This is a genomic window from Pseudomonas sp. SDO5271_S396, assembly GCF_054071795.1.
The window spans coordinates 224,252-278,891 of the sequence record NZ_JBSVWB010000003.1 but is presented as its reverse complement, the minus strand read 5'-3'; the positions used below and the strand labels follow the sequence as shown (position 1 = coordinate 278,891).

The 54,640-nt window shown below is 62.1% G+C and carries 56 protein-coding genes, 1 tRNA gene and 1 riboswitch (2 of these 58 cut by a window edge); of the genes, 24 read left to right on the top strand and 33 right to left on the bottom strand.

Features of this window, described 5'->3' with window-relative positions; genetic code table 11:
• The 3 genes from ACW9IN_RS04470 to ACW9IN_RS04460 form a co-directional block, all read left to right on the top strand.
• On the top strand, window positions 1-563 hold the 3' portion of the coding sequence (locus ACW9IN_RS04470; protein ID WP_457364749.1) for a TPM domain-containing protein. Its footprint begins 166 nt before the window's first position; only the last 563 of its 729 coding nucleotides appear in the window; its start codon lies off the left edge, out of view; the stop codon is at window positions 561-563.
• Between the two features lie 28 nt (window positions 564-591).
• The gene (locus ACW9IN_RS04465; RefSeq protein ID WP_457364736.1) at window positions 592-1,209 is read left to right on the top strand and encodes a TPM domain-containing protein; all 618 of its coding nucleotides are present in this window, start codon (window positions 592-594) and stop codon (window positions 1,207-1,209) included.
• Window positions 1,210-1,452: 243 nt separating this feature from the next.
• Entirely contained in the window at window positions 1,453-2,661 is a 1,209-nt protein-coding gene (locus ACW9IN_RS04460) for a class I SAM-dependent methyltransferase (RefSeq protein ID WP_457364735.1), read from the top strand.
• Between the two features lie 83 nt (window positions 2,662-2,744).
• On the opposite strand, the gene ACW9IN_RS04455 is transcribed toward ACW9IN_RS04460, so the two are convergent.
• The 6 genes from ACW9IN_RS04455 to ACW9IN_RS04430 form a co-directional block, all read right to left on the bottom strand.
• A complete protein-coding gene (locus ACW9IN_RS04455) occupies window positions 2,745-3,644 on the bottom strand; it encodes a DMT family transporter (RefSeq protein WP_457364734.1) in 900 nt (299 codons plus the stop codon).
• Window positions 3,645-3,746: 102 nt separating this feature from the next.
• Entirely contained in the window at window positions 3,747-6,317 is a 2,571-nt protein-coding gene (locus ACW9IN_RS04450) for a TonB-dependent hemoglobin/transferrin/lactoferrin family receptor (protein ID WP_457364733.1), read from the bottom strand.
• A 128-nt stretch (window positions 6,318-6,445) separates the two neighbouring features.
• On the bottom strand, window positions 6,446-7,414 hold the full coding sequence (locus tag ACW9IN_RS04445; RefSeq protein ID WP_457364732.1) for a FecR family protein: 969 nt from the start codon (window positions 7,412-7,414) through the stop codon (window positions 6,446-6,448).
• Window positions 7,411-7,950, bottom strand: a complete 540-nt coding sequence (locus ACW9IN_RS04440; protein WP_457364731.1) for an RNA polymerase sigma factor — start codon at window positions 7,948-7,950, stop codon at window positions 7,411-7,413. Before ACW9IN_RS04440 ends, ACW9IN_RS04445 begins: the two co-directional genes overlap by 4 nt.
• 200 nt (window positions 7,951-8,150) lie before the next feature.
• A complete protein-coding gene (locus ACW9IN_RS04435; RefSeq protein WP_457364730.1) occupies window positions 8,151-9,023 on the bottom strand; it encodes a dihydrodipicolinate synthase family protein in 873 nt (290 codons plus the stop codon).
• A 28-nt stretch (window positions 9,024-9,051) separates the two neighbouring features.
• Window positions 9,052-9,834 (bottom strand): aldolase, encoded by a 783-nt coding sequence (locus ACW9IN_RS04430; RefSeq protein ID WP_457364729.1) that lies wholly within the window; start codon window positions 9,832-9,834, stop codon window positions 9,052-9,054.
• Window positions 9,835-9,940: 106 nt separating this feature from the next.
• Between ACW9IN_RS04430 and ACW9IN_RS04425 the strand changes: the two genes are divergently transcribed.
• Complete coding sequence (locus tag ACW9IN_RS04425; protein ID WP_457364728.1) at window positions 9,941-10,468, top strand: helix-turn-helix domain-containing protein; 528 nt, start codon at window positions 9,941-9,943, stop codon at window positions 10,466-10,468.
• A gap of 138 nt (window positions 10,469-10,606) precedes the next feature.
• On the opposite strand, the gene ACW9IN_RS04420 is transcribed toward ACW9IN_RS04425, so the two are convergent.
• Complete coding sequence (locus tag ACW9IN_RS04420; RefSeq protein ID WP_457364727.1) at window positions 10,607-11,623, bottom strand: DUF4917 family protein; 1,017 nt, start codon at window positions 11,621-11,623, stop codon at window positions 10,607-10,609.
• Window positions 11,624-11,746: 123 nt separating this feature from the next.
• On the opposite strand from ACW9IN_RS04420, the gene yiaY reads away from it, so the two are divergent.
• Entirely contained in the window at window positions 11,747-12,895 is a 1,149-nt protein-coding gene (gene yiaY / locus ACW9IN_RS04415; protein WP_457364726.1) for an L-threonine dehydrogenase, read from the top strand.
• Here yiaY and ACW9IN_RS04410 read toward each other — a convergent pair.
• Entirely contained in the window at window positions 12,862-14,049 is a 1,188-nt protein-coding gene (locus ACW9IN_RS04410; protein ID WP_457364725.1) for an MFS transporter, read from the bottom strand. The genes yiaY and ACW9IN_RS04410 overlap by 34 nt on opposite strands.
• A gap of 94 nt (window positions 14,050-14,143) precedes the next feature.
• Between ACW9IN_RS04410 and ACW9IN_RS04405 the strand changes: the two genes are divergently transcribed.
• From ACW9IN_RS04405 to ACW9IN_RS04370, 8 genes are all read left to right on the top strand, one after another.
• A complete protein-coding gene (locus ACW9IN_RS04405) occupies window positions 14,144-14,818 on the top strand; it encodes an NAD(P)H-binding protein (protein WP_457364724.1) in 675 nt (224 codons plus the stop codon).
• On the top strand, window positions 14,818-15,729 hold the full coding sequence (locus ACW9IN_RS04400; RefSeq protein ID WP_457364723.1) for a LysR family transcriptional regulator: 912 nt from the start codon (window positions 14,818-14,820) through the stop codon (window positions 15,727-15,729). The genes ACW9IN_RS04405 and ACW9IN_RS04400 overlap by 1 nt, the downstream gene beginning before the upstream one ends.
• Window positions 15,730-15,887: 158 nt before the next feature.
• Entirely contained in the window at window positions 15,888-17,081 is a 1,194-nt protein-coding gene (locus ACW9IN_RS04395) for a CaiB/BaiF CoA transferase family protein (RefSeq protein ID WP_457364722.1), read from the top strand.
• A complete protein-coding gene (locus ACW9IN_RS04390; protein ID WP_457364721.1) occupies window positions 17,078-18,019 on the top strand; it encodes a hydroxymethylglutaryl-CoA lyase in 942 nt (313 codons plus the stop codon). Before ACW9IN_RS04395 ends, ACW9IN_RS04390 begins: the two co-directional genes overlap by 4 nt.
• Before the next feature lie 59 nt (window positions 18,020-18,078).
• The gene (locus ACW9IN_RS04385; RefSeq protein ID WP_457364720.1) at window positions 18,079-19,410 is read left to right on the top strand and encodes an MFS transporter; all 1,332 of its coding nucleotides are present in this window, start codon (window positions 18,079-18,081) and stop codon (window positions 19,408-19,410) included.
• Between the two features lie 108 nt (window positions 19,411-19,518).
• Window positions 19,519-19,929, top strand: a complete 411-nt coding sequence (gene fos, locus ACW9IN_RS04380; RefSeq protein ID WP_457364719.1) for a fosfomycin resistance glutathione transferase — start codon at window positions 19,519-19,521, stop codon at window positions 19,927-19,929.
• A gap of 53 nt (window positions 19,930-19,982) precedes the next feature.
• Window positions 19,983-20,624, top strand: a complete 642-nt coding sequence (locus ACW9IN_RS04375; protein ID WP_457364718.1) for a LysE family translocator — start codon at window positions 19,983-19,985, stop codon at window positions 20,622-20,624.
• Between the two features lie 119 nt (window positions 20,625-20,743).
• On the top strand, window positions 20,744-21,271 hold the full coding sequence (locus tag ACW9IN_RS04370; protein ID WP_457364717.1) for a DUF4142 domain-containing protein: 528 nt from the start codon (window positions 20,744-20,746) through the stop codon (window positions 21,269-21,271).
• 56 nt (window positions 21,272-21,327) lie between these two features.
• Here the strand turns inward: ACW9IN_RS04370 and ACW9IN_RS04365 are convergent, their stop codons facing one another.
• The 4 genes from ACW9IN_RS04365 to ACW9IN_RS04350 form a co-directional block, all read right to left on the bottom strand.
• Window positions 21,328-21,738 (bottom strand): low affinity iron permease family protein, encoded by a 411-nt coding sequence (locus ACW9IN_RS04365; protein WP_457364716.1) that lies wholly within the window; start codon window positions 21,736-21,738, stop codon window positions 21,328-21,330.
• An 80-nt stretch (window positions 21,739-21,818) separates the two neighbouring features.
• Window positions 21,819-22,319, bottom strand: coding sequence for a methylated-DNA--[protein]-cysteine S-methyltransferase (locus tag ACW9IN_RS04360; protein WP_457364715.1), 501 nt, complete (start codon window positions 22,317-22,319; stop codon window positions 21,819-21,821).
• 79 nt (window positions 22,320-22,398) lie between these two features.
• On the bottom strand, window positions 22,399-22,716 hold the full coding sequence (locus ACW9IN_RS04355) for a hypothetical protein (RefSeq protein WP_457364714.1): 318 nt from the start codon (window positions 22,714-22,716) through the stop codon (window positions 22,399-22,401).
• A 17-nt stretch (window positions 22,717-22,733) separates the two neighbouring features.
• Window positions 22,734-23,663 (bottom strand): LysR family transcriptional regulator, encoded by a 930-nt coding sequence (locus ACW9IN_RS04350; RefSeq protein ID WP_457364713.1) that lies wholly within the window; start codon window positions 23,661-23,663, stop codon window positions 22,734-22,736.
• A gap of 95 nt (window positions 23,664-23,758) precedes the next feature.
• Between ACW9IN_RS04350 and ACW9IN_RS04345 the strand changes: the two genes are divergently transcribed.
• Both ACW9IN_RS04345 and ACW9IN_RS04340 read left to right on the top strand, forming a co-directional pair.
• A complete protein-coding gene (locus ACW9IN_RS04345; RefSeq protein WP_457364712.1) occupies window positions 23,759-24,922 on the top strand; it encodes an MFS transporter in 1,164 nt (387 codons plus the stop codon).
• Window positions 24,919-26,112 carry an MFS transporter gene (locus tag ACW9IN_RS04340; protein WP_457364711.1) on the top strand — a complete coding sequence of 398 codons (1,194 nt, stop codon included), beginning with the start codon at window positions 24,919-24,921 and terminating at the stop codon, window positions 26,110-26,112. The genes ACW9IN_RS04345 and ACW9IN_RS04340 overlap by 4 nt, the downstream gene beginning before the upstream one ends.
• On the opposite strand, the gene ACW9IN_RS04335 is transcribed toward ACW9IN_RS04340, so the two are convergent.
• The 12 genes from ACW9IN_RS04335 to ACW9IN_RS04280 all read right to left on the bottom strand — a co-directional run bounded on the left by ACW9IN_RS04335 (window position 26,101) and on the right by ACW9IN_RS04280 (window position 37,294).
• Window positions 26,101-26,409, bottom strand: a complete 309-nt coding sequence (locus ACW9IN_RS04335) for an addiction module antidote protein (protein ID WP_457364710.1) — start codon at window positions 26,407-26,409, stop codon at window positions 26,101-26,103. The two genes, ACW9IN_RS04340 and ACW9IN_RS04335, sit on opposite strands and share 12 nt — an antisense overlap.
• The gene (locus ACW9IN_RS04330) at window positions 26,409-26,705 is read right to left on the bottom strand and encodes a type II toxin-antitoxin system RelE/ParE family toxin (RefSeq protein WP_457364709.1); all 297 of its coding nucleotides are present in this window, start codon (window positions 26,703-26,705) and stop codon (window positions 26,409-26,411) included. The genes ACW9IN_RS04335 and ACW9IN_RS04330 overlap by 1 nt, the downstream gene beginning before the upstream one ends.
• Before the next feature lie 326 nt (window positions 26,706-27,031).
• Window positions 27,032-27,105 (bottom strand) — tRNA-Gly (locus tag ACW9IN_RS04325).
• Between the two features lie 230 nt (window positions 27,106-27,335).
• Window positions 27,336-28,220 (bottom strand): alpha/beta fold hydrolase, encoded by an 885-nt coding sequence (locus ACW9IN_RS04320; RefSeq protein ID WP_457364708.1) that lies wholly within the window; start codon window positions 28,218-28,220, stop codon window positions 27,336-27,338.
• A gap of 303 nt (window positions 28,221-28,523) precedes the next feature.
• Window positions 28,524-29,216: a pseudouridine synthase gene (locus ACW9IN_RS04315; protein ID WP_457364707.1), complete on the bottom strand. Its 693-nt coding sequence runs from the start codon at window positions 29,214-29,216 to the stop codon at window positions 28,524-28,526.
• Window positions 29,216-29,428 (bottom strand): cysteine-rich CWC family protein, encoded by a 213-nt coding sequence (locus ACW9IN_RS04310; protein WP_457364706.1) that lies wholly within the window; start codon window positions 29,426-29,428, stop codon window positions 29,216-29,218. The genes ACW9IN_RS04315 and ACW9IN_RS04310 overlap by 1 nt, the downstream gene beginning before the upstream one ends.
• A 47-nt stretch (window positions 29,429-29,475) precedes the next feature.
• Complete coding sequence (gene uca, locus ACW9IN_RS04305; protein WP_457364705.1) at window positions 29,476-33,099, bottom strand: urea carboxylase; 3,624 nt, start codon at window positions 33,097-33,099, stop codon at window positions 29,476-29,478.
• A 177-nt stretch (window positions 33,100-33,276) separates the two neighbouring features.
• On the bottom strand, window positions 33,277-33,906 hold the full coding sequence (locus tag ACW9IN_RS04300; protein WP_457364704.1) for an urea amidolyase associated protein UAAP2: 630 nt from the start codon (window positions 33,904-33,906) through the stop codon (window positions 33,277-33,279).
• Window positions 33,907-33,915: 9 nt separating this feature from the next.
• The gene (locus tag ACW9IN_RS04295; RefSeq protein ID WP_457364703.1) at window positions 33,916-34,641 is read right to left on the bottom strand and encodes an urea amidolyase associated protein UAAP1; all 726 of its coding nucleotides are present in this window, start codon (window positions 34,639-34,641) and stop codon (window positions 33,916-33,918) included.
• Window positions 34,638-35,402 (bottom strand): ABC transporter ATP-binding protein, encoded by a 765-nt coding sequence (locus ACW9IN_RS04290; protein WP_457364702.1) that lies wholly within the window; start codon window positions 35,400-35,402, stop codon window positions 34,638-34,640. Before ACW9IN_RS04290 ends, ACW9IN_RS04295 begins: the two co-directional genes overlap by 4 nt.
• Window positions 35,399-36,214, bottom strand: a complete 816-nt coding sequence (locus ACW9IN_RS04285; RefSeq protein WP_457364701.1) for an ABC transporter permease — start codon at window positions 36,212-36,214, stop codon at window positions 35,399-35,401. Before ACW9IN_RS04285 ends, ACW9IN_RS04290 begins: the two co-directional genes overlap by 4 nt.
• Window positions 36,215-36,226: 12 nt before the next feature.
• Window positions 36,227-37,294, bottom strand: coding sequence for a putative urea ABC transporter substrate-binding protein (locus ACW9IN_RS04280; RefSeq protein ID WP_457364700.1), 1,068 nt, complete (start codon window positions 37,292-37,294; stop codon window positions 36,227-36,229).
• Between the two features lie 60 nt (window positions 37,295-37,354).
• Window positions 37,355-37,456, bottom strand: a riboswitch (guanidine-I (ykkC/yxkD leader).
• A 314-nt stretch (window positions 37,457-37,770) separates the two neighbouring features.
• Here ACW9IN_RS04280 and ACW9IN_RS04275 point away from each other — a divergent pair.
• Entirely contained in the window at window positions 37,771-38,133 is a 363-nt protein-coding gene (locus ACW9IN_RS04275) for a hypothetical protein (protein WP_457364699.1), read from the top strand.
• Here the strand turns inward: ACW9IN_RS04275 and ACW9IN_RS04270 are convergent.
• Entirely contained in the window at window positions 38,130-39,242 is a 1,113-nt protein-coding gene (locus ACW9IN_RS04270) for an enoyl-CoA hydratase/isomerase family protein (protein ID WP_457364698.1), read from the bottom strand. The two genes, ACW9IN_RS04275 and ACW9IN_RS04270, sit on opposite strands and share 4 nt — an antisense overlap.
• Window positions 39,243-39,377: 135 nt before the next feature.
• On the opposite strand from ACW9IN_RS04270, the gene ung reads away from it, so the two are divergent.
• A complete protein-coding gene (gene ung, locus ACW9IN_RS04265; protein WP_457364697.1) occupies window positions 39,378-40,070 on the top strand; it encodes a uracil-DNA glycosylase in 693 nt (230 codons plus the stop codon).
• A 64-nt stretch (window positions 40,071-40,134) separates the two neighbouring features.
• On the opposite strand, the gene ACW9IN_RS04260 is transcribed toward ung, so the two are convergent.
• From ACW9IN_RS04260 to ACW9IN_RS04240, 5 genes are read right to left on the bottom strand one after another with little or no spacing between them, the layout of a single operon-like run.
• Window positions 40,135-41,172: an AbrB family transcriptional regulator gene (locus tag ACW9IN_RS04260; protein ID WP_457364696.1), complete on the bottom strand. Its 1,038-nt coding sequence runs from the start codon at window positions 41,170-41,172 to the stop codon at window positions 40,135-40,137.
• Window positions 41,165-42,679 (bottom strand): tripartite tricarboxylate transporter permease, encoded by a 1,515-nt coding sequence (locus ACW9IN_RS04255; protein WP_457364695.1) that lies wholly within the window; start codon window positions 42,677-42,679, stop codon window positions 41,165-41,167. The genes ACW9IN_RS04260 and ACW9IN_RS04255 overlap by 8 nt, the downstream gene beginning before the upstream one ends.
• A 1-nt stretch (window position 42,680) precedes the next feature.
• Window positions 42,681-43,139, bottom strand: coding sequence for a tripartite tricarboxylate transporter TctB family protein (locus ACW9IN_RS04250; RefSeq protein ID WP_457364694.1), 459 nt, complete (start codon window positions 43,137-43,139; stop codon window positions 42,681-42,683).
• A gap of 60 nt (window positions 43,140-43,199) precedes the next feature.
• Window positions 43,200-44,183, bottom strand: coding sequence for a Bug family tripartite tricarboxylate transporter substrate binding protein (locus ACW9IN_RS04245; RefSeq protein ID WP_457364693.1), 984 nt, complete (start codon window positions 44,181-44,183; stop codon window positions 43,200-43,202).
• Between the two features lie 48 nt (window positions 44,184-44,231).
• A complete protein-coding gene (locus tag ACW9IN_RS04240) occupies window positions 44,232-45,524 on the bottom strand; it encodes an OprD family porin (RefSeq protein ID WP_457364692.1) in 1,293 nt (430 codons plus the stop codon).
• Between the two features lie 235 nt (window positions 45,525-45,759).
• Here ACW9IN_RS04240 and ACW9IN_RS04235 point away from each other — a divergent pair, with 235 nt between their 5' ends.
• Together ACW9IN_RS04235 and ACW9IN_RS04230 are read left to right on the top strand one after the other, a co-directional pair.
• Entirely contained in the window at window positions 45,760-46,431 is a 672-nt protein-coding gene (locus ACW9IN_RS04235; RefSeq protein WP_457364691.1) for a response regulator, read from the top strand.
• Window positions 46,424-47,809 (top strand): sensor histidine kinase, encoded by a 1,386-nt coding sequence (locus tag ACW9IN_RS04230; protein WP_457364690.1) that lies wholly within the window; start codon window positions 46,424-46,426, stop codon window positions 47,807-47,809. The genes ACW9IN_RS04235 and ACW9IN_RS04230 overlap by 8 nt, the downstream gene beginning before the upstream one ends.
• Here the strand turns inward: ACW9IN_RS04230 and ACW9IN_RS04225 are convergent, their stop codons facing one another.
• Window positions 47,810-48,631: an HDOD domain-containing protein gene (locus tag ACW9IN_RS04225; protein ID WP_457364689.1), complete on the bottom strand. Its 822-nt coding sequence runs from the start codon at window positions 48,629-48,631 to the stop codon at window positions 47,810-47,812.
• Window positions 48,632-48,667: 36 nt separating this feature from the next.
• Complete coding sequence (ygfZ, locus tag ACW9IN_RS04220; RefSeq protein ID WP_457364688.1) at window positions 48,668-49,609, bottom strand: CAF17-like 4Fe-4S cluster assembly/insertion protein YgfZ; 942 nt, start codon at window positions 49,607-49,609, stop codon at window positions 48,668-48,670.
• A 140-nt stretch (window positions 49,610-49,749) separates the two neighbouring features.
• Between ygfZ and ACW9IN_RS04215 the strand changes: the two genes are divergently transcribed.
• Both ACW9IN_RS04215 and ACW9IN_RS04210 read left to right on the top strand, forming a co-directional pair.
• Complete coding sequence (locus tag ACW9IN_RS04215) at window positions 49,750-50,004, top strand: FAD assembly factor SdhE (protein ID WP_176999181.1); 255 nt, start codon at window positions 49,750-49,752, stop codon at window positions 50,002-50,004.
• Window positions 49,988-50,434: a protein YgfX gene (locus ACW9IN_RS04210; protein ID WP_457364687.1), complete on the top strand. Its 447-nt coding sequence runs from the start codon at window positions 49,988-49,990 to the stop codon at window positions 50,432-50,434. Before ACW9IN_RS04215 ends, ACW9IN_RS04210 begins: the two co-directional genes overlap by 17 nt.
• On the opposite strand, the gene nadB is transcribed toward ACW9IN_RS04210, so the two are convergent.
• Entirely contained in the window at window positions 50,403-52,019 is a 1,617-nt protein-coding gene (gene nadB, locus ACW9IN_RS04205) for an L-aspartate oxidase (protein WP_457364686.1), read from the bottom strand. The two genes, ACW9IN_RS04210 and nadB, sit on opposite strands and share 32 nt — an antisense overlap.
• Window positions 52,020-52,479: 460 nt before the next feature.
• Between nadB and rpoE the strand changes: the two genes are divergently transcribed.
• The 3 genes in view from rpoE to ACW9IN_RS04190 are tightly spaced (at most 32 nt apart) and all read left to right on the top strand, a layout consistent with a single transcriptional unit that may run on beyond the window.
• On the top strand, window positions 52,480-53,061 hold the full coding sequence (rpoE, locus tag ACW9IN_RS04200; protein WP_123715030.1) for an RNA polymerase sigma factor RpoE: 582 nt from the start codon (window positions 52,480-52,482) through the stop codon (window positions 53,059-53,061).
• A 32-nt stretch (window positions 53,062-53,093) separates the two neighbouring features.
• Window positions 53,094-53,681 (top strand): RseA family anti-sigma factor, encoded by a 588-nt coding sequence (locus ACW9IN_RS04195; RefSeq protein ID WP_457364685.1) that lies wholly within the window; start codon window positions 53,094-53,096, stop codon window positions 53,679-53,681.
• A 16-nt stretch (window positions 53,682-53,697) separates the two neighbouring features.
• A protein-coding gene (locus tag ACW9IN_RS04190; RefSeq protein WP_457364684.1) for a MucB/RseB C-terminal domain-containing protein crosses the window boundary here: on the top strand, window positions 53,698-54,640 show its 5' portion. It continues 20 nt past the right edge of the window; 943 of the gene's 963 nt are visible here — the first part of the coding sequence; the start codon lies at window positions 53,698-53,700; the stop codon falls past the right edge of the window.

Here is a 54,640-nt window from a genome sequence, read left to right as displayed (position 1 = left end):
AGAGCAGCGGCGAGCAGATCGTGGTGGTCACCGTGCCCGACCTGCAAGGGCTGCCCATCGAGGATTTCGGCTATCAATTGGGTCGTCACTGGGGCATCGGGCAGAAGGGCAAGGACAATGGCGCGCTGCTGATCGTCGCTCGGGATGAGCGCAAGTTGCGCATCGAGGTCGGCTACGGTCTGGAGGGCGTGCTGACCGATGCGCAGGCCTGGGTGATCATCAACCAGGTGATCGCGCCACGCTTCAAGGCTGGCAACTACAGCCAGGGCATCAGCGACGGCGTGGCGGCGATGGTGCGGGTGGTGGACGGTGAGCCTCTGGCGGTACCGGCCCATGTGGCGGATACGAGCTTCGCCAAGGATAATCCCGGGTTTTCCATCGGCCTGTTTATCCTGCTGATCGGTGTCTTGTGGCTGTGCCATCGTATGGGCCTGCCGGTGGGCGCTATCCTGCTGTCGATCCTCAGCAGCAGCGGCCGTGGCGGTGGGGGAGGCGGTGGTGGTGGCGGCTTTCGGGGCGGCGGGGGCGGTTTCGGGGGTGGCGGGGCGTCGGGCGGTTGGTAATCACAATAATGAGAGAGCAACGACAAGCATGGGCTTACTGACTGAACACGAGCAGCGCCAGGTCGCTGAAGCGATTGCCCGGGTGGAGAAAACCACTGATGCGGAACTGGTGACCGTCCTGGCCGCTCGCGCCGATGACTACGCCTACATTCCGTTGCTGTGGGCCAGTTTGATCGCGCTGGTGGTGCCCGGTGTCGTGCATTACCTGTCCGGTTACCTGACCATGTACACCTTGCTGCTGGCGCAATGGCTGACGTTCATCGTGCTGTGCCTGGTGTTCCGCCTGCCCAAGGTGACCACGCGGTTGATTCCCCGTTCGGTGCGCCATTGGCGGGCTTCCAACCTGGCACGGCGCCAGTTTCTGGAGCAGAACCTGCACCACACCCTGGGCAGCACGGGCGTATTGATCTTTGTCAGCGAGGCCGAGCGGTATGTGGAAATCCTGGTGGACGAGGGCATTTCCCGGCACCTGGCCGACGACAGCTGGGATGTGATCGTCAAGGCGTTTACCCAGCAGGTGAAGCAGGGGCAGACATTGACGGGGTTCATTACATGCATCGAGGCCTGTGGCGAGTTGCTCAAGGTGCATGTGCCGGTGACCCAAACCCGTAATGAACTGCCGAATCGCCTGATCGTACTCGAATAGCCCATTCAACACTGGGCAAATGTGTGAACCCTTGCATGTGGGAGCTGGCTTGCCTGCGATGGCATCACCACCGGTCTGCCTGATGGACCCAGTAGGCTGCATCGCAGGCAAGCCAGCTCCCACAGAATCCCGTTTTCACATTCGATGTGTGACGGGTACTGACCGTTGATCAAATAACTCCGTGCCCTAAACCCCCATCCCCCCTAAAATGCCCGGCATTTCCTGCCTGAGGCGTTTTTGTTCATGTCTGTCACCGCTCAACCTGCCAGCGATCACCACGCCCAGTTCATCGAACTGCTGAGCGCAAGCCTGGCCGAGAACGCCTTTATCAAGCTGGTGCTGGCTAAGTACGTGGGCGAAGAGGCCGAGTTGCAGCGGCTGATCATCAAGCCGGTGGTGGTCAAGGAGCAGCCCTGCCTGTCCTTTGTCTACCGCTACAAGACGCGCGATATCACCAAGAACTTCCCTCAGGCTGACGGTGTGGCGGCGATTGCCGCATTGCTGCCGACGCAGTTCAAGAACGCCCATCTGTTGTCGCTGACCGACGAAGCCCAGCTGGAATACAGCAAGAAGAACAAAAGCTCGCTGTTCAGGAGCAAAGCGCAGCAATTACGTGAGGCGCCGACGGCAACGCACAACCGCGAAAAGCATCGCTTCCTCGACCTGAGCCGGCCGTTTCTCGCCGACCTGGGGGTGACCGATGCCAAACAGGCGCTGATCCCGTCGATGTCACGCAAATGGAAGCAGATCAACAAGTTCATCGAAGTGTTCAGCCATGCGCTGACCTCGTCGCCGCTGAAGCTGGACCGACCCGTGCGTGTCGCGGACTTCGGCTCGGGCAAGGGCTACCTGACTTTCGCCATCCACGATTATTTGCGCAACACCCTGAAGGCCGAGGGCGAGGTGATCGGCGTGGAGTTGCGCGAGGACATGGTGACCCTGTGCAACGCCGCCGCCGCACGCCTGGAACACCCGGGCCTGGTGTTCAAGTGCGGCGATGTGCGCAGCGTCGCGCCGAGTGAGCTGGAGGTGATGATCGCCCTGCATGCATGCGACATCGCCACCGACTATGCGATCCACACCGGTATCCGTTCCGGTGCGTCGATCATCATGTGTTCGCCGTGCTGCCACAAACAGATTCGCTTGCAGATCCAGAGCCCGGTGCTGCTCAAACCGATGCTGCAATACGGCCTGCACCTGGGGCAGCAGGCGGAAATGGTCACCGACAGTTTGCGTGCGTTGTTCCTGGAAGCCTGTGGTTATGAGACCAAGGTGTTCGAGTTCATTTCGCTGGAACACACCAACAAGAACAAGATGATCTTGGCCGTGAAGCGCGCCGAGCCGGTGGACAACACTCAGTTGCTGGAGAAAATCCAGGAGCTGAAAGCGTTCTACCACATCACCGAACATTGCCTGGAAACCCTGCTGCGCGCGGATGGTTTCTTGAGTTGAATACAAGCCCCCTGTGGGAGCTGGCTTGCCAGCGATAGCGGTGTGTCAGTCACCACCGCCATCGCAGGCAAGCCACTCCCACATTAGACTGAGCCAGCCTTGATTATTGGGGCAGGCTGCACCGCTGTCTTGCGCCCGAGCATCACCGTCACGATCACGCCGCAGGCAAACACCCAGGTAATCGGCTCGATATGCTCACCAAAAAACAGCGCCGAAAACGCGATGGTGAAGAAAATCTGCAGCAGCTGGATCTGGCTGACCCGTGCAATCCCGCCCATGGCCAAGCCCGCGTACCAGGCAAAGAACCCCAGGAACTGCGAGAACAGCGACACATAGCCGAACGCCCACCAGGCGCGCATGGAAATGGCCCCCTGATGCTGCGCCGCCAGGTACCACACCGGGCCGATCAGCACCGGCGTCGACAGCACCAGCGCCCAGCAGATCACTTGCCAGCCGCCCATCTCCTTGGCCAGGCGGCCGCCTTCGGCGTACCCCAGGCCCCCCACGGCGATCGCACCCACCATCAGCAAGTCGCCGGCCTGGATGCTGCCGGCCCCGGTGATCAACGCGTAGCTCAACACCAGCGCACTGCCCAGCGCAGCGCAGGCCCAGAAGGCTTTCGACGGGCGCTCGTGGGACAGCCACGCCGCGTACAGCGCCACGCACAGTGGTTGCAGGCCGTTGACCAGCGCGCCGTGGGACGCCGGCAGGGTTTGCATGGCCCAGGCCGACAGCACCGGGAAACCCAGGATCACCCCGGCGATCACCAGGCACAGCCCGCGCACCTGGCGCCAGGTCGGCCAGCGCTCGCGGCGCCACAGCAACAGCGCCGCTGCCGGAACCGCCGCGAACAGCGCGCGGCCCAGGCCGTTGAGCAACGGGTGGATTTCCTGCACCACGATACGGGTGAAGGGCAGGGTCAGGCTGAAGATGATGACACCCAGCAGGCCGAGGGCCATGCCAGTGTTTTCGCGCGTGCTCATGGGGGCAACCGAAATCAAGAGGGCTTCAAGGGAAGCCCATCTAGCCACAACCCCCGCCGATTGCGGGCCTACAGCTGATCGCAGATTTATCCGTACAGTTTTTCAGAAGAACCGCGTGACGCTGATCTTGGCGTTGCGCCCCTCGCTGTAGGCACGGTCGCCGCTGAGGGCTGGGCGGTAATTGCGATTGAACAGGTTGTCGACGGTGAAGTTGACTTCGGTGCCCTTGAGGCCGGCCTGCTGCGGTTTCCAGCTGGCGAACAGGCCCTGGGTGTCGTAGCTGGCGTTTTCATACTGGTCGTAGAAGCTGTCACCGGCGATGCTGTTGAGACTGCTGGCGTATTTATCGCTGGGCAGGCGGTCGGTCTTGCGCACGAACTGCCCCTGCCAGCCGACTTGCGCGTCCCAGCTCGGGATCTTGGTGCCCAGCACCACCACCCATTTGGCCGGCGGAATGTCACGGGCCCACACGTGGGTGCTGGTGGCCCACGGGTTGGTGTAGGGGTTGTCACGTTTGCCGGTGGCCCAGGAGTAGGACAGCGAGCCGAACAGGTACGTCGAGTCGTAGTAGCCCTCGACCTCGAAGCCCTTGATGGTCATGCCGCCGATGTTGCGGTAGTTGGACTTGGCCGCCATGTCGCCGGCGCAGACCGTGTCGATACTGCCCGAGACCGAGTTCTGTCGCGCGCAACCGATGCCGGTGGCCTTGAAAATCTCATCCTCGATGCGGTTGTGGAACAGGGTGGTACGCAGTTGCAGGTTGTCTTCGCGGGTGAACAGGCCGGAGAAATTGGTGATGTTGCCGGCGGTGATCGCGGTGATGCGTTCCGGGTCCAGATCGACGCTGGTGGCGGTGCGGCTGCCGATGCCTTGCACTTCGTACTGTTCATCGATCACCGGGGCGCGCCAGGTTTTGTTCCAGCTGGCGAACATCGCTACATCGGGGGTGATGTTCCAATAGGCCGCCAGGCGGGGCGACCAGCCGGTGTAGGTGCGGTCGCTGTAGTCATGCCCGAACGATGGGTCGGGGTTGCTGTAGTACGGCGCATCGTTGGCTTCGCCACGGTTGCGCACGTGGTCGTAGCGCAGCGATGGGGTGATGGTCACGTCGCCGAGGGTCACCGCGTCTTGAAGATAGAACGAGTTCGTATCGACTTTGCCATGGGGCATGAAGTACGGCTGGAAGTGCCCGTAGTTGTAGCGGGGCGTGTTGTAGGTGGCGCCGGGCATCCAGCTTTCGGTTTCACGGATGTGCTTGCGCACCTGCACCCCGGTGGTGACCGCGTGTTCCAGCGGCCCGGTGTTGAAGCGGCTGATGTTGCGTGCTTCCAGAATTTTGTCGTCGTACGAGGTGTCCATCTTGCGCCCGCCGGTGGCCAGGGAGAACGAGGCGTTTGCGTCACGCTCGTCGGTCTGGTCGGTATTGGACGCGGAGTAGCTGAGTTTCAGGTCCACCAGCGGGTTGTCGAGGGGCTGGTATTCGTACTTGGCCGAGTAGGTGGTGTCGATGGTCTCGCGGTCTGCCAGGAAGCGTTTGAGGGCGCCTTCGTAACCGTAGCGGTCAATGGCCGATTGCAGCGGCGGCGTGGGGTAGCTTTTGGCCGAGAAGGGCGTCCAGCGCTGGCTTCGCGAGCGCGAGTAAGACAGGCCCATGCTGTGCTCGTCGGTGAAGTGTGCGTTGACCTTGAACAACGCGCCATCCACATTTGTCGCGCTGTTGGGCAGGCGCTTGGGGTTGATCGGGTATTCATTGCGCGGGTCCGGCGGGGTGGCGGCGAGCTTCATGTCGCCACCGTCGCGTTGGGTCAGGTAGGCCAGGCCATCCAGGCGGCCATCATCGGTGCGGCCATAAATGGCCGAGCTGTAGACCTGTTCGTGGTCGTTGCTGGAGTAGCCATATTTGAGCATGGCACCGGCGTTGCGGCCGTCTTCGAGCAGGTCGGGGGCGTCCTTGGTTTCCATGTGCACCGTGCCGCCGAAGCCGCCGTTGCCGGTAAAGGCCGAGTACGGGCCTTTCTCGACCTCGATGCTCTTGATCAGCTCGGGTTCGATGAACACCGTGCCTTGCTGATAGCGCTCGAAGCCGCTTTTGGTCGCACCGTCCACGGTCATGGGTATGTCTTCAGCCTCGCCCATCCCGCGAATGTTGATGGTCTGGCCACCCGGTTTGGGCGAGCCGCCCATGAATACGCCGGGCAGGGTTTGCAGGAGGGCGGGAATGTTGTTGGGCTGGTAGCGGTCGATGTCCGCCTGGTTCAGGGTGGAGCGGCCCACGGTGCTGGAGTCGACCTGGGTACCGGTGCCGATCACGCTCAGGGCGTCGAGCTGAACGGTGCCGCTGTTGCTGGTCTTGGCCTCTTCGGGTTTTACCACGTAGGTGCTGCCGACCTTGATCAGGGTGAACGTACCGTTTTTGAGCAAGGTACGAATCGCCACTTCCGGGGTGAATTCGCCGCTGAGTGCCGGCGCCTGCACGTTCTTGAACAGCGTCTCGTCGAACAGCAGCTGGATTTTCGCCTGCTGCGCCACCTGGCTCAGGGACGTGGCCAGCGGCTGCGCCGGCAGCTGCAGTTTGAACGACTCGGCGTGGGCGGCGAGGCTGAACGCCATGCACGTGGCGATAAGGGTCGGACGCAAAAACAGGTGCGAAGCGTGGCAAGGCGCGCGAAACATGAAATCTCCCGGTGTGGCCAAATGGCCGAAAAGGTGTGCGTATCAAACGCAGACCGGGAGAAGACGGGGCAGGCAAAAAAATCCACACCTGCGAATGCAAAATATTCTCAAATAAGAATGTCGTGAGGTTATTTGCTTGATTCGATCCTGACGATGCCGTCGGCCGACGCCACGGTTTTCACCGGCAGCAGGGCGGGCAGGGCATTGAGCAGGGCATCGGGGTCGTTCACATCGAGGCTGCCCGAGACCTTCAATTGCGCCACGGCATTGCTCACCTGCAACGGCGCCTGGGGCCGATAGAGACTCAATTCGTCGATCAGGCTGGCCAGCTCGCGATTGCGAAACGACAAGTGGCCACTGCGCCAGTCGGCGACTTCTTCAGCGCTGAGGCTTTGCTGTTGCACAGTGCCCTTGGCGAAGCTGTAGCTGGCGCGTTGGCGAGCGCCGAGCAACAGGGCCGGGCTTTTTGCGTCCGGCTCGAAGGCGACCTGGCCGTGGGCCACGCTGACCACCAACTGCTGTTGGCTGCGTCGCACATCGAAACCGGTGCCGACGACGCGCACGCTGGCCTCGCCGGCTTGCACGAACAGGGGGCGTTCCTTGTCGGCAGCCACCTCGATGTACAACTGGCCCTTGTCCAGGTGCACGATGCGCTGATGCGTCGTGAAATCCACGCGCAGACGGGTGTTGGCATTCACGTACAAGGTGCTGCCATCGGGCAGGTTCAAGGTGCGCATGCCTTTGGCGTGGGCAGCCACTTGGGTGTGGTAGAGCTCGCGCGGCGCGTCGATCTGTGTGGCCAGCACCGCGCACAACAGGGCGGCGGCCACGGCCAGGGCCGGGCGCCATACCGAGGGCTTGCGCCGGGGCAAGGCCACGGGTTTGTTCAGTTGTTGCAGTTGGGCGAGGTCCGCCCACAGTTGTTCGAACTCGGCGTACGCACGGGCATGGGCCGGCTCCGCCTGCCAGGCGGCAAAGGCTTTGCGGTCGGCGCGCTCCGGCTCGTTGCGGTTGCGTGCAAACCAGCTGGCGGCCTGGGCATCGATGGAGTCGCTGTCCTCGATGTCCAGGGCATCGATGTCGCTCAGGCGGTTCATTCTGGCTGCTCCGTGCCGGGTTCGTGTTGAAGGCGTCGCTTGCAGTGCAGCAGGGCAAAGGCGATGTGCTTTTCCACCATGCTGGTCGAAATGCCCATGCGCTCGGCGATCTGCGTCTGGCTCAGGCCTTCGAAGCGGTGCAGCATAAGGGCTTCTCGCCTGCGGGGCGAGAGTTCGGCGAGGACTTCTTTCAACTGTTCCAGGCGTTGCAAGCGCTGCGCGGCGGCCATGGGGTCGTTTTGCTCGTCGGTGACAGGCTCGGTATACAGGTCGGCCTGATCAGAGTGGACGGTCTGCCGTACCTTCTGTTTGCGCCAGTGATCGCGCAACAAGTTGCGCGCCATCTGGAACAGAAACGCCCGTGGCTGCTCGACGTTGGCGCGGTCGCGGTAGTCCAGCCATTGGGTAAAGACATCCTGTGTCATGTCCGCCGCGTCGCTGGCGTTGTCGGTGCGCTTGCGCAGGTAATACAGAATATCTGCATAAAACCCGCGAACGGCATCGACCGACGACGGGTCGGGCTTGGGACGAGACATGGATACCCTTCTTGACGAAGCACGACGTAGAAAAGTCGTGAATGGTATCGAGAACCATTGTCATTTGTCTCTATTTTACGGATGCACGCAATAAAAAATGTGGAAGCGGGCGGGCTCGCGAAAGCGGTAGGTCAGCCGATTTATCCATGGGCTGACACATTGCATTCGCGAGCCAGCCCGCTCCCACAGGGGATCGTGGCTTAGCGCAACAAGGTTTTCAGTTGTTCGATCCCTGCCTCGCCAAGTGGAAAAACCGGCAGCCGAGGATCACCTGCTTCCAGCCCCGTGAGGCGCAGCCCCGCCTTGATGGTGGCCGGCAACCCGCCCTTGAGGATGAAGTCGAGCAGCGGCAGTTGTTGATAGAACAACGCCCGCGCCGTGGCCAGGTCATTGGCCAGGACCGCGTCGTACAAATCCAGGTTGAGCTGCGGGATCAGGTTCGGCGCCGCCGTGCACCAGCCTTTCGCACCGGCCGCAAAAGCCTCCAGCGCCAGCGGGTTGCAGCCGTTGTAGAACGGCACGTCGCTCTGGCGCCGCAACTGGTGCATGCGCTGAATGTCCCCGGTGCTCTCCTTGACCATGGTCACGTTGGCGACCTGCTTGACGATGCGCAGGATCAAGTCCACCGACATATCCGTGCCGCTGGTGGCCGGGTTGTTGTAGAGCATGATCGGCACGCCGATGCTGTCGCCGATCGCCGCGTAGTGGGCGAGGATTTCCGCTTCGCTGAGCTTCCAGTAGGAGGCCGGCAGCACCATCACCACGTCGGCCCCATGGGCTTCGGCGTAACGCGCGCGGCGCACGGCCTTGGCGGTGGTCAGGTCGGACACACTGACGATGGTCGGCACGCGCCGGGCGACTTTTTCGATGCTGTAGGCGCTGACTTCGTCCCACTCGGCATCGCTCAGGTAGGCGCCTTCGCCGGTGCTGCCCAGGGGCGCGATGGCGTGGACGCCGCTGTCGATCAAGCGGTCGATGGAGCGCCCCAGCGCGTCGAGGTCGATGCGTTGGCCGTCGGTGCTGAACGGGGTGATGGTGTAGCCGATGATGCCGTGAATGGTTGGGCTGGACATGGAAAGTCTCCGGTCGAAAAGGGGCGGATCAGTTCAGGCAATCGGCGTGTTTGCGCAGGTTCTGCCGGGCGTAGTAATTGAACGCGGCGCCAAAGCGCTTGGGCTTGGAGATCCAGTCATGGGCCTCGCGTCCCAGCTCCGGCAAAATCGGCTTGATCGTGCCCGCCGACATCGCCAGCAATTGCAACTTGGCCGCGCGCTCGATCAACTGGGCGATCACGCAGGCTTCCTCGATGCTCGCCCCGGTGGACAACTGACCGTGGTGCGACAGCAGGATCGCGCGCTTGTCGCCCAGTGCCGTGGTGATGATTTCACCCTCTTCATTGCCCACCGGCACGCCGGGCCAGGCCTCCAGGAAGGCGCAGTCTTCGTAGAGCGGGCAAAGGTCCATATGGGATACCTGCAGCGGCACCTCCAGCATCGACAACGCGGCAATATGAGTGGGGTGCGTATGGATGATGCAGTTCACATCCGGCCGCCCGCGATACACCCAGCTGTGGAAGCGGTTGGCCGGGTTGGGGATGCCATGGCCTTCGAGTACTTCAAGGTCTTCGTTGACCAGCAGCAGGTTGCCGGCGGTTATCTCATCGAAACCCAGGCCCAGTTGCTGGGTGTAATAGGTACCGGCTTCAGGCCCGCGCGCGGTGATCTGCCCGGCCAGGCCGGAGTCATGGCCGTTCTCGAACAGAATGCGACAGGTGAGCGCCAGCTTTTGCCGGTCGGTCCACGTATTATCCGCCAGGGTGTTTTGCATCTGGATCAGGGCTTGCTTGACCAACTGGTCTTTGGGGAGTGCTAATGTCTTGGCCATGTCTGTGTCCTTTGGGTTAGAGCAAATGACACTAAAGATCCTATATGACACTTTGTGTCATTCGCAAGCGCAGCTTTTGATTTTCGGCAGGGATTAACCGCAAAGCATGTCTATCCGTTTGAAAGTATTGAGAAAAAAACTTGGCGTAACGCTGGAGGTCCTGGCTGAAAAAACCGGGATGACCAAGAGTTACCTCTCCAAGGTCGAGCGCGGGCTCAACACGCCGTCGATTGCCGCCGCGCTGAAACTGGCCAAGGCCTTGAGCGTGAAGGTCGAAGAGCTGTTCAGTGAAGACCGTGCGGGCCTCGACAGCTACAGCCTGGTGCGCAGCCATGAGCGGCCGGACACGTCACCGGGTTACGCGGTGCTCGCCCATCAGGTCAGCGAGCGCAGCCTGCTGCCGTTCATCATCTACCCGCCGACGGAGTTCACCGACAAGAGCTTCAAGGAACACCTGGGGGAGGAATTTTTGTTTGTGCATGAAGGCCAGGTGGAGGTGGACTTCATGAACGAACGGGTGATCCTGGAGCGCGGCGACGCGTTGCACTTCAATGCGCAGAAACCGCATCGACTGAGATCAGTCGGTGATGTGCAGGCGCAATTGTTGGTGGTGGTGCACAGCGCCGAAGAATGACACTGATGTTTGCCTGAAATGCGATCCATGTGGGAGCTGGCTTGCCTGCGATGGCATCACCTCGATTCAACTGACAGACCGAGTTGCCGGTATCGCAGGCAAGCCAGCTCCCACAGTTGATCTCCTTTGTTCGCAAGATCAGCGTTCGACCGGCACGGACAAGGCCGGGTTGCCCAGCGCATGGGTGCGCGCCGCAAAGAATCTCAGTTGCACACCCGTGCCCTCGAACAACGCCGAATACCGCCGCTTCTGTTGACGAATAAACCCGTCACTGCGCCCCGACACCGAAATCGCCAACGTCGTCAGCCCGGCCTGGCGAATCGCATCCACCAGGTGCTTGTCCTGCGCTCCCAGCTCATGGCCGAAGAGGCACAGCGCCCCCTCATGGGTCAGCAGTTGCTCATAGCAGAACGACAGGTAATCCGAGCTGCGGATAGTCTTGAGCTTCTCCTCGACAGTGCCTTCGCTGACAAACAGCGGCACGTCGTCCAGGGTCTTGAGCGTGTTGTTGATGGCAAAGCTGCTGAGCAGCGTGCTGTCGGTGGACGGCAGCTTGCGCGCGGTGCCGTCGAGGTTGCGCACCAGGTGCAGGCCGCCGTGCAGGTAGAGAATGCGCGTGGCGTCGGTGCGGGTGTTGCGCAGGTCAAAGCTGGCGTCGGCGCTGCGGAACAGGTCGTCGATGCCCGGCGCATGCAGGGTTGCCCAGTAGTTGAGCAGGTCGTAGTTGCTGGTGAATACCGTCGAGTATTGCTTGAGCTCATGGTTGATGGTCGCCAGCGTCGAAGGCTGCACCAGGCGCCACGGAATGTGCACGCTGTGGATGGTGTTGATCAACGCTTCCTTGATCGCGTAGTAGCGATTGCGCGGTGCCGCCGAGCTGACCGCCAGGGCCTTGTTGACCCGGCTGGTGGTTTTCAACGCGCCCAGGGCCTGCTCGAAACTGCGGGTTTGCAGAGCGTCGAACACGCTCAGCTCGGACGCGCTCAGGGGTTTTTCTTCGACGGTGCGGGCGTTTTCGAACAATGAGTCGTAGGCAAAGTCTTCCCAGATCGTACGGCTGGCGCCGTTGCCGATCAGAATCCCGTTGAAGTCGATGGCACTGCGCAGGGCGCTCCAGTCTTCAAGGTGGGCGTCAATATCCTGGAAATCCTTCATCGCGGCGGGTCTACTCGAAATCGGCGGAAGAGGGACTTTATCACGGGCAAGCGTTGATCCTGATCAAGATGCGGTGCCCGTCACCGGTCGATGCTGTGGGCATACCGCCTCTGAGGATTCACCATGAGCAGCACCTTCTTCATTCCCGCCGTCAACATCATGGGCATCGCCTGCCTCGATGACGCCATGGGCGCCATCCGCAACTACGGGTTTCGCAAGGCATTGATCGTGACCGATGCCGGGCTGGCCGACGCTGGCGTGGCGGGGATGGTTGCCGAAAAACTGGCGATGCAGGACATCGACTCGGTGATCTACGACGGCGCCAAGCCCAACCCCACCGTGGCGAATGTCGAGAAAGGCCTGGCATTGCTGCAACAGAGCGCCTGTGATTTCGTGGTGTCCCTGGGCGGTGGTTCGCCCCACGACTGCGCCAAGGGCATCGCTCTGTGCGCCACCAATGGCGGGCATATCGGCGACTACGAAGGCGTCGACCAATCGAGCAAGCCGCAACTGCCGCTGGTAGCCATCAACACCACCGCCGGCACAGCCAGCGAAATGACGCGCTTCTGCATCATCACCGACGAAACCCGCCATGTAAAAATGGCGATTGTCGACCGCAACGTCACGCCGCTGCTGTCGGTCAACGACCCGGCGTTGATGGCCGGCATGCCCAAGGGCCTCACCGCCGCCACCGGCATGGATGCCCTGACCCATGCCATCGAAGCCTACGTGTCCACCGCCGCCACACCGATCACCGACGCCTGCGCGCTCAAGGCCATCGAGCTGATCAGTGCCAACCTGCGCCTGGCCGTGCGCGACGGCAGCGACCTCGCCGCGCGGGAAAACATGGCGTATGCGCAGTTCCTGGCGGGCATGGCTTTCAATAACGCGTCCCTGGGGTTCGTGCATGCCATGGCCCACCAGTTGGGCGGTCTGTATGACTTGCCCCACGGCGTGTGCAACGCGGTCTTGCTGCCCCATGTGCAGAGCTTCAATGCCAGCGTCAGCGCCGAACGCTTGAGCCACGTGGGCCGCGCGCTGGGCGCCGACATCAAGGGACGCACACCGGAAGAGGGCGCCCAGGCCGCCATCGCCGCCATTCGCAGCCTGGCCCATGACGTGGACATCCCCGCCGGCCTGCGTGAACTGGGTGCCAAGTTGCAAGACATCCCGCGGCTGGCCACCAACGCCTTGAAAGATGCCTGCGGGCTGACCAACCCACGGCGGGCGGATCAGCGTCAGATCGAGGAGATTTTTCGCAGCGCGTTTTGACCCCTGCTGCAAAGGGCGACGCACAGCCCCGCGCCGCTCGCCAGCCCGACGCAGAACAGCGCAAATGGCCACGCTTGCTGACTCACCAACAGGCTGGCCACACCGCCGATCAATGCAGCCATCAACTGATGCATGAAACCGCTCAATGCCATGGCGTAGGAGCCGCTTATCGGTGACGTGTCGTTGGCCAGTGACAAACTGATCGGATAACTCATCGACTGGCCGAGCACCGCCAGGCAATACGGCAACCACAGCAAGACGGCGAGCCCGCTGGCAAACACACTGCCCAGCAACATCATGGCCGTTCCCGCCACCACCAACGCCACTCCCCAGCCCATCATCCTCAATCGCCCTGTGTGAGCGACGAAGCGATTGACCATCACCGCTCCTGCCAGGTAAGCAGCGCTGATCGGCCAGCCCAGCCAGCCGTATTGCGCGGAGCTCCACTCGAAACGCCCCTGAAGGATCAACGGTGTACACGTGTTAAAGGCGATGATTACGCCATAACCCAGACCACCTGTCAGAGCAGCCTGCAAAAAAGGCGGATGTCGCACAATTGTGGCGTAGATGTGCCCTGTGGACAGCGAGGAGTCGGTTTTCGCCAACAGCGCAAACTCCACCCGATGAAGCACCAGCATCAGCACCACCGACCCAATCGCCAAGCCGTAAAAAATCGCCTCCCAGCCGAAAGCCACCTGTAGCAACGAACCCGCGAATTGGCCGATACCCAACGCGACCACAAACGTCATTCCCAGCCATGACAGCCCTTTGGCCAACAAGGCACCACTGAAACTGTCACGCACCAAAACCCGCGCCATCACTGAAACACCACCGGCCCCCAAGCCTTGGATCAGCTGCAATGACAGGAAGGATTCAACGTTGAACGCCGAAGGAATCGCAGCACTCGCCAATGCATACAAGGCGAGTGCCGCCAGCAGCACAGGCTTGCGGCCAAACCGCTCACCCAGGCTACCCCACAGCAACATCGGCAATGCCATGCCGACCAGATAGATCGCCAAAGCCAGCGCAACACGGTCTTCGGCTGCGGGGAGGGCGTGGGCGATGGCGGGAACGGCGGGAAGGTAGCTGCTGATACCGACTTGGGCGAGGAATGCGGCGGCGCAGGCCAGTGCGAGGGTGGTGGTATTGTTCAAAAACAGGCTTTTCCTTTTTCAGCGGTAAACTACCGGCAGATAGTGTATTTGTTTCTAACGTGCGGTTAATCGTTTGTCACCAAGGAACCACCCCATGAGAGTTCTATTATTCGGCGCCACTGGAATGGTTGGCCAGGGCGTTTTGCGCGAATGCCTCCTGGCGACCGACGTGCAGGAAGTGGTCGCCGTTGGTCGCACGCCGTTGACCCAGGAGCACGGCAAGCTGCATCAGGTGTTGCACAGCGACATGCTGGACTTCCAACCTCTGGAAAACCTGCTGCAAGGCTTCGACGCCTGCTTCTTCTGCCTCGGCGTTTCCTCGGCCGGGATGAATGAAACCAAGTACACCCACCTCACCTATGACCTCACCCTGGTCGCCGCCAGCACCCTGGCGCGGCTCAACCCGCAGATGACGTTTGTGTATGTGTCCGGCGCCGGTACCGACAGTTCCGAGGCGGGCAAGTCGATGTGGGCGCGGGTCAAGGGCAAGACCGAGAATGCCTTGCTGCGGTTGCCGTTCAAGGCGGTGTACCTGTTTCGGCCCGGGGTGATCCAGCCATTGCACGGCGTGCGTTCGAAAACGCCGTTGTACCAGTCCTTCTACAGCGTGTTGGGCCCGTTGTTGTCGTTTTTGCGGCGGGTGAAGCCGAGCTGGGTGGTGAGTACCGAGACCGTCGGTCGGGCGATGTTGCAGGTGGCGAGCCGGGGCGCGCCGCAACCGGTGGTGGAACAGGCCGAGATCAACCGCCTGGCCCGTGAGCGTCACTGATGCTGCACCGAAGCCTGGTGCGCCGACTGGACCTGATCACCCTGCAACTGTTCGTGGCGGTGTTCGAAGAGGGCACGCTTACCCGCGCCGCAGCGCGCGAGGCCATTGCCGTGTCGGCGGCCAGCAAGCGCCTGATGGAGCTGGAGCAGGTACTGGGTGTGAGTCTGTTCGTGCGTCGGGCCAAGGGCATGGACCTGACGGCGGCGGGCGAAACCCTGCTGCACCATGCGCGGCAGATGCTGTTCAACGTCGAAAAAATGGGCCTGGAACTGGGCGAACACAGCCACGGTGTGCGCGGCTATGTGCGCATGCTGGCCAATCTGTCGGCGATCATTCAGTTCCTGCCCGAAGACCTGCGGGATTTTTCCGAGCTGCACCCCGAAGTCAAAACCGACCTGGAAGAGCGTCCCAGCAACGGCGTGGTGCAAGGCGTGCTGGATGGCGTGGCCGACCTGGGCATCTGTTCCAGTGACACCGACACCAAGGGCTTGCCCAGCGTGACCTATCGCCTCGACAAACTGGTGGTGCTGATGCCTGCCGATCATCCGCTGGCCACGCGCGACAGCCTGGCGTTCGCCGAGACCCTGGACAGCGATTATGTCGGCTTGCACGCCGCCAGTTCGATCAACATGCGCACCCACGCCGCTGCGCGCGAGGCGGGCAGGATGCTGCGCCTGCGTATCCATGTGCCGGGGTTCGATGCGATGTGCCGGATGGTCCAGGCGAACATGGGCATTGGCATCCTGCCGCACAAGGCCTATGAGTTGTTCGGCCGGGCGCTGGGCTTGCACGCGGTGCCGTTGACGGATGCCTGGTCGGATCGCAGCCTGATCCTGGTGGTGCGCGATGAGGCGCAACTGTCGCCGGTCAGCCGCCTGCTTTTCGACTACCTGCGCAAGGCGCTGGTGTAACTGAAACCCTGTCGGCCTCATCGCGGGTAAGCCGGCTCCTACAGATGATTCCGCGGTCGTTCGTGTTTGGCGAACGCTCGTTGCCAACTGACGGTTGGATTTCTCCTGCGGCTGTCCTCTAGCCTTGGCTCACATTCCAAGAACAAGAGGTACACCCCATGACGGCTCCCTTGAGCGGTATCAAGGTGATCGAGATCGGTACCCTGATTGCCGCGCCATTCGCCGCCCGGATGATGGCCGAGTTTGGCGCCGAGGTGATCAAGATCGAAGCCCTGGGGCAGGGTGACCCACTTCGCAAATGGCGAAAGCTGCATGAAGGCACGTCGCTGTGGTGGTACCTGCAATCGCGTAACAAGAAGTCGTTGGCGCTGGATCTCAAGTCGTCCGAAGGCTTGGGTTTGATCAAGCAATTGCTTGGAGATGCCGACGTGCTCATCGAAAACCTGCGCCCCGGCGGCCTGGAAAAACTGGGTCTGGGTTGGGACGTGCTGCACGCCATCAACCCCAAGCTGACGTTGGTGCGCATCTCGGGCTACGGCCAGTCGGGCCCGTATCGCGATCGCCCTGGCTTCGGTGCCATCGGCGAGGCCATGGGCGGCATTCGTTACACCACCGGCAACCCGGATTCGCCGCCGGCGCGGGTCGGCGTGAGCCTGGGCGATTCCCTGGCGTCGCTGCACGGTGTGATCGGCGCGCTGATGTCGTTGCTGCGGGTCAAGACCGGCCAGGGCGACGGGCAGATCGTCGATGTGTCCCTGGCCGAAAGCGTGTTCAACCTGATGGAAAGCCTGGTGCCGGAATACGACATGCTCGGCCATGTGCGCGAGCGCAGTGGCGGCGCCTTGCCGGGGATTGCACCGTCCAATACCTACCTGACCGCCGATGGCGCCTACGTGGTGATCGCCGGCAACAGTGACCCGATCTACAAACGCTTGATGGCCACCATCGGCCGCGTCGACCTGGCCGAAGCGCCCGAGTTCGCCCACAACGATGGCCGTGCCGCCCAAAGTGGTTTGCTTGACGCGGCGATCACCCACTGGACCAGCAGTCTGCCCATCGATCAGGTGCTCACCGCGCTGGAGGCCGCCGAAGTGCCGGCCGGGCGTATCTACTCGGTGGCGGATATCGTCAGCGACCCACATTACCAGGCGCGCGACATGCTGCTGGATGCCGAGTTGCCCGGCGGGGTGTCGGTAAAGATGCCGGGCATCGTGCCCAAACTCTCGCAAACCCCCGGCGGCGTGAACTGGCAGGGGCCGACCCTGGGCCAGCACACCGATGACATCCTTGGCGGCCTGGGCCTGACCGGTGCCGATATCCAACGCCTGAAAGCTTCGGGAGTGGTGCAATGATCGCTGATTATTCCGACGCGCTGATCGTGCAGGAAGTGTCCCCGCGCGACGGCCTGCAAATCGAACCGACCTGGGTCGAGACCTCTGACAAGATCGCCCTGATCGACCAGCTTTCCCTCGCCGGGTTTTCGCGGATCGAAGCCGGTTCGTTCGTCTCGCCCAAGGCCATTCCGGCGCTGCGTGATGGCGAGCAGGTGTTCCAGGGCATCAAGCGCCAACCCGGGGTGATCTATGTGGCGCTGATTCCCAACCTCAAGGGCGCGCAACGGGCCATCGAGTCCCGCGCCGACGAGCTGAACCTGGTGATGTCCGCCAGCCAGACCCACAACCTGGCGAACATGCGCATGGGTTGCGAGGCCTCCCTGGCGGCGTTTGGCGATATCGTCAACGTTGCCGGCGACTATCCGGTGCGGCTCAACGGCAGTATCGCCACCACTTTCGGGTGCCCGTTCGAGGGCAGGATCGATGAAGACCGTGTGTTGCAGATCGTCGATGCCTACCTTGAACTGGGCATCCAGGGCATCAGCCTGGCCGACACCACTGGCATGGCCAACCCGCGCCAAGTGGAGCGTCTGGTCAAGCGCGTGTTGCAACGCGTATCCGCCCGTGACCTGACCCTGCATTTCCACAACACCCGTGGCCTGGGGCTGTGCAATGTGCTGGCCGCCTACGAGGCTGGCGCTCGTCGTTTCGACGCGGCGCTGGGTGGCTTGGGCGGTTGCCCGTTTGCGCCGGGAGCGTCGGGCAATATCTGCACCGAAGATCTGGTGAACCTCTGTGAAGAGGTGGGTATTCCCACCGGCATCGACCTGCCGCACCTGCTGCAAATGTCCCGCCGCCTGCCGGCCCTGCTCGGCCATGAGTTGCCCGGCCAGGTGGCCAAGGCCGGGCGCAACTGCGACCTGCATCCCCCACCGGCTTACATCGCCACGCTGTAACGCCGCACCAGACAACAAAAACAATCGGACGCCTGTGAGCAGTCCGCTGGAGAGAAAGCATGAACACCAATGCCTTAGAGGCCGGCGCGCGCCCGGCTGCTGAAATCGATGCCGAAAAAGCCCTGGTCAGCAAGGTCGCCTGGCGCCTGATGCCGTTGATCATGGTGTGTTACCTGTTCGCGTTTTTTGACCGGATCAACATCAGCTTCGCCAAGTTCCAGCTGCAATCCGACCTGGGCTTGAGCGACACCGCCTATGGCCTGGGCGCCGGGTTGTTCGTGGTGGGTTATGTGTTGTTCGAAGTGCCGAGCAACATGATGCTGTACAAGGTCGGCGCGCGCCGCTGGATCGCGCGGATCATGATGTCGTGGGGCCTGGCCACGGCGGCCATGGTGTTTGTCACGGCGGAATGGCAGTTCTATGGCCTGCGTTTCCTCATCGGCGCCATGGAGGCGGGTTTTGCGCCCGGCGTGCTGTATTACCTGACCCTGTGGTTCCCGCAGCACTTCCGTGGGCGCATCACCTCGATGCTGTTTCTCGCCTCGGCGTTTGCGGGTCTGGTGGGGGCGCCATTTTCCGGCCTGGTGCTGGAACACCTCGACGGCGTGCTACAGATGCGCGGCTGGCATTGGTTGTTCCTGCTGGGCGGCTTGCCGTGCATCGGCCTGGGGTTTCTGGTGCTGACGATGCTCAAGGACCGTATCGAAGACGCGCAGTGGTTGACGCCAGCGGAGAAGACCTTGCTGGCCAGTCGAATCGCCAAACATGAGCCGCATCAGCACGGCGGCTCGTTGCTGTCGGCGATGCGCATTCCGGGCTTTTTGATGCTGGGCTTCATCTACTTCCTGATCCAGGTGGCGTCATACGGCCTGAACTTCTGGGCGCCGCAGCTGATTCGCAGCGCCGGTACCCAGAGCCCGGTGATGATCCGCCTGCTCACGGCGATTCCGTATGTGTGCGGCGCCATCAGCATGGTGGTGATCGGGCGCCTGTCGGACGCCACCGGCGAACGCCGCAAGTTTGTCAGTGGCCTGGTGCTGCTGGGCGCGGTGGGCTTTTTCAGTGCGGGCATCTTTGCCGACCACACGACCTTCCTGATCATCGCCCTGGGCATGCTGGGCGCCGGGATCATCGCCTCCATTCCGACGTTCTGGACCCTGCCACCCAAGCTGCTGGCCGGCGCGGGTGCCGGTGCGGCCGGCGGTATCGCGGTGATCAATACCCTGGGTCAGTTCGGTGGCATCGTCAGCCCGGTGATGGTGGGGCGCATCAAGGACCTCACCGGCAGCACCACGCCCGCGCTGTATGTGATTGGCGTGTGTGCGTTGTTGGCGGCGGCGTTGTTGCTGTGGGGCCTGCCGCAAAAGCTGCGGACTCTCGATAAGGGCTGATCGGCCCGACGGTCCCCGTGTGATATTTGCCGGGGCGGGGCTTGCGGTGGCTGGCTTGACAGGTGCAGGGTGTCCTTTCCGACAGCCACCGATGACAGGACCGACACGATGCTTTCAGGTTTCAACCACTTGACCCTGGCGGTGAGCGATGTACATCGCAGCGTGGGTTTCTACCACGCGTTGCTGCAGTTGACGCTCGAGGCGACCTGGGACCAAGGCGCCTATCTATCGCTGCCGGGTCTGTGGCTGTGTCTTTCGTTCGATCCGTCGCGGGCTTCGCTGCCGGCGGCGGACTACACCCACTATGCGTTCAGCGTCGATGCGGCAGGTTTCACCGCGCTGGTCGCACGCCTGCGCGCCGCCGGTGTACAGGAGTGGCGCGACAATCGCAGCGAAGGCGCGTCGTTCTATTTTCTCGACCCCGACGGCCATAAGCTCGAAGCCCATGTCGGCGACCTGGCGTCGCGTCTGCAAGCCTGTCGCGCCAAGCCCTACGCTGGAATGAAGTTTTACCCGTAGCGCGGGAAGGTGCAGAATCCCTCCACCTCTCAACTGTCTTCCAGAGTTGCGCCATGACCCCATCCTTGCTGCTTGCCGTTCTCGCTTCGGGTTTTATCTACGGGATCACGCCAGGCCCCGGTGTGCTGGCCGTGTTCGGCATCGGCGCCGCACGCGGTCGCCGGGCCGGTGCGGGTTTCCTGTGCGGGCATCTGCTGGGGGATGTGATCTGGTGCAGCACCGCGCTGATCGCGATTGTGGGCGCGCGCGAAGTGGGCAGCAGCGCTTTCGACATCCTCGGCGTGCTCAGCGGCCTGTACCTGTTCTGGCTCGGCTGGCGTGCGATCCGCACCCAGCGCCGCAGCAGCGATGCGCCCCAGGGCGCGGCGCGGCACCCGTTCTGGCACGGCATTCTGTTCGGCCTGACCAACCCCAAGGCGTACCCGGTGGCGGTCGCGACCTTCACCGCGCTGCTGTCCAGCCGTGCTGAATTGCTGACCTGGTCGATGCTGCCGTCGTTGATCTTCCTGAGTTTCGTCGGTGGCCTGCTGGCCTACGCGATCCTGATCGGCGTGGTCGGCGCGCAACGGGTACGCACGGTGTACCAGCGTCACGAAATCCTCATCACCAAGCTGTGTGGCGTGATGTTTATCGGCTTTGCGATCAATGCGCTGGCGCACGCGCTGCCGGGTTTGTTTGGCAGTAAGCCGGCCTGAATCAACGACGACCGTTCGTCGCTCCGGGCAGTTTTTTCTAAACCTTTGCCGCCCTGAAAATTCGAATTCAGGGCGGGGGGCATCTTCCCGTACTTATTTTTGCTCTGGAGGAACCCATCATGAGCCGTATGGCTATCCGGTTACGCACCGCCAGTTTTGCGATGCTGCTGGGCCTCGGCGCCAGCAATGCTTTCGCCCAGTCGCCTGCCGAGTTCATCGAGCAGGCTTCGGCCAAAGGGATGGCCGATATCGAGACCAGTCGCATGGCCCACGCCAAGACCTCGTCCCAGGAAATCAAGGACTACACCATCGAGGTGATCAACGAGCGCACCCTGGCCAACCAGCACCTGGCAGCCATCGCCAAGAAGCTTGACCTGCCTGTCGCGCCGCGCGAGCAGATTGTCGACAAGGCCGAAACCTTGATGCCCGAACTCAAGGACGGCGACTCCTTTGACGCGGCCTACACCGCGCAACAGGTCAAGGAAAACGAGGATGCGATTGCGCTGTTCAAACAGGAAGGCGCAGCGTCGCAGGTGCCGGAGATTAAAGCGCTGGTCGATGAGACGCTGCCCAAGTTGGAGGAGCGTCTGCAAAAGGCCCGCGCGTTGGCCTCGACCTACGGCAAAGGCCATCAGGGCGACGGTTGAGATGATCGCGTGAAGTAAAGAAACGGCGGTGGGAAGAGGTTCCCACCGCCGTTTTTTCATGCCTGGTTCAAGTCGGTCCTGGTCGATTCTGCATTGCCGGTGTTGGTCAGGTGCATGGTGTCGGCGTCGCCGATGCTACGGTATTCCTTGCGCAGTTTTTCCAGCGCATCCAGGTCCAGGCCGTCCAGGCTGAGTACGGCGTTATGGGCGTCCTTGGTGACGCGCAGCAGTTCGTCGATCTTGATATGCAGGATGTCGTTGTCGCGGTTCTGCGTGTTCTGGATCAGGAACACCATCAGAAACGTGATGATGGTGGTCGAGGTGTTGATGATCAGTTGCCAGGTATCGTTGTAGTGGAAATACGGCCCGCTCAGGCCCCACACGAAAATCAGTGCAACGGCCGTGAAGAACGTGCGGGGGCTGCCTGCCCAGCGCGACAGCGTTTGCGAGACTGCGGAGAATTTCATGACCGTTTCCTTGGAGGGGGTGATGAAATAATGGACCGCGGTGAATCCTTGAAATTTCTTTTTACATTTGCCTGTTTGGCTTAGAGCGCGAGTTCGGCTTGATTCGGCCCTTCCAGCGCGAGCAAATATTGCTTGGCTTCCAGCCCCCCGGCGAACCCGGTCAAGCCGCCCGATGCACCAATGACTCGATGACACGGCGCAATGATTGAAATCGGATTGCGCCCATTGGCTGCACCCACCGCGCGCACGGCTTTGGGGTTGCCGATCTGCCGGGCGATCTGGCTGTAGCTGCGGGTTTCGCCAAAGGGAATGGTAAGCAGCGCTTGCCAGACCTGTTTCTGAAAGTCGGTGCCGGTGAAGTCCAGCTCCACATCGAACCGATGGCGGGTGCCGGCGAAGTATTCCTGCAACTGACGCTCGGTTTCCAACAGCACCGGGCTGTCATTGGCCTCGTGCAACTCTCCCAGGCGTACCCGGTTGGCCCGTTCCACCTCCCAGAGGATGGCGTTGAGCTTGCCATTGCGCGCCACGAGGGTGAGCTGGCCGACGGGGGAGGGCATGAGCTTGTATTCGTAGGGCATGGGTGGGTTCCTGAGGGGGGCAGTGGTTTAAGTCTGTCGGAGTGGGCGTACCGGCAAACTACGTTTCTTGCGGTTAAATTCAGAGCCAGTACCGCCATTCAGAAAGCGGCGGGTAAGCGTAAAGCCACGCTATGTGGCCGAGGGCGATAAGCACTGAAGAGGTCGAGAACATCACGGTTGAAACCAGATTGAGCCCGCTGATGATCGCGGCCATCACCGTTAACCCCTTGCTGGCGTGGTGGGCGGCGAACCAGACACCGTAGACTGATGAAGCAAGGGCGACTATCACGCCGGTGGTGCCCAACTTCATCAGCGATATCATCAGTGGCACGATCAAGACCAGGCCTAAAACTTTATAGACGGGCCGTCTTGAGTGGCCGGGATCGAGCAGGATCATCCTGAACTCCTGTGTCATCAACTGAAAACTTCAGTATTCAGGTTAGCGCCCGCGTTGGCTGTCGGTATTTGCTTGATCACCGACAAAAAGGCCTCCACCCGTACACTAGGTCGCGCTTCCTGGCGCGTCAGTACCCACAACTTCGCACAAGCATCCACCTCGACCAACGGCCTGTATGTCACGCCTTTGTTCATCAGGCTCTGCGTGCATTCGGGCACCAGGGCAACGCCTTGTCCGGCGGCCACCAGCGCAATGATCGAGGTGATTTGCCGCCCGGTCGGGCCGACGCGCAAGGGTTGCCCGTGGTGCCGGTAAAGCTGTTCGATGGACTGGTTCAACCCCGACCCGTAATCGGCTGGAAACAGGATCAGCGGATAAGCACTGAGTTGCGTGAGGCTTAGCTGCGTCTGGTCGGCCAGGGGGCTGTCGCTGGACACGGCAGCGACCAGGCGTTCTTCGCCCAGGGACAGCGCCTGCACCGCATCATCTTGCGGTAGCCTGCGGCTCAAGCCGATATCCAGCCGCCCGTCAGCGACCTGTGCGCCCAGGCTGCCGGAGGCGCATTCCACCAGGGTCAATTGCACATCGGGAAAACGCTGGGAAAACAGCTGGATGGCCTGACTGAAAAGATCCGACAGCGCAATCGAGCTGACATACCCCAATGCCAGTTGCCCGGCAGTGCCGGCGGCCAGTTTGCCGGCAATCACCTGCGCCAGCTCGACCTGTTCCAACACCCCCCGGGCGTAGGGCAGGAATGATCGACCTTGGGCCGTCAGCGTTACGGTGCGGCTGGTCCGATCGAACAGCTTGAAGCCCAGCTCCGTTTCCAGCGCGGAAATCTGTCGGGTCAGCGGTGGCTGGGCCAGGTGCAGTCGCTGGGCGGCGCGGCCGAAGTGCAGTTCTTCGGCGACCGTCAGAAAATACCGCAGCTTGCGTAGGTCGAGCATCCTGGTCCCTGGGTATTGATCGGTTCGAAATCGGTATTGGTTCAAGCGCCGCCAGTCATTCTATAAAGACCGCACAAAATAAAACGAGAGGTTTCATGAAACCGCGCTTGCATTGTGCCCGCCTGGCCCTGTTTCTGTGTGGCTGCGCGGCGTTTCTCAACCTTTATGCTACCCAGAGCATCCTGCAGACGTTTGCCGCACAGTTTCAGATCAGCGCCAGGGCGGCGGGGTGGAGCATTACCGTGACGACCCTGGCAGTCGCCATGACGGCACCCTTTGTCGGTCGCCTGACCGGGCGTTTCGAACCGCGCAGGGTGATCTCGGTGGCGGCGCTGCTGCTGGCAGTACCGGCGTGGATGACGGCCCATGCCGGCAGCTTTGCCGAAGTGCTGGCCTGGCGGTTTGTCGAAGGCATGTTGATCCCGGTGGTGTTTGCCACCAGCGTGGCCTACATCGGCGACCGATGGAGCGGGGCGACGGTCACTGAAGTCACCAGTCTGTACGTGGCGGGCACCGTGTTGGGCGGGTTCGCCGGGCGCTTTGTGACCGGCGTGATGACCGAGTATGCAGGCTGGCGCGAAGCCTTTGAATGGCTCGCGGCACTGAGCCTGATGGTGGGTGGGTTCATCCAGTTTCTGTTGCCGGCCAGTCGTGCGAAAACGAAGCGGGTCAACGTCGGTGTTTCAGGTGTGTTTCGCAAGCCCCTGTTGGCCGCCTATGCCGTGGGCTTTTGCGTGTTGTTCTCCCAGGTCGCGGCGTTTACCTACGCGGGCCTGTATCTCGGACTGCCTCCGTTCAACCTGGGGCCTGCGGCCTTGGGCACGCTTTACATGGTGTTCCTGCTGGCCCTGATCGTGATTCCCATTGCCGGGCGTCTCAGCAAGGCACGGCCCCATGCCGAATTGCTGACGGTGGCCGCGGTGCTCGGCGTCAGTGGTTCCGCCCTGACCCTGGTGCCCTCCCTGGGCTGCATCGTGGCAGGTCTGGCCCTTAGCTCCACCGGGGTGTTTCTGGCCCAGGCTGCCGCCAATGCCTTTACCACGGCCACGGCCCGCGGCAACAAGGCCGCTGCCGTTGGCGTCTACCTTACGTGTTATTACCTGGGTGGCAGTGGCGGTGCCGTTGTGCCTGCGTTGCTCTGGGAGCGCTGGGGGTGGACGGGCTGTGTGGTGCTGATCATCACCTTCCAGCTCCTGACCCTGCTGATCGCCCTGACCGGCTGGAAGCCCCCTGAACCTGAAGCGACCCCGACACCATGAACGCTACTGTCATCCTGCCCACAGCCGAAACATCCACCCGCCGCCGCGCGTTGTTCGCGGGCTGCAGCGCCCACGCCGTGCATGACGGCCTCACCGATGTCATCTACGTGTTGCTGCCGATCTGGCAGGCTCAGTTTGCGCTGTCCTACGCTCAGATAGGACTACTGCGCGGCGCCTATTCCGGGACGATGGCGGTGTTGCAACTTATGGCCAGCCGCGCGGCGAAGCGCTGGGGCCGTGCGCCGTTGTTGATAGGCGGCACGGCGCTGGCAGGCGCTGCCTACCTGTTGGCGGGACAAGCCAGCGGGTTGGGGGTGTTGTTGCTGGCGTTGTTATTGGGGGGCTTGGGGGCCAGTGCCCAACATCCTTTGGCGTCTTCCATGATTACCGACGCCTATGAAGCCGGTGGCGGCGTCAAACAGGCGCTGTCCCAATACAACTTTTCTGGCGACATCGGCAAAACCCTGATCCCTGGCCTCGTCGGGTTGCTGCTCACCGTGATCAGCTGGCGTGCCAGCGCCACGCTGCTTGGGTTGCTGGGATTGGCAGCTGCGGGGCTGTTGTGGTGGCTGATTCCCCGCCAGGCCGACAACGCCATGGCGAGTCAGAAACCCACGCCCTTGGGCGGCACCGGTTCTGCCGGCGGCCTGCGCGCGCTGATCCTCACCGGCACCCTCGACAGCGCCGTGCGCATGGGGTTTCTCACCTTCCTGCCGTTTTTGCTGCAAGCCAAAGGTGCCGGTACCGCCGGTATCGGGCTGGCGCTGACGATGCTGTTTATCGGCGGCGCCTTTGGCAAATTGTTCTGCGGTTATCTCGGTGTGCGCATCGGCATGATGAAGACGGTGTGGCTGACGGAAACCACCACGGCCTTGTTGATCGTGGCTGCGGTCTACCTGCCTTTGAGCGGGTTGATGATGCTGCTGCCGGTGCTGGGCCTGGCGCTCAATGGCACATCCTCGGTGCTGTACGGCGCGGTACCGGACCTGGCCGGTGTGGGCAAGCGAGAGCAGGCCTTCGCGCTGTTTTATACCGGCACCATCGGCGGCGGGGCGCTGGCGCCGGTGGTGTTTGGGGCCGTCGGGGATACGCTGGGTGTGCCGGTGGCAGTGATGGTGCTGGCCGGGTTGCTGCTGGTGACGTTGCCGCTGGCGTGGGGGGTGCAGCGGGCGGCACCCTCAGACAACTGATTGGTTTTCAATGTGTCCAGCCCGGGCAAACAGATCGATGCCGAGGGAGTGCAGCACCTTGAGGACGGTTTCAAAACGGGGCTTCGCGCCAGGGGCAAAGGCTTTGTAAAGGCTCTCGCGACCCATGCCCGCGCCAGTGGCGATCTTTGTCATTCCACGGGCTTTGGCGACATATCCGACGGCACGCAGAAACTCCTCGTTGTCGCCGTCGGCCAGTACCTGAGAAAGGTATTCGCTGATGGCCTCATCGCTGTCGAGAAGCTCGGCCATATCGAATGGCTTCAGTACTTGAGTCATTATCCAACGTCCTTCGCTAATTTCTTTGCTCGCCGAATATCCGCATTTTGTGAAGACTTGTCGCCACCAGCCAGCAAGATGACGACCTTCCTGCCTCTCAGAATGAAATAAACGCGATACCCCACGCCCACATCTATCCGCATTTCTGAAAGGCCTTCGCCCAGCGATTTGATATCGCCCAGGTTGCCCATGCCTGCTCTTTCGAGTCGTCGACCGATCGCTATCTTTGCTCGCAGATCACGCAGGGTTGAATGCCAGTTGATGAACGCCTGGGTTTGCTGGATCAAATAGTTCACAAGACCTCACAAGGCTAGAATGTATCTATATGGATACGGTCTGGCAACAGAAATGATGAATAGCGAGATGAGGGAGAGTGAGGGCATAGGCGGGAGCGTTCAAAGACTTTTCAATGTCTTTATATTTCAATGATTTTCAATTAAAACAATAGGTTATGTTGATTTTATGGGGGGGTTGAATAGCCTTGCAGAGCACTGGGAATTGCCTGGGTTGTATGTGTCGGATAATTCTTCAATGCCAAATCCCACCCATAAAAAAACCGGTCACCAAGGACCGGTTTCTTAACTCACCCGTCAAAAAAACTGACGTTAGAGCGAAATCTGAGTGGAGCGGGTAGAGGGAATCGAACCCTCAACTAAAGCTTGGGAAGCTTTCGTTTTGCCACTAAACTATACCCGCTCAAAGCGGCTGACTTTGTACCAGATGTTCGCCGGGATTTGAAGTTTTTCTTCAAAAATGTGTGGTTTACGTGCCTTGGGCAAGGCAAGCCGAACCAGGCTCGACGCATGCAAATGTAGGCGCTGGCTTGCCGGCGATCGCTTCACCCCAGTGTGACTGACACACCGAGGTGCCTGCATCGCGGGCAAGCCCGGCCCCACATAAGCACCCACCCCCTCCGATACTCCCTTTCAAATCGCAAACGCATGCTGTGTCTGGCCCGGGTGATAGCGCAATCGACTCGCCGGCCGCTGCCCTTCCAGAAAACCGACTACCGCCGCGCGGGTATCGCGGCAGGCCGCCTTGTGTTCCATGTCCAGAAAGTGCCCGGTGGCCTGCACGGTGCTGAAGCTGCTGTTGACCACATGCTGGCCGAACAGCCTGGCGTCCTGGGCACTGGTGTACTCGTCCCATTCGCCGTTCACGAACAGCACCGGAATATCGATCTGCCGAGCGGCCTTGAGGTAGCACAGGCGGTCGCTGTTGAGCACTTGGTGGATATGGAAGTGCATCTGCCCGTATTCATGCTCGGCCAGGCTGCTCACATGTTTGTAGTTGAAGCGCTTGAACAGCGACGGCAGGTGTTTGCCGATGGTGCTGTTGACCAGATGACCGACGCGGTCGCGGTCGAGGTTGCCGAGGTAGTCGACACCGCGCTCCAGGTAGTCGCGCATGGGCGCGTTGATCACCGGGGAGAACGAACTGATCACGGCTTTTTCCACGCGACGGGGTCGTTGGGCGAGCGCGATGAGTGTTGCCACGCCGCCCCAGGAAAATGACAGCACATGTTCGGCGGCGAAGTGCTCGATGAGTTCCAGCAGGATCTGGCCCTCCACTTCTTTCGTCAGCATATGCTCATGGCGGTTGTGGATCTTTGAGCGGCCAGCGTAGGGCTGGTCGTACAAAACCACATTGAACTGCGGGTGCAGGTTTTTCACGGTTTGGGCGAAGGAGGCCGTGGTGGCCATCGAGCCGTTGACCAGAATGATGGTCTTTGCAGGCACTTGCGCACGATAGAACTCCGTGTAAACCCGATATTGACCCTGTATATCCAACACAGCGATTTCTGGCCTCATGTCGTAAGACTCCTGGCAAGCGGGTATGGCGCGCAGATAACTCTGCACGAGCTTTGTGACAGGTAGGCATACGCCTGGAAAAGGAGGCCCATGTCGGTCCGATACGGCTGGCCGGCGGGTGTTGTTATGGCGGGCTGTTTGCCTGAGAGGCCCGTGGATCGAACGCGGGCGGGGCAAGGTGTTTCTTGGAGGTTATAGATGACTCGCCGGTCATGGCAGAACCGGTGATCTTGATTCAAGCAGCAGACCCGGGATGTCGCAAGCCGTCGCCATGGGTTTTTGCCATCACCGGCTGAACGGTCGTCAGACCTGCTTTATTTCGTCGTCGGTCAGTGCTCGATACTGGCCCGGTGCAAGGGCTGCATCCAGTGCCAGCGGACCCATTCGCTCCCGGTGCAGGCCGATCACCTTGTTGTCAAAATGCCCGAACATGCGTTTTACCTGGTGATAACGGCCCTCGATGATGCTCAAACGCGCGGTCCTGGGCCCCAGCAGTTCCAGCTCGGCGGGTTGGGTGGTGAGGTCTTCGAAGGCGAAATACAGGCCCCTGGCAAAGGTGATTGCGTACTCTGGGCCGATCACCTGTTCGGTTTCTACACAGTAAACCTTGGGCAACTTGGTCTGCGGTTGCGTCAGGCGCCGTGACCATTGGCCGTCATTGGTGATCAGCAACAGGCCGGTGGTGTTGAAGTCCAGACGACCGGCAATGTGCAGCTCGTCTTTGTCGGGCTCATCCAGCAGGTCGAGCACCGTCGTGTGTTGTGGATCCGTCGTGGCACTGACGCAGCCCTTGGGCTTGTGCAGCATGAAATACCGCGCCGGTTTGCCGGCTTGCAACACCTCATCGTCCACGCACACCCGGCTGAACTCCCGCACCTCGTGGTGAGGGTCGCTGACCGCCACGCCATCCACCGTGACCCGCCGCGCCACCAGCAACAGCCGTACTTGCTGGCGATTGAAACGGGGCAGGTTGCTGAGGAATCGGTCGACGCGCATTACCGCTGCCCGGCCCCACGCAATTGCTCGTCCACCCGCGCGCAACGCGGACACAGGCACGCCCGGTTGCGCAGCTCATCGGGCAAGGCTTCGAGCACTGCGGGGTCGATGGTGACGCTGTAGCACCAACAGGCCTGATCGGCCGTGCGCGGGTCGGCCAGGCTGCAGTCATTGCGGGCGCCGCAGGCGGGACAGAGGGAGGGTGTGGTCATGGTCGTATCGTGCAGGGCGCGGAATTCCCTGCACGATACAGCGCCGGTCAGTCCCGTTCCAGCACCGCGACCCGCTGACCGGCGCCGATGGCACTGCCCGGTTGCACGGGGATTTCCCGCACGCGCCCGGCAAACGGCGCCAGCACCGGAATCTCCATCTTCATCGACTCCAGAATCACCAGCACTTCCCCGGCGGCCACCGACTCACCGGCAGCCACCTGCACCTGCCAGAGATTGCCCGCGACAGGGCTGTCGATGCTGTACTCGTTGGCCTGCAACGGCGTGTCCTGTGCCGGGGGCGCCACCTGTTCCTCACTGTCGAAATGCGCCTGGCCACTGGCGATCCAGCGTTCGCGTTCGGCGTTGAAGGCGTGCTGCTGGTGCTCGCGAAACGCCTGGATGCCTGCCGCCTCCCGCGCCAGAAAATCCTGGTAGTCGGCCAGGTTCAACTGACTGTGTTCGATGCCCGGCTCAAAACGCCCCAGCGGGAAGTCCCGACGAATCCGCACCAGTTCATCGGCGCTCACCGGGTAGAACCGGATCTGGTCGAAGAAGCGCAGCAACCACGGTTTGCCGTCGAACGCCGCCACGTCGCGGTAGCGGTTCCACATCTGCAAGGTCCGGCCCACGAACTGATAACCGCCGGGACCTTCCATCCCATACACGCACAGGTAGGCGCCGCCGATGCCCACCGAGTTCTCGGCGGTCCAGGTTCGGGCCGGGTTGTATTTGGTGGTCACCAGGCGATGGCGCGGATCCAGCGGCGTGGCCACCGGCGCGCCGAGGTACACGTCACCCAGGCCCATCACCAGGTAGCTTGCATCAAAGACTGTGTGGCGTACCTCATCGAGGTTGGCCAGGTCGTTGATGCGACGGATGAACTCCAGGTTGCTCGGGCACCACGGCGCGTCCTTGCGCACGGTGGTCATGTATTTCTCGATGGCCAGTTGGCACGCCGGGTCATCCCACGACAGCGGCAAGTGCACGATGCGCGACGGCACTTGCAGGTTCTGCGTGGCGCACACTGCGCTCCATTCGCGGCTGATCAACGCGAGCAGGTCGGTCAAGGGCAATTGCTCGGGCTGGTAGTGAACCTGCAGCGAGCGAATGCCTGGTGTCAGGTCGATCACACCGTGCAGGGCACGGGCTTCAAGCGCCTGCATCAAGGCATGGGCGCGAAAGCGCAGCACCAGGTCCAGCTCGGGGGCGCCGACTTCCAGCAGCAAGTGGGTGTCGCCGGCGAGGCGCGCGACCAGGCGGGTGCTGCCTTCACCGATATCCAGCACCACAGGAGACTCGTTCAACTGTGGGAGCGGGCTTGCCCGCGATGGCATCACCTCGGTATGGCTGTGAGACCGAGTTGCCTGCATCGCGGGCAAGCCCGGCTCCCACAGTTGATCCCATTCCAAGGCCAGATCCCGGGCGGTTTTGAGATCGACCGGTTCGAAGCGGATTTTATCGCCGGCCTTGAGTTGCCCCAACTGCCACAGATCCGCCTCGATCACCGTCACCGGGCAGACGAACCCGCCCAGGCTCGGCCCGTCCGGCCCGAGGATCACCGGCATGTCGCCGGTGAAGTCCACCGCACCGATGGCGTAGGGGTTGTCATGGATATTCGACGGGTGCAGTCCCGCTTCGCCGCCATCGGTGCGCGCCCAGGCGGGTTTGGGCCCGATCAGGCGCACGCCGGTGCGGCTGGAGTTGAAATGCACTTCCCACTGGGTGGCGAAGAAGGTGTCGATGTACTCGGGCAGAAAATATTCCGGCGCGCCATGGGGCCCGTAGATCACCCGCAACGTGCGGGTTGGCGGCAGCGGTTCAGCGATCAATTGCTGGCCCGCCTGCCTGTCCGCCAGGGGCAGCAGATGCAGCACGTCCCCGGCCCGCAACGCCCGCCCGCCGTGCCCGCCAAACTGGCCCTGGGTGAAGGTACTTTTACTGCCCAGATACGCCGGCACTTGCAGCCCACCGCGCAGGCACAGGTAACTGCGGGCACCGGCACCGCTGATGTGGCCAAGGCTCAGTACCGAACCGGCCTCGACCGCCAGCGCGGTGTTCATCGGCACCGTTCGGTCATCCAGCAACAGCGGGATTTCGGCGCCTGTGACGGCGATGACGGCCGCGCAGTTGAAACGCAGCACCGGGCCGTTCATGGTGATTTCCAGCGCGGCCTCGCCCTCGGCATTGCCCAGCAGACGGTTGCCCAGGCGCAACGCGCGACTGTCCATCGGCCCCGAAGGCGGTACGCCCACCGCCCAGTAACCGAGGCGGCCGGGATAGTCCTGCACGCTGGTTTGCGTGCCCGCGCTGAGCACCTCGAAGGTGTGCGCGACATAGACCAGGTCTTCCAGGCAGCGGGTCCAGGGCTTGCCGCTGGCGAAGGGCGGGGCGAGCAGAATCTGGCGCAGGTAGTCGCGGTTGGTTTCCACGCCATAGAGCTGGCTGTCGCTGAGTGCCTGGTGCAGCTCCAGGCGCGCCTGTTCGCGGGTGGGTGCCCAGGCGATGAGCTTGGCGATCATCGGATCGAAGTACGGCGGGATTTCGCACCCGGCTTCCACCCAAGTGTCGATGCGCAAGCCTTCGGCTACCGGGAAGTCCACCTGGGTCAACAGCCCTGGGCTCGGCTGGAAATCCCGCCCCGGGTCCTCCGCATACAAGCGCGCCTGAATCGCATGGCCGTGGGGCTTCAATACCAACCCACACAAAGGCGGCAGTTCACCTGCCGCCAGTTGCACCATCCAGCGCACCAGGTCCACGCCCCACACTTGTTCGGTCACGCCGTGCTCGACTTGCAGGCGGGTATTCACTTCAAGGAAGTAGAAGCGCCCGTCGGCGCTGTCGTAGATAAATTCCACGGTGCCGGCGCTGCGGTAACTCACCGCTTTTGCCAGGGTGATGGCGGCCGCACACAGAGCCTCGGCCATGCCTTCGGGCAGGTTGGGCGCCGGGGTTTCTTCGAGGACTTTCTGGTTGCGTCGTTGTACGGAGCAATCGCGCACGCCCAGGGCGATGACTTCACCGGCACCGTCGCCGAACACCTGCACTTCCAGGTGGCGGGCCCGCTCGATGTATTTCTCGATAAACACGCCGGCGTCGCTGAAGTTGTTCTGCCCCAGGCGTTTGACCGCCTCGAAGCACTCGCTCAATTGCGCCGCGCTGCGGCACACGCGCATGCCGATGCCGCCACCGCCGGCGGTGCTTTTGAGCATCACCGGGTAGCCCACGCGTTCGGCGGCCAGCAAGGCGGCGTCGAGGCTGTCGAGCAGTTCGGTGCCTTCGAGCAGCGGGATCCGGTGTTGCCGGGCCAGGGCGCGGGCGGTGTGCTTGAGGCCGAACACGCGCAGTTGTTCCGGCGTCGGCCCTACAAAGGCGATGCCGGCGTTTTCGCAGGCTTCGGCGAAGGCGGCGTTTTCCGAGAGAAAGCCGTAGCCCGGATGAATCGCTGTGGCGCCACTGGCTTTGGCGGTGGCGAGGATTTTTTCCACCGCCAGGTAAGTGCCCGCCGCCGCCCCTTCACCCAGGCTGTAGGCCTCGTCGGCCTGTTGGATATGCAGGCTGGCGGCGTCGGCTTCGGCGTACACCGCGACGCTCTTGACGTGCAGGTCGCGCAAGGTGCGCAGGATGCGGCAGGCGATGGCGCCACGGTTGGCGATCAAGAGTTTTTCGAACATGGCAAAACCCTGCGGGTCGTCCCGCACAATGGGGCAAGCGCCAAGGTCGTCCACGGCGCAAATCTCTGGAATCAATGTGGGAGCTGGCTCCCACACTTGGGCCTCATGGCTTGCGCAGGCACTGCCCGGCTCTGGATTGGCACAGCGCAAACAACCAGCGGCGCAGCCGCTTCATTTTCAGTTCCATACCAGCAGCTCCGCAGGGGTCGGGTTGTAGGCGTTGCACGGGTTGTTCAGTTGCGGGCAGTTGGAAATCAGCACGATCACGTCCATCTCCGCGCGCAGGTCGACGTATTTGCCGGGGGCGGAAATGCCGTCTTCGAACGTCAGCCCGCCGTCGGCCGTGACCGGTACATTCATGAAAAAATTGATGTTCGGCCCGATGTCGCCTTTGTCCAGCCGACCATCGTGGGCGCAGGCACGCAGGTAGTTGTCGCGGCAACTGTGCATGTAGCGTTTTTCCAGGGCGTAGCGCACGGTGTTGCTCTCCTGGGCGCAGGCGCCGCCGAGGGTGTCATGGTGCCCGCAGGTGTCATCGACGATGGTCAGCATCGGCTGGCCGAGGTTGGAATACAGCACGCTGCCGGTGCCCAGGTACACGCTGTTCTGCCGCCGCAATGTGCGTTGCACGTCGTAGCGTTCGCGCGGGTTCTTGAGGCTGTAGAACAGCGTGTCGACGGCCTGGTTGCCCTCGAGGTCGAGGATGCGCAGGGTCTGCCCGGCCTTGACCTCCATCAGCCACGGCTCGCCGGCGGGAATGGTGGCGCGGTACACCGCAGCTTCCGGTTGTTTCAGTGCAGTAGACATGGCGGCTCCTCAGGCAAACAGGCGGTCGGTGTTGATAAAGCCGCGCTCGTTTTCGGGGCGCGAGGTACGGCAGTGTTCGGCGACGCTCGGGTCGGCGTTCATCCAACTGAGTTTCAGCGGTTGCGGGGCGTAGTCGGGGTTGGGGTCCATGGGGTGTTGCAAGGCGGTGAGCACCACCAGGGTGTCCATTGGCGCATAGAGTTCGATGTAGTCGCCGGCTTTGGAATTGCCCGGCACGAAATGCAAACCGCCTTCACTGTCCACATTGACGCGGCTGAACAGGTTGAGGGTCATCAGCAGGTCAGACAGGCCCAGGCCCCACTTGCCCAGTTCCACCAGGAGGTTGTCGGTGCCGTTGCGAAAGAAGCCGTTACGCAGTTCCTGGTAGCGGCCCTGGCCGTATTTTTCCGCGACTTCGGCGGCGCACAGCACACCGCCGAGGCTGTCACTCCAGCCGCAGGTGTCGGCGGTGATGGCGGCCAGCACGCGGCCCATGTCCGAGTACAGGCAGTGACCGCTGGTGAGCTTGGCGGTGTGCTGGCATTTGAGGCTGTCGGGCAGGTTCAGGCGCTCGGTTTTTTCGTTGGCGTTGAGCAGCGTCAGGCTGACGTTGGCGCCACCGCGCAGGTCGGTAAGGCGCAACAGTTGGCCGCGCTTGAGCACGAAGGAACGATGACCACCGCCGGGGAGCATTTCCTCGGCGAAGGGCGGGAACAGTTGAGTGGAATCGATCATGGGGCAGTCACTCCGGGTTCTGCGGCGAGCGCCTTGCGGCGTTCGCTGTTCAAAGGGATGTCGTAGGTGATGCGGGCGCCATAGGCGCCAGGGGCGTGGGGGTCGACGCGGACCTTGTCGAACACCAGCAGGCGCGTGCCCAGGCTGAAACCTTCGCTGAGGTCATGGGTGACCATGAACACCGTCAACCGGGTTTCACGCCACAGTTCCAGCAGCAACTGGTGCATGTCTTTGCGGATGCCCGGGTCGAGCGCGCCGAAGGGTTCGTCCAGCAGCAACACGCGGGGTTTCATGATCAGCGCCTGGGCGATGGCCAGGCGTTGTTGCATGCCGCCGGAGAGCTGCGCCGGGTACTTGTCGAGGGCGTGGCCAAGACCCACCTTGTGCAGCAGTGCGGCAGCCTGTTCCCGCGCGGTTCCTTTCGCCGTGCCGAACAGACGACCCAGCAGGCGTGAACGCGGTAATTCGATGCCCAGGACAACGTTGTCCAGCACGCTCAAATGCGGGAACACCGAGTAGCGCTGGAACACCACGCCACGGCTGGCATCGGGCTCGCTGGCGAGGGGGTTGCCGTCGAGCAGGATCTGGCCCTTGCTCGCGGTTTCCTGGCCCAGCAGCAGGCGCAGGAAGGTGGACTTGCCGCAGCCGGAGGTGCCCACCAGCGTGCAGAATTCCCCTTCGGCCACTTGCAGGTCCAGCCCTTCGAGCACCACCTGGTCGCCATAGCGCTGCCACACATTGTTGACGCTGATAAAACTCATGGACGCGCTCCTTCGTACCAGGGGAACGCACGTCGGGTCAGGGCCTTGAGGCTCCAGTCCATCAACCAGGCGAGCAGGGTGATCCACACCACGTAAGGCACAATCACGTCCATGGCCAGGTAGCGGCGTACCAGAAAGATCCGGTAGCCCAACCCGTCGGTGGAGGCGATGGCTTCGGCGGCGATCAAAAACAACCACGCCGAGCCCAGCATCAGCCGCAGCGAGATCAGCAGGCGCGGCAGCAATTGCGGCAACACCACGCGCAGCATCAGGGTCCAGGTCGACGCGCCGAGGGTCTGCGCCTTGACCAGCAACTCGACGGGAATTTCCCGCGCACGTTGTTCCAGGTCCCGCGCCAGCGCCGGGGTGATGCCGATCACGATCAGCATCACTTTGGACAATTCCCCCAGCCCGAACACGATGAACAGGATCGGCAGGATCGCCAGCGGCGGCACCATCGACAGCACCGTCAGCAAGGGTGACAACGGCGCGCCGAACAGCGGCAAGGTGCCGGCGGCGATGCCCAGGCACAGGCCGGCGAGGGCCGCGACGCCAAGGCCCAAGCCCAGACGGCGCAGGCTCGACGCGCTGTCTTGCCACAGCACGTATTCACCGGTGCGGGCGTCGGCGCTGAACGCCAGGCGTTTCACCGCATCGCCCATTTGGGCGGCGCTGGGCAGCAGCTTGTCGTTGGGGTTGTCCGCCAGGCGTTCGGCCGAGCCCACGAAGTAGGCGAACAGCAGTAACGCGAACGGCAGCAGCACCAACAGTAGGCGGCTGGAGCGGTGCGGATGACGGTTGATCAGGCGCATGGCCAGTTCCTCTTACAGCGTGCCGTCGGCGGCCATCTGCACGTAGCTGGGGTCGAAATGCAGCTTGAGGTTGGCGGTGTCGCCGCTGGTCACGCCGTTGGCGAAGCTCATGCCCACGGCGCTGGTGTCCTTGGCGCCCTCACCGAGCAGGCCGTGTTCGAAGGAGAACTCGGCCACCTTGCGCATGGTGGCGGGCAACTGTTTGCTGGTGGCGAAGGCCAGGGCTTCCTGGGGCGTCGCGAACAGCTTGGTCGTGTCCAGTTGTGCCTGGAAACCTTTGAGGTCAGTACCGGAGGCCTTGGCCATATGCGCCAACGCTTCGCTGCTGGCCGCACCCTTGGCGTTCATCAGCGCGACGGTTTCGAACCAGGCACCGGTCAGGGCTTTGCCCAGGGCCGGGTTGTCCTTGAGGACCTGGGTGTTGACCACCATCATGTCCATGATTTCGCCGGGCACTTTGCTCGAGTCGAACACTTCGGTTACGCCAGGCTTGGCCTTGATCTCGGAGAGCATCGGGTTCCAGGTGGTCACCGCCTGCACCTGGTCGGTGCTGAAGGCGGCGGCGATGTCGGCGTCGGAGGTGTTGACCACTTTCAGGTCTTTTTCCGTCAAGTCCGCCGACTCCAGCGCGCGGGCCAGCAGGTAGTGGGACACGGAGAGTTCCACCAGGTTGACGTTCATGCCCTTGAGGTCGGCCACGGTCTTGCCGCTGCCCTTGATCACCACGCCATCGTTGCCGTTGGAGAAGTCGCTGACCACCAGCGCGGTGCTGTCCACGCCGCCGGCGGCGGGAATGGTGAGCGCGTCCATGTTGGTCATGGTGCAGCCGTCGAACTGACCGGCGGTGTACTGGTTGATGGACTCGACGTAGTCATTGAGCTGGACCATGTCGACAGTGATGCCGTACTTCTTCGCCCACTTGTCGAGGATGCCCTGGCTGCCGGCGTATTCCCACGGCATCCAGCCGGCGTAAATGGTCCAGCACACGCTGAAGTGGTCTTTGGGGGCGGCTTGGGTTTGAACACTCAGCACGGCGGCAAACGCGGCGGCGAGCAAGGCGGGTAAACGCAGTGAGGGCATGGGGCTTCTCCAGTTGATCAGGGGCGGGCAGGAACAACGCGGCACCGTGAACGGTGGCTTGTCTCCCGGGCTTTTATCCCGCCGTGTAACCTCAACTGGAGGTCGCCGACTCTCGGACCAGCCACTCGCGTTTCGCGAGCCGGAACCCTAGTCGGCCATTGCAAATTGTGGTGCCGCGAATCTGTTTTCAGTCCTGCACGCCCAGAGACAAAGCGAGAGTCGTGCCAAGTGGCGGGCAAGCGTGTAGCGCGCGGGTTTGCGCAGTGGCGCCTGTGGCGGCGGGAAGGGATGTGCGTTGTGCTGGTGCGCGCCCGCACTGCAATGAGGCGCTCGCTTCGTCTGAAACAGATGTTTCAACCTGTGTCAGAAACGCACCAGATTCGGTTTTTGATGTCAGATATTTCGTCATTCACTGAAAGATGAATGCCGCCCTCCAGCGTCGCTGGAGGTGCTCTTCCGCGGTCCGGGAGGCCGCCATGTATCGACGACTGCTGCTCAGCGCTTTACTCGGTCTGACCCTATCCGCGTGTGTGCCCTATTACGATGGTGGCCAGAGCTATTACCGCTCCGAGGTCTACACCGCGCCGGCGCCGGTGTATTACTACGGCGGCGGCACGGCGTATCAATACCGCCGCGACTACTACCCCGCACCGCGTTACTACGCCCCGCAACCGCGTTATTACTCGGCGCCGCGCTATTACCAACCGGCGCCGCGTTATTACCCTCGACCCGGTTACCGGCCTTACCCGAACCAGGGCTGGAACGGCCGCTGGGGCAACGGCGGCGGGCATAACCAGGGCGGCAACGGGCATGGCGGCCACGGCGGTGGGCATCGCTAAACGTCGGACAAATCCGCCAGCGGGTGGCGGCCTTCCCAGGCCTTGTGAAAGTGCGCTTGCACCACGGCGTCGGGAATCGTGTTGATATCCGGCCAATGCCAACGGGGCTTGTGGTCCTTGTCGATCAGCCGCGCGCGCACCCCTTCGCTGAACTCCGGGTGGCGACAGCAGTTGAGGCTCAGGGTGTATTCCATCTGGAACACCTGGGCCAGGGACAAATGCCGGGCGCGTCGGATCTGTTCCCACACCAGATGCGCGGTCAGCGGGCAGCCCTCGCTCAAGGTTTTACCGGCGCGCTGGAACAGTGGGTCAGCGTGATCTTGCAGCAGGCTCAAGGCCCGCCAGGCGCAGCGTATGTCACCCACGTCCAACCATTCGTCGATTAGTGCACGGCGCGGCAACCATTGCGCTTCGGGTTGCTGGTTGGCGGCTTCCTGGGCCAGGGCTTTGAGCAGGCTGTTGAGCTGCATCGCGGTCTGTTCCTGCCAGTTCAGTTGCAGCAAACCGTCGAGCAGTTCGTCCTGTTGATCGTCCCGCAGGAAGCGGTCGGCGAGGCCCAGGTCCAACGCGTCGCGCCCGTTGATGTGCGCGCCCGTGAGGCCGAGGAACAGCCCCAGCTTGCCGGGCAGACGTGACAGAAACCAACTGGCACCCACGTCCGGGTACAGGCCGATGCTGATCTCGGGCATGGCCAGCCGGCTGCTCGGTGTGACGATGCGCACCGCCGCGCTTTGCAACAGGCCCATGCCGCCACCCAGCACGTAACCGTGGCCCCAGCAGATCAGCGGTTTGGGAAAGGTGTGCAGGCGATAGTCCAGGCGGTATTCCGCCGCAAAGAACTGCCCGGCCAGCGCCGGCACTTCACCCGGTTGTTCGCGGCAGGCCTGGGCCAGGCTGCGCACTTCGCCACCGGCGCAAAACGCTTTGGGGCCATTGCCGCGCAGCAGCACACACACAATGTTCGGGTCTCTGGCCCAGCTGTCCAGGCGCTCGCTCAGGGCCAGGATCATCGGCAGGGACAGGGCATTCAGGGACTTTTCGGCGTCGAGGCTGGCGATGCCGATGCGGGCGCCGTCGCTGCCGGTCAGCTCTTCGAAGTGCAGGTTCATCATGACCTCATTCGGGGGAGTGAAGGATCAGTATGATCCCTTCGCGGGAAAGTGCCGGTAGCGTGTCAGATCAATTGACAAGCGGGGTCGGCTTTCCTAGGGTTCGCCCATTCTTTTTTACACGATGATTTATTCATGACTGACGGCGACCGTATCAAACTCGAACCCAGCTGGAAACACGCCCTGCGCGACGAGTTCGACAAGCCTTACATGGCCCAGTTGCGCGAGTTCCTGCGCCAGGAACATGCCGCCGGCAAGGAGATCTACCCGCCCGGCCCGCTGATTTTCAATGCGCTCAATTCCACGCCGCTGGATAAGGTCAAGGTGGTGATCCTCGGCCAGGACCCGTACCACGGCCCCGGCCAGGCCCACGGGCTGTGCTTCTCGGTGCAGCCGGGCGTGCCGACGCCGCCGTCACTGGTCAACATCTATAAAGAACTCAAGCGCGACCTGAACATCGACATCCCCAACCACGGCTGTCTGCAAAGCTGGGCTGACCAAGGCGTGCTGCTGCTCAACACCACCATGACCGTGGAGCGCGCCAACGCCAACGCCCATGCGGGCAAGGGCTGGCAGTTCTTTACCGACCGCATTATCGAAGTGGTCAGCCAGCATCAGCCGCACCTGGTGTTCCTGCTGTGGGGCGCCCATGCACAGAGCAAGCAGAAGCTGGTCGACGCCACCAAGCACCTGGTGCTGACCTCGGTGCATCCGTCGCCGTTGTCGGCGTATCGCGGGTTTTTGGGGTGCGGGCATTTCAGTCGCACCAACAAGTACCTTGAGCAGAACGGCGAGACGCCTATCGAATGGCGGTTGCCGCCGCTATAAGCCTCACCTCAGCCACTGTGGGAGCGGGCAAGCCAGCTCCCACATTTTGAACGGTGTCGGAGCGTTAAACCTTTTCGGGCTGGCGATTCCAATGCCTGAACAACGGCTCTGCCAAGAACAACACAAACAACAACCGCATCACCTGCATCGCCGTCACCAGCGGCACCGACAGTTGCAAGGTTTCGGCGGTGAGGCTCATCTCGGCAATGCCGCCGGGCATCATGCCCAGGGTCAGTGAGCGCAAGTCCAGGTGGGTCAGGGCACTCAGGCCGACTGCCGCGAAGGTGGCCAGCGCCATGGTCAGCGCGGTACCGACCAGGGTGCGCGCCATGAACGACGGCGCCCGGCGGAAGAACTGCCGGTTGAAGTGGCAACCCAGGCCGCTGCCGATCAGCCACTGGCCGATCTGGCTGCCGCCATCGGGCAGGCCGATATGCAGGTCCCACACCACACTGGCAGTCGCACTTACCAGCAGCGGCCCGAACAGCCACGGGTTCGGCTGGCGCAGGCGCTGCCATCCCCAGGCCACCAGCGCACCGATCGGAAACAGCGCGAACAGCCATGGCCAACTGACTGGCGCCGGATGAAACTGCGGAGCGCCGCCGCCCAGCAAATATTTGAAGATCGCCGGCACGCACAACACCACCACCAGCACGCGCAGACTCTGCCCCGCCGCGACGCGGCTGAGCACTGCGCCATTGCGCGCGCCGAGGTTGACCATCTCACCGGAACCGCCCGGCATGCTCGAGAAAAACGCAGTGGCGCGGTCTTCACCGCTGCGGCGCATCAACCACACGCCGACGATACTTGAGAGGCTGGTGACCAGTGCGCCGAAGAAGATCAGCCCGAAGTGGCTCAGCACCTGCTCGATCACCACCGGGGTGAAGTGCAGGCCGATGCCGATGCCCACCACCCATTGGCCGCATTTGCGCCCGCCGGGAATCTCCGCCAACTGCCACGGCGTGAGGCAGCGCACCAGGATGATCGCCAGCAACGAGCCGACCATGTACGGCAATGGCCAGCCGACGAGGCTGGCCAGGTAACCGCCGGCCAGGCCGACCAGCGGTGTTCCCCACCATTGTTTAAAGGTGACCTCAGACATCGGCCAGGGCACGACGCTGCAGGGCACGCTTGCGGTAGATGCGCACCAGCGGGAAGGCCAGCATCAGCGCGGTCAGTACCCACACGCCAAAGGCGATCGGGCTCGACCAGAGGATGTCCAGCGCACCATTGGAAATCGACAGCGCACGACGCAGGTTCTGCTCCATCAGGCCGCCGAGGATAAAGCCCAGCAGTACCGGCGACAGCGGGAAGTCGAGCTTGCGCAGGATGTAGCCGAAGATGCCGATGCCGACCATGAGGAACAGGTCGAAGGTGGTGGCGTGCACGGCATAAACGCCAATCGCGGTGATGATGGCGATCACCGGCACCAGCGCCCAGTTCGGCACGGCGAGGATACGCGTGAAGATGCGGATCATCGGGATGTTGAGGATCACCAGCATGATGTTGGCGATGAACAACGACGCGATCAGGCCCCAGACGATGTCCGGTTGCTGTTGGAACAGCAGCGGGCCCGGGGTGATGTTGTACAGCGACAGCGCGCCGATCATCACCGCCGTGGTGCCCGAACCGGGAACGCCGAGGGTCAGCATCGGTACCAGGGCGCCGCAGGCAGAAGCACCGATGGCCGTTTCTGGGGCGGCGAGGCCGCGCATGTCGCCCTGGCCGAATTTACCGCCGGCACCGGCCAGGCGTTTTTCGGTCATGTAGGCCACGGCCGAGGCCAGGGTGGCGCCAGCACCGGGCAACACGCCCATGATGAAACCCAGCAGCCCGCAACGGATGTTCACCACGAACACCGCAGAGGCTTCCTTGAGGTTGAACAGCATGCGCCCGGTGGCTTTCACGGCTTCCTGGCCACGGTGGGTCTTTTCCAGCAGCAACAGGATCTCGCTGATGGAGAACAGGCCCAGCACCAGCACCACGAACTGAATGCCGTCGGTGAGGTGGATGTTGTCGCCGGTAAAGCGGTACACGCCGCTGTTGGCGTCGATGCCCACCGCCGACAGGAACAGGCCGATCAGGGCCGCCACGAAGGTCTTCAGTGGTTTGTCACCGGCCATGCCGCCCAGGCAGACAATCGCGAACACCATCAGTACGAAATATTCCGCGGGACCGAAGGCAATTGCCCACTTGGCCAGCAGCGGCGCAAACAGCACCATGCCGCAGGTGGCGATGAACGCACCGATGAACGAACTCCACGCCGACAACGACAGCGCCACGCCGGCCAGGCCTTTGCGGGCCATCGGGTAGCCGTCGAGGGTGGTCATCACGGTGGACGCTTCGCCCGGGATGTTGAGCAGGATAGAGCTGATACGGCCGCCGTATTCGCAGCCCAGGTACACGGCAGCGAGCAGGATCAGTGCCGACTCCGGCGGCAGGCCCAGGGCGAAGGCGATGGGGATCAGCAAGGCCACGCCGTTGATCGGGCCCAGGCCCGGCAGCAGGCCGACCACGGTGCCGATCAACGTGCCGCACAGTGCGGTTACCAGGTTGTAGGGGGACAGTGCAACGCCGAAGCCCTGACCCAAGTAGCTGAAAGTATCCATGTCAGTTCTCCAGAACGTCGAGCAGGCCGAGGGGCAGCGGTACATCCATGGCTTTGTCGAACAGCAGGTAAAGACCGATGGCCATCAAGGTGACGATCACCACGCTCGGCAACCAGCGGCCGCCATACAGACGGGCCATGGGAATGCCGATCAGCATGCTGCTGAGGATGAAGCCCAAGGGTTCGAAGGTGCCGGCAAACACGATCAGCAGCGCCACGCAGATGCTGATCTTGATCAGGGTCTCGCGGTCCAGCGGCGGTTCGTCTTCGGTGTGTTTGGTGGGCTGTGGGCGAAACAGCATGTAGATCAGGCCCAGGCTCATCAGCCCGAGCATCAGCAGCGGGTAGGCGCGAGGCCCCACTGGCTCGTAGGAAAACGAGGCCTGATACGGCCAGGCCATCAGTGCCAGGCCGGCGCAGACCAGTAGCATCACGCAGGCGAAAATGCGTTGTAAAAGCATGTGAAACTCCTGGGCCACGCGCCCGGTTCAGGAGGGCGTGGCCACATTAGAGAGGGGCGTTTACTGGATCAGGCCGAACTCTTTGGCCAGCACTTTGTAGTCAGCCACCTGTTTCTTCACGTAGGTGTCCAGCTCGGGGCCGGTCATGGCGAACGGGAACAGCTCGCGCTGGTCACGCAGTTTGGCGAACTCGTCGGAGGCCAGCAGTTTGTCGAAGGCTTCTTTCCACCAGGCATAGTCGGCATCGCTGACTTTTGGCCCGAGGTAGAACCCACGCACCACCGGCCAGACGATGTCGTAGCCTTGCTCTTTGGCGGTCGGAATATTCTTCATTTCCGGCTCGTCCAGGCGCTGCTCGGAGAACACCGCCAGCAGGCGCATGTCACCGCTCAGGATATGCGGCATGGAGTCGGAAATATCCGTACTGCCCACCTGGATGTGACCGCCGAGCAGGGCGGTGGCGATCTCGCCGCCGCCTTCCAGCGCCACGTAGCGCAGCTCGCGCGGGTTGATCCCGGCGGCCTTGGCGATCAGCGCGGTCTGCATCCAATCCTGGCTGCCGACGGTGCCGCCGGAGCCGATTACCACGCCGCCCGGATCTTTCTTCAGGGCTTTGACCAGATCGTCGAGGGTCTTGTAGGGCGAATCGGCTTTCACCGCGATGGCCCCGTAGCTGGTGCCGACGGCTGCCAGCCAGCGCACCGCGCTTTCATCGAAGCGACCGAATTTGCCTTGGGCCAGGTTCAACAGCGAACCACTGGACCAGGCCACCAGGGTGCCGGCATCGGCCGGGCGCTGGGCGACCACCGCGTTGTAGGCCACCGCACCGACGCCGCCGGGCATGTAGGTCACACGCATCGGCTTGGTCAGCAGTTTCTCGTTGACCAGTGCGCTTTGCGCCAGTTTGCAGGTCAGGTCAAAGCCACCGCCCGGCGAGGCCGGCGCAATGCATTCCGGACGCTTGGGTTCGTCGGCGGCCAGCAGTTGGCCGGCGAACAGCATGCAGCCGGCGGCGAGGGCCAATTTACGCAGTGAAAGGGTCATGGGTTTCTCCGTCATTGTTGTTATCGATTGCTGCTTTTCGAGGCGCACTTACCAAAGCGCAATGCTGTAGCTCACCAGCAGGCGCATTTCATCCGCATCACGGGCTGAATAGTTGGAGCGGTAGGTCGCGTTGCGCAGGCGCACGGCCACATCCTTGAAGGTGCCGCTTTGCACCACGTATTTGATCTCGCTGTTGCGTTCCCACTCTTTGCCGGTATCGCCGTTTCTGAGCTTGATGTTGTCACCCGACAGGTAACGGCTCATGAAGCTCAGGCCGGGAATGCCCAGCTTGGTGAAGTCGTAGTCGTAGCGTGCCTGCCAGGAGCGCTCTTCGGCGCCGGCAAAGTCGTTGATCTGCACGAAGTTGACCAGGTACGGATCGCTGCCATCCACATAGGGGAACGCGCTGTCGCCGGACATGTGCTGGTAGCCGGCGCTGAGCTTATGGCCATTGAGGGCATAGCTGAACAGGCCGTTGAGAGAGGTGTTGTCGATCTTGCCGCCACGGGCGGCCCCGGTGTCATCGCTGATGGCCAGGCGCAGGTCGGCGGCGAAGGTGCCGGGACCCAGCGGGCGGGCGGCTACCAGGCCGAGGAAGTGCTGGCGGTATACGTCGTCGAGCTCGGCGAAGTGGTAGCTGCCGGTGATCTTGTCGGCGAACTTGTAGTCGACGCCGCCAAAGTTGAAGTGCTTGCCGGTGGCGCCGCTGAGGAAACGACTGTTCTTGTTGTTGAGGCCGATGTCTTCGTAGTTGCTGTCGTCGCGATCCTTGGCCTTGTCGAGGCGGCCACCGGTGAACACCAGGTTCTTGAACTCCTTGGAGGTCAGCAGGCCACCGTTGAAGGTCTGCGGCAGGATGCGGCCATCGTTGGGCTTGAGGATCGGCAGTTCGGGGATCAAGGCACCGATCTTCAGCTCGGTGGCCGAGATCTTCACTTTGCCGGTCAGGCCCAGTTTGGAGTATTCATCGGCGGCGCGACCATCGTCGTGGGTGGGCAACAGGCCGGTGCCGGTGCGGTCGGGGCTGGAGTCGAGCTTGACCCCAAGCATGCCCAGCGCATCCACGCCGAAGCCGACGGTGCCGTCGGTGTAGCCCGATTGCAGGTTGAGCATGAAGCCCTGGGCCCATTCGTCGCGCTTGGATTGCTGTGCGCTGGTGCCGTCGCGGAAGTCACGGTTGAAGTACATGTTGCGGGTTTCCAGGGTCGCGCTGCTGTCTTCGAAGAAGGCAGCCTGGGCAAGCGGCGAAAAGCCTGCAAGGGCAGCGGCACTGGCGAGGGCGGTCTGGGCAAGGCGGGAAAAACCAACAGGCGAGGCGGCCTGGGGCTGTGTCGACAGCATCGTTGTGTACTCCGTTATTGTTCTTATTTTGGCGAAAACGCATCGAGGCGTTTTTCGGTGGCCACGGATCAGGCAGCCCGATGGGCATGACCCACCGTGAAGGGATGCTAAAGGGCGAAGCTTTCACTAACCTTTCAGTTGCCTTTCAATGTTTTCGGGCTTCACAGGGCAGGCGGCGCCTGTAAACTGCCCGGCAAAGCGTGGTGCCGACCACCCCTGACTGAGGTAGAAATCCATGCGTGTCTTGCTGGTTGAAGACCATCTGCAACTCGCCGAAAGTGTTGCCCAGGCGCTCAAGAGCACGGGGTTGACCGTCGATGTGCTGCACGATGGGGTGGCGGCGGACCTGGCCTTGAGCAGCGAGGAGTACGCGGCGGCAATCCTCGACGTGGGGCTGCCGCGGATGGATGGTTTTGAGGTGCTGGCCCGTTTGCGGGCACGCGGGAAAAACCTGCCGGTGCTGATGTTGACCGCACGCAGTGACGTGAAGGACCGAGTGCACGGCCTGAACCTGGGGGCTGACGACTATCTCGCCAAACCGTTCGAGCTGACCGAGCTGGAGGCGCGGGTCAAGGCGCTGCTACGGCGCAGCGTGTTGGGCGGCGAACGCCAGCAGATCTGCGGGGTGCTGGTGTATGACCTCGACACCCGGCGGTTTACCGTCGCGGGCGAACTGATGACGCTGACCTCCCGTGAGCAAGCGGTACTCGAGGCGCTGATCGCGCGCCCGGGGCGAGTGATGAGCAAGGAACAACTGGCTTCCCAGGTGTTCGGCCTGGATGAAGAGGCTAGCCCGGATGCCATCGAAATCTACGTGCACCGACTGCGCAAGAAACTCGACGGCCAGCCCATCGCCATCGTGACCTTCCGTGGCCTCGGCTACCTGCTGGAAGCGCGCGATGCATAAGCCCAGCAGCCTGCGCTGGCGCCTGCTGTGGAACCTGGCGCTGTTGCTGGTGGTGCTGATGTTCGCCAGCGGCATGAGCGCCTACTGGAATGGCCGCGAGGCCGCCGACACCGCTTACGACCGTACGCTGCTGGCGTCGGCGCGCACCATCGCCGCAGGCCTGACTCAGGTGGACGGCACCTTGAGCGCCAACGTGCCCTACGTGGCCCTGGACACCTTCGCTTATGACAGTGCCGGGCGTATTTACTATCAGGTCAATGACATCGACCGAAAGCTCATTTCCGGTTACGAAAACCTCCCCGGCCCACCACCCGGCACGCCACGCACCGATGACTATCCGGCGCTGGCGCGTTTCTATGACGCCATGTACCAGGGCCAGCAGGTGCGCGTGGTCAGCCTGCTCAAGGCAGTGTCCGAACCGAACATGAATGGCATGGCGGAAATCCGCGTGGCCGAAACCGATGAGGCGCGGGTCAGCATGGCTCGCAGCCTGATGGCCGACACCTTGTTGCGATTGGGCATGCTCGCCGTCGGGGCGTTGTTGCTGGTGTGGTTCGCCGTGAGTGCGGCGCTGCGTCCGCTGGAACGGCTGCGCACGGCGGTGGAAGAACGCCAGCCCGATGACCTGCGACCCTTGCCCCTGGTGGAGGTGCAACACGAGTTCGGCCCGTTGGTGCGCTCTCTCAACCACTTCACTGAGCGTCTGCGTGGGCAGTTCGAACGCCAGGCGCAGTTCATCGCCGATGCGGCCCACGAACTGCGCACGCCGCTGGCAGCGCTCAAGGCCCGTTTGGAACTGGGTTTGCGCGCCGAAGAGCCGGCTACGTGGCGCAGTACGCTGGAGACTGCCGCCCAGGGCACCGACCGTCTGACTCACCTGGCCAATCAATTGCTGTCCCTTGCGCGCATCGAAAACGGTGCCCGGGCGATTGCCGAAGGCGGCGCGCAATTGCTGGACTTGAGCCAGTTGGCCCGCGAACTGGGCATGGCCATGGCGCCTTTGGCCCATGCGCGGGGCGTGGCGCTGGCCCTGGAGGCTGATGAGCCGGTGTGGTTGCGGGGTGAGCCGACGCTGTTGAATGAGCTGTTGAGCAACCTGGTGGATAACGCTCTGGCGCATACACCGTCCGGCGGCAATGTGATTCTGCGGGTGACCGCACCGGCTGTGCTGGAGGTGGAAGATGACGGCCCGGGCATTCCGCTCAATGAGCGTGACCGGGTGTTCGAGCGTTTCTATCGACGCAGCCAGCAGGGCATGGGCTCGGGCCTGGGGCTGGCGATCGTCGGCGAGATTTGTCGGGCGCATCTGGCGCAGATCAGCCTGCACGATGGCGAGCAGGCGGGCTTGAAAGTACGCGTGAGTTTTATCGCGGGTTGATCAGTAGAACATCGAGCGCGCTTCATCCAGTTCGGTGCGCAATTTGTCGCTGTAAGGGTCGACCCGCAGCTTTTTGATCGCGGGCAGGTTGAATACCGGCACATCGGCCAGGGGATGGTCGGTGCCGCGATGGCAATACAGCACGGCCACTTGTACCAGGTCGATGTAGTCCAGGGTGGCCGACTCGCGCTCCAGGTTCAGGTATTGGCCGGGCAGGTTGACCAATGACTCGGGGAAATCCCAGCCGCGCAGCAGTTGGTCGCCCAATACCGGGTGGATGCTGTCGATCACGTGGTTGAGGCTGACCGGGTCCGAGAGCAACTCGTAGTGATCCTCGGCATAGGTGAGGATGGGCAAGACGCCGATCTGGTGCACCAGGCCGCCGAGGGCTGCCTGGTCCGGCTTGAGTTGGGTGTGGCCGCGGCACAGGGCATAGCTCACGCCCGCCACTTCGAGGCTGCGGCGCCAGACATCGCGCATCTTCTGTTCGACCGCCTCGGAGCGGGCGTGGAAAATCTGCTCCATGACCAGGCCGATGGCCAGGTTGCTGCTGTAGTTGGTGCCCAGTCGCGTAATGGCGGTGTGCAGGTCGGTGACTTCCTGGGTGGCGCGCAGCAACGGGCTGTTGACCACTTTGATCAGGCGTGCCGACAGCGCGGTATCGCGACCGATCACTTTGCTCAGATGGCTGATGCTGATATCCGGGTCTTCGGCGGCTTGACGAATCTTCAGGGCCACTTCCGGTAATGTCGGCAGAACCAGGTCATCGTTGTCGATGGCCGCAACCAAAGCCTGTTGGACTTTTTCCGCCAGCTTGTTCATTCATGCTCTCTAGGGTGTTGCAAAAAGGTACGGCGATCAGCGCTGGATCTCTCGATCACGGTCGAGCGTGTAAGGCAGGTCAAGCAATTGCAGGCCGGGGCCTTCCAGGGTGCCTAAATGCACATCGCCACTATCGGCAGCTTCGGCTTGCAACACGGCCAGAAGTTCAATGGTTTGGTCCGCTTTTGCGGCAAGCACCACTTCGCCGATCGAGCTGTTGTGGCTGGGAGAAAACAGCGGGGTGCCTGGTTCGGGCATGTCAGGTGCGTCGAGGTTCAAGCGGTACAGGCGGCGCTTGAGTTTGCCCAGGTACTGCATGCGCGCGACGATTTCCTGGCCGGTGTAGCAGCCCTTCTTGAAGCTGACGCCGCCTACGGCTTGCAGGTTGAGCATCTGTGGGATGAACAGTTCGCGGGTTTGCGGCATGACCTGACCGATACCGGCGCGGATTTGCCCCAGCAGCCATTCGTTCAGACCGCTTTGTTCGAGGCGTGCAGCCAATTGGCCGCGTACGGCGTCGCCTTGCTCGGCAGGCACCCAGAGTTCTGCGCGGCCAGGAGAGACACGGATGGCGATCAACGTATCGTTGCGAACGACGCTATCGGTCTCGGCGGGCAGTTCAAGGCCAAGGCTGGCCAGGACCTGATCCGCATTCGTCAGGCCGAAGCGCACCCAGGCGGCGCTTTCGTCGGTGAGTTTGGATTTGGAAAACACGGCGTACTTTTTCAAGTCGGCCAGTTGCGGTTCCAGCAGTTCGCTGGTCATGGCCAGTAACACGCCGTCGCCTTGCAGCAGGATGCGGAAGCTCGACTGCATGCGCCCTTTTTGCGTGCAGCGCGCACCAAGGCTGGCCTGGGCATCGCTCAGGTAATTGAGGTTGCAGGTCAATTGGCCCTGCAGGAATTTGGCAGCGTCGGCGCCGCGGACGGCGAGAACGCCTTCGTGGGACAGGGGGCAGAAGAAAGCAGAGTCAGCCATGGGTCATCGCAGGTCAAAAAGTCATGGGTGCATCATAGAGGGGCGCCCGGCAAATGGATAGTTTCCGTATGGCGCGACCAAAGCCGACTGTTCCGGTGCCGTCGGGCCTGTATACTTGCCGCCTATTTGAGGAGCGCTCCATGGTCGAAGATGTAGAAATCAATCGCCTCTTCTGGCATAGCCGTCGTGGCATGCTGGAGTTGGATGTGTTGCTGGTGCCGTTCACCAAAGAGGTATACGCGACGCTCAACCAGGTCGATCGCGACCTCTACGTCCGGTTGCTGACCTGCGAAGATCAGGACATGTTCGGCTGGTTCATGGAGCGCTCCGAATCGGAAGATCCAGAGCTGCAGCGCATGGTTCGGATGATTCTGGACCGTGTCCAGCCCAAGTAATCGTTTTGAATGCCGCTGGCAGGCCTCACGGCTATTGCTGGCGGCGTACCTCTTTGCCCAGCTGGTCGCGCTGGGTGCATGTTTGTTTGTGGATTTACCCTATTCAAGCCTCGGCGCGTTTGTGTGCCTGGCGCATGCCGCCTGCGTTCTGCCTCGGCATATTCTGCTGAGTCACCGTTCGTCGGTTCGTGGCCTGCGCCGCGACGAGGATGGCTGGCAGTTATTCTCTGCCGAGCGGGGCTGGCACAGCGTGCAACTGCGGCCTGACAGCCTCGCGCTACCGCTGATCGTGGTGCTGCGCTATCGGCTGCCAGGCGAGTGGCGGGTGCGTTCGATCTGCGTGCCCAAGGATTCACAGGCCGCCGACCTGCATCGGCGGCTGCGCGTACGCCTGAAGTTCAGCCGCCGTAGGTGCCTGGCACCAGGATAGTGTCGCGGGCCTCGGGCAGCATCTGCGGGTAGTCGAGGGTGTAATGCAGGCCGCGGCTTTCCTTGCGTTCCATGGCCGAGCGAATCATCAGCTCCGCCACCTGGGCCAGGTTGCGCAGCTCGATCAGGTCGCGGCTGACCTTGTAGTTGCTGTAGAACTCGTCGATCTCGTCCAGCAGCAACCGTACCCGGTGTTGCGCGCGTTGCAGGCGCTTGTTGGTGCGCACGATGCCCACGTAGTCCCACATGAAGCGGCGCAGTTCGTCCCAGTTGTGCGCGATGATCACATCCTCGTCCGAATCGGTAACCTGGCTGGCGTCCCAGCGGGGCAGGGCGGTGGGCACCGGGATGTTCGGCAGTTGGTCGAGAATGTCGGCGGCTGCCGAGCGCGCATAGACGAAGCATTCGAGCAACGAGTTGCTGGCCATGCGGTTGGCACCGTGCAGGCCGGTGAAGCTGGTTTCGCCGATTGCGTACAGGCCGGGCACGTCGGTGCGGCCATGCTGGTCGACCATCACGCCGCCGCAGGTGTAGTGCGCCGCCGGCACCACGGGGATCGGGCCTTTGGTGATGTCGATGTTGAAGGCCAGGCAGCGCTCGTAGACCGTGGGGAAGTGCGTCTTGATGAAGGCTTCGGGTTTATGGCTGATGTCGAGATAGACGCAGTCGATGCCCAGGCGCTTCATTTCATGGTCGATGGCGCGGGCGACGATGTCACGTGGTGCCAGCTCGGCGCGTGGGTCGAAGCGCGGCATGAAGCGTTCGCCGTTTGGCAGCTTCAAGTGCGCGCCTTCGCCGCGCAGCGCTTCGGTGACCAAAAAGCTCTTGGCCTGCGGGTGATACAAGCAGGTGGGGTGGAACTGGTTGAATTCCAGATTGGCCACCCGACAGCCCGAGCGCCAGGCCATGGCGATGCCATCGCCACAAGCACCGTCGGGGTTGCTGGTATAGAGGTAGACCTTGGCCGCCCCGCCCGACGCCAGAATGGTGAACCGTGCCCCGTAGGTATCGACTTCACCGCTGCTGCGGTTGAGCACGTAGGCACCGAGGCAGCGTTCGCCGTCGAGGCCCAGGCGTTTTTCGGTGATCAGGTCGACAGCAACGCGTTGCTCCAGCAGTTCTATGTTGGGGCGTTGGCGGGCTTGCTCGAGCAAAGTCTTGAAAATGGCAGCGCCGGTAGCATCGGCCGCATGGATGATGCGGCGATGGCTGTGGCCGCCTTCGCGGGTCAGGTGGAACTCAAAGCCACCGTCGTCATTGCCCGCCTGCTCGTCGCGGGTGAAGGGCACGCCCTGGTCGATCAACCATTGGATGGCTTCGCGGCTATGCTCCACGGTGAAGCGCACGGCCTCTTCGTTGCACAGGCCGCCGCCGGCGTTGAGGGTGTCTTCGACGTGGGATTGTACGGTGTCGGTGTCATCCAGCACGGCGGCGACACCACCCTGGGCCCAGAATGTCGAGCCATTGGCCAGGTCGCCCTTGCTCAGGACTGCGATCCGCAGGTGGCCGGGGAGGGTGAGTGCGAGGCTCAAGCCGGCAGCGCCGCTGCCTATCACCAGGACATCGTGTTGAAACTGTTGGCTCATTTGAAGGATTCCGCAAAAAGCGATCCAAAGGGGGCGCAAACAGGACGCCTGGATCGGCGAATCAAAGGGTCGCACGGGCCACTAGTATATAGAGGGGGGGAGCGGCACAATAGCCGGGCGTTCGTGGCAATGTGAGATTACGGTGCGCGCCAGCGTAAAATCGGCCAGTTATTGAAACGGGAACTTTTTGCATGGGCCCCGACTCAATAGCAGGTTGCCCGAAAGCTGGGAAAACGTTGAGTTTATTGGCCCGTCGGGAGCATCGGACGCGTCAGAAAACCGGCGACAAGATTATTCGCGCAGTCGGTATCAACCGCGCTGCGTTTTTCGTGTGTGCCAATTCAGTGCATGCCGGAAACTTGCTTGAAGGGGGAGAACTTTTGCGAAAAGTCCGAGTCTATGTTTGCAAGCCTGATCGTTTAGTTATGCAAGCCTCCTTCAAGTACAACGAGGAGTGTTCATGCTAACCCAGGAAGAGGATCAGCAGCTGGTCGAGCGCGTTCAACGCGGCGACAGGCGAGCTTTTGATCTGCTAGTGCTGAAATACCAGCACAAAATTCTCGGGTTGATCGTGCGGTTTGTGCACGACACCCATGAAGCGCAGGACGTTGCACAGGAAGCCTTTATCAAGGCGTACCGTGCACTCGGGAATTTCCGCGGTGACAGTGCGTTCTACACGTGGCTGTATCGCATCGCCATCAACACGGCGAAGAACTATCTGGTGTCTCGCGGACGCCGCCCACCGGATAGCGATGTTAGTTCAGAAGATGCAGAGTTTTACGATGGTGATCACGGCCTCAAGGATCTCGAGTCGCCGGAGCGAGCATTGCTGCGCGACGAGATCGAGGGCACCGTCCATCGCACCATTCAGCAACTGCCAGAAGATTTACGTACCGCGTTAACTTTACGTGAATTCGATGGTCTGAGTTACGAAGACATTGCGAGCGTCATGCAGTGTCCGGTGGGGACTGTAAGGTCACGGATTTTCCGGGCCCGGGAAGCCATCGATAAAGCCTTGCAACCGTTGTTGCAGGAAAACTAAAGACAGCGGCGACAGCCAAGAGAGGAACCGCCATGAGTCGTGATGCCCTGCAGGAATCGCTGTCCGCAGTGATGGATAACGAAGCGGATGAACTGGAACTTCGTCGAGTGCTCAACGCATTTGATGATGTCGAAACCCGTGATACCTGGTCTCGTTACCAAGTCGCTCGGGCGGCGATGCACAAGGATCTCCTAATCCCTCGTCTGGATATTGCTGCGGCCGTTTCTGCTGCGCTGGCTGATGAAGCCGTTCCGGCAAAAGCTGCACGCGGACCTTGGCGGAGCATTGGCCGCCTGGCAGTGGCTGCTTCGGTAACCGTTGCTGTGCTGGCGGGTGTTCGTCTGTACAACCAGGACGAAATTGCGGGTGCCGAGCTGGCCCAGCAGACTCAGCAACCGGTCATGGCCGGTCCGCAAGTCAAAGGCCCTGCTGTGTTGGCTGGCTACAAGGAAAGCTCTGACGCCACTGGCCCTATGGCCAACGGCGTATTGCAAGGGCAGTCCGGCTGGCAAGATCAGCGTCTTCCAGGCTACCTGCGCCAGCACGCACAGGATTCGGCTCTGAAAGGCACTGAAAGTGCTCTGCCATACGCTCGCGCTGCAAGCTTGGAAAACCGCTAAATCGTCAAGGAGCCCTATGCGCGCCATATCGCTCCTTACGGTTTTGCTCAGTGGTTGGTTAGCGCTCCCCGCCCACGCCGATGACGCTCAGGATTGGCTCACTCGACTTGGGCGTGCAGAGCAGCAGCAAAGCTTCGAAGGGACGTTCGTCTACGAGCGTAACGGTAGTTTTTCTACCCATGACATCTGGCACCGTGTCGAGAATGGTCAGGTTCGTGAGCGTCTCCTGCAACTCGATGGTTCTGCCCAGGAAGTAGTACGGGTAGACGGTCGGACTCAGTGCGTCAGTGGCGCGCTTGTCGCAGGCTTGGGTAATTCACGCGAAGCCCCTTCGCGCGCCCTCGATCCCCAAAAACTCTCTCAATGGTATGAGTTTGCCGTTATCGGCAAATCCCGCGTGGCCGGTCGTGAGACTGTGATCGTATCGATTACGCCGCGTGACGCCTTCCGTTATGGGTTTGAGTTGCATCTGGACCGCGAGACGGCGCTGCCTCTCAAGTCTCTGTTACTGAACGATCAAGGTCAGTTACTGGAGCGCTTTCAGTTCACTCGTCTGAACACTTCAGTGATACCCGGTGACCGCGATCTGCAACCCACCAATGAATGCACACCCATTGCAGTGGCCAACAGCAAGGCACCGGAAGTCGACACCACCGAGGCCTGGCACCTTGAATGGCTGCCGCCTGGCTTTCAGCTCACCAGCAGCAATGCGCGCAAAGATGTCCAGACCAAGGCCACTGTCGACAGCCTGATGTACAGTGATGGACTGACGCGTTTTTCGGTGTTCCTGGAGCCTGTCAGCGATGCAAACGTAACCGAAACCCGCACCCAATTGGGCCCAACGGTTGCCGTATCCCGCCGTCTCAACACGGTGGACGGTGAAATGATGGTGACGGTCGTGGGTGAGATTCCCTTGGGTACCGCTGAGCGTATCGCCCTGTCGGTGCGTGGTGAAAAAA

Excerpts from the sequence above, each read along its gene's own strand:
- ACW9IN_RS04300 (WP_457364704.1), bottom strand. The coding sequence starts at position 33,906 with ATGTCTACTGCACTGAAACAACCGGAAGCTGCGGTGTACCGCGCCACC.
- ACW9IN_RS04225 (WP_457364689.1), bottom strand. The coding sequence starts at position 48,631 with ATGAACAAGCTGGCGGAAAAAGTCCAACAGGCTTTGGTTGCGGCCATC.
- ACW9IN_RS04230 (WP_457364690.1), top strand. The coding sequence starts at position 46,424 with ATGCATAAGCCCAGCAGCCTGCGCTGGCGCCTGCTGTGGAACCTGGCG.
- ACW9IN_RS04435 (WP_457364730.1), bottom strand. The coding sequence starts at position 9,023 with ATGTCCAGCCCAACCATTCACGGCATCATCGGCTACACCATCACCCCG.
- ACW9IN_RS04465 (WP_457364736.1), top strand. The coding sequence starts at position 592 with ATGGGCTTACTGACTGAACACGAGCAGCGCCAGGTCGCTGAAGCGATT.
- ACW9IN_RS04245 (WP_457364693.1), bottom strand. The coding sequence starts at position 44,183 with ATGACCCTTTCACTGCGTAAATTGGCCCTCGCCGCCGGCTGCATGCTG.
- ACW9IN_RS04295 (WP_457364703.1), bottom strand. The coding sequence starts at position 34,641 with ATGATCGATTCCACTCAACTGTTCCCGCCCTTCGCCGAGGAAATGCTC.
- uca (WP_457364705.1), bottom strand. The coding sequence starts at position 33,099 with ATGTTCGAAAAACTCTTGATCGCCAACCGTGGCGCCATCGCCTGCCGC.
- ACW9IN_RS04420 (WP_457364727.1), bottom strand. The coding sequence starts at position 11,623 with ATGAAGGATTTCCAGGATATTGACGCCCACCTTGAAGACTGGAGCGCC.
- ACW9IN_RS04375 (WP_457364718.1), top strand. The coding sequence starts at position 19,983 with ATGACCCCATCCTTGCTGCTTGCCGTTCTCGCTTCGGGTTTTATCTAC.
- ACW9IN_RS04400 (WP_457364723.1), top strand. The coding sequence starts at position 14,818 with ATGCTGCACCGAAGCCTGGTGCGCCGACTGGACCTGATCACCCTGCAA.
- ACW9IN_RS04340 (WP_457364711.1), top strand. The coding sequence starts at position 24,919 with ATGAACGCTACTGTCATCCTGCCCACAGCCGAAACATCCACCCGCCGC.
- ACW9IN_RS04460 (WP_457364735.1), top strand. The coding sequence starts at position 1,453 with ATGTCTGTCACCGCTCAACCTGCCAGCGATCACCACGCCCAGTTCATC.
- ACW9IN_RS04390 (WP_457364721.1), top strand. The coding sequence starts at position 17,078 with ATGATCGCTGATTATTCCGACGCGCTGATCGTGCAGGAAGTGTCCCCG.
- ACW9IN_RS04430 (WP_457364729.1), bottom strand. The coding sequence starts at position 9,834 with ATGGCCAAGACATTAGCACTCCCCAAAGACCAGTTGGTCAAGCAAGCC.
- ACW9IN_RS04335 (WP_457364710.1), bottom strand. The coding sequence starts at position 26,409 with ATGACTCAAGTACTGAAGCCATTCGATATGGCCGAGCTTCTCGACAGC.
- ACW9IN_RS04290 (WP_457364702.1), bottom strand. The coding sequence starts at position 35,402 with ATGAGTTTTATCAGCGTCAACAATGTGTGGCAGCGCTATGGCGACCAG.
- ACW9IN_RS04310 (WP_457364706.1), bottom strand. The coding sequence starts at position 29,428 with ATGACCACACCCTCCCTCTGTCCCGCCTGCGGCGCCCGCAATGACTGC.
- ACW9IN_RS04385 (WP_457364720.1), top strand. The coding sequence starts at position 18,079 with ATGAACACCAATGCCTTAGAGGCCGGCGCGCGCCCGGCTGCTGAAATC.
- ACW9IN_RS04280 (WP_457364700.1), bottom strand. The coding sequence starts at position 37,294 with ATGCCCTCACTGCGTTTACCCGCCTTGCTCGCCGCCGCGTTTGCCGCC.
- ACW9IN_RS04455 (WP_457364734.1), bottom strand. The coding sequence starts at position 3,644 with ATGAGCACGCGCGAAAACACTGGCATGGCCCTCGGCCTGCTGGGTGTC.
- ACW9IN_RS04270 (WP_457364698.1), bottom strand. The coding sequence starts at position 39,242 with ATGAACCTGCACTTCGAAGAGCTGACCGGCAGCGACGGCGCCCGCATC.
- ACW9IN_RS04345 (WP_457364712.1), top strand. The coding sequence starts at position 23,759 with ATGAAACCGCGCTTGCATTGTGCCCGCCTGGCCCTGTTTCTGTGTGGC.
- ACW9IN_RS04275 (WP_457364699.1), top strand. The coding sequence starts at position 37,771 with ATGTATCGACGACTGCTGCTCAGCGCTTTACTCGGTCTGACCCTATCC.
- ACW9IN_RS04360 (WP_457364715.1), bottom strand. The coding sequence starts at position 22,319 with ATGCCCTACGAATACAAGCTCATGCCCTCCCCCGTCGGCCAGCTCACC.
- ACW9IN_RS04215 (WP_176999181.1), top strand. The coding sequence starts at position 49,750 with ATGGTCGAAGATGTAGAAATCAATCGCCTCTTCTGGCATAGCCGTCGT.
- ACW9IN_RS04235 (WP_457364691.1), top strand. The coding sequence starts at position 45,760 with ATGCGTGTCTTGCTGGTTGAAGACCATCTGCAACTCGCCGAAAGTGTT.
- ACW9IN_RS04285 (WP_457364701.1), bottom strand. The coding sequence starts at position 36,214 with ATGCGCCTGATCAACCGTCATCCGCACCGCTCCAGCCGCCTACTGTTG.
- ACW9IN_RS04320 (WP_457364708.1), bottom strand. The coding sequence starts at position 28,220 with ATGAGGCCAGAAATCGCTGTGTTGGATATACAGGGTCAATATCGGGTT.
- ACW9IN_RS04240 (WP_457364692.1), bottom strand. The coding sequence starts at position 45,524 with ATGCTGTCGACACAGCCCCAGGCCGCCTCGCCTGTTGGTTTTTCCCGC.
- ACW9IN_RS04365 (WP_457364716.1), bottom strand. The coding sequence starts at position 21,738 with ATGAAATTCTCCGCAGTCTCGCAAACGCTGTCGCGCTGGGCAGGCAGC.
- ACW9IN_RS04315 (WP_457364707.1), bottom strand. The coding sequence starts at position 29,216 with ATGCGCGTCGACCGATTCCTCAGCAACCTGCCCCGTTTCAATCGCCAG.
- ACW9IN_RS04440 (WP_457364731.1), bottom strand. The coding sequence starts at position 7,950 with ATGTCTCGTCCCAAGCCCGACCCGTCGTCGGTCGATGCCGTTCGCGGG.
- ACW9IN_RS04395 (WP_457364722.1), top strand. The coding sequence starts at position 15,888 with ATGACGGCTCCCTTGAGCGGTATCAAGGTGATCGAGATCGGTACCCTG.
- ACW9IN_RS04445 (WP_457364732.1), bottom strand. The coding sequence starts at position 7,414 with ATGAACCGCCTGAGCGACATCGATGCCCTGGACATCGAGGACAGCGAC.
- ACW9IN_RS04250 (WP_457364694.1), bottom strand. The coding sequence starts at position 43,139 with ATGCTTTTACAACGCATTTTCGCCTGCGTGATGCTACTGGTCTGCGCC.
- ACW9IN_RS04405 (WP_457364724.1), top strand. The coding sequence starts at position 14,144 with ATGAGAGTTCTATTATTCGGCGCCACTGGAATGGTTGGCCAGGGCGTT.
- ung (WP_457364697.1), top strand. The coding sequence starts at position 39,378 with ATGACTGACGGCGACCGTATCAAACTCGAACCCAGCTGGAAACACGCC.
- ACW9IN_RS04370 (WP_457364717.1), top strand. The coding sequence starts at position 20,744 with ATGAGCCGTATGGCTATCCGGTTACGCACCGCCAGTTTTGCGATGCTG.
- ygfZ (WP_457364688.1), bottom strand. The coding sequence starts at position 49,609 with ATGGCTGACTCTGCTTTCTTCTGCCCCCTGTCCCACGAAGGCGTTCTC.
- nadB (WP_457364686.1), bottom strand. The coding sequence starts at position 52,019 with ATGAGCCAACAGTTTCAACACGATGTCCTGGTGATAGGCAGCGGCGCT.
- yiaY (WP_457364726.1), top strand. The coding sequence starts at position 11,747 with ATGAGCAGCACCTTCTTCATTCCCGCCGTCAACATCATGGGCATCGCC.
- ACW9IN_RS04195 (WP_457364685.1), top strand. The coding sequence starts at position 53,094 with ATGAGTCGTGATGCCCTGCAGGAATCGCTGTCCGCAGTGATGGATAAC.
- ACW9IN_RS04255 (WP_457364695.1), bottom strand. The coding sequence starts at position 42,679 with ATGGATACTTTCAGCTACTTGGGTCAGGGCTTCGGCGTTGCACTGTCC.
- ACW9IN_RS04260 (WP_457364696.1), bottom strand. The coding sequence starts at position 41,172 with ATGTCTGAGGTCACCTTTAAACAATGGTGGGGAACACCGCTGGTCGGC.
- ACW9IN_RS04355 (WP_457364714.1), bottom strand. The coding sequence starts at position 22,716 with ATGATCCTGCTCGATCCCGGCCACTCAAGACGGCCCGTCTATAAAGTT.
- fos (WP_457364719.1), top strand. The coding sequence starts at position 19,519 with ATGCTTTCAGGTTTCAACCACTTGACCCTGGCGGTGAGCGATGTACAT.
- ACW9IN_RS04450 (WP_457364733.1), bottom strand. The coding sequence starts at position 6,317 with ATGTTTCGCGCGCCTTGCCACGCTTCGCACCTGTTTTTGCGTCCGACC.
- rpoE (WP_123715030.1), top strand. The coding sequence starts at position 52,480 with ATGCTAACCCAGGAAGAGGATCAGCAGCTGGTCGAGCGCGTTCAACGC.
- ACW9IN_RS04350 (WP_457364713.1), bottom strand. The coding sequence starts at position 23,663 with ATGCTCGACCTACGCAAGCTGCGGTATTTTCTGACGGTCGCCGAAGAA.
- ACW9IN_RS04425 (WP_457364728.1), top strand. The coding sequence starts at position 9,941 with ATGTCTATCCGTTTGAAAGTATTGAGAAAAAAACTTGGCGTAACGCTG.